Annotated in this window: 61 protein-coding genes, 3 tRNA genes and 1 other annotated feature (1 of these 65 running past the window's edge); of the genes, 5 read left to right on the top strand and 59 right to left on the bottom strand. The window is 39.6% G+C overall.

Annotated elements, in window-relative coordinates:
* The 22 genes from ACZYT3_RS00670 to gndA form a co-directional block, all read right to left on the bottom strand.
* On the bottom strand, window positions 1-110 hold the beginning of the coding sequence (locus tag ACZYT3_RS00670) for a helix-turn-helix domain-containing protein (protein ID WP_464087316.1). 496 nt of this gene lie to the left of the window's left edge; 110 of the gene's 606 nt are visible here — the first part of the coding sequence; its start codon is at window positions 108-110; its stop codon lies beyond the left edge, outside the window.
* A 99-nt stretch (window positions 111-209) separates the two neighbouring features.
* Window positions 210-1,259, bottom strand: coding sequence for a GNAT family N-acetyltransferase (locus ACZYT3_RS00665; RefSeq protein WP_464087315.1), 1,050 nt, complete (start codon window positions 1,257-1,259; stop codon window positions 210-212).
* A gap of 9 nt (window positions 1,260-1,268) precedes the next feature.
* Window positions 1,269-2,201, bottom strand: a complete 933-nt coding sequence (locus ACZYT3_RS00660; RefSeq protein ID WP_464087314.1) for a GNAT family N-acetyltransferase — start codon at window positions 2,199-2,201, stop codon at window positions 1,269-1,271.
* Window positions 2,188-2,946 carry an aminoglycoside adenylyltransferase domain-containing protein gene (locus ACZYT3_RS00655; RefSeq protein ID WP_464087313.1) on the bottom strand — a complete coding sequence of 253 codons (759 nt, stop codon included), beginning with the start codon at window positions 2,944-2,946 and terminating at the stop codon, window positions 2,188-2,190. The genes ACZYT3_RS00660 and ACZYT3_RS00655 overlap by 14 nt, the downstream gene beginning before the upstream one ends.
* A 2-nt stretch (window positions 2,947-2,948) precedes the next feature.
* A complete protein-coding gene (locus ACZYT3_RS00650) occupies window positions 2,949-3,533 on the bottom strand; it encodes a DnaJ domain-containing protein (protein ID WP_294562552.1) in 585 nt (194 codons plus the stop codon).
* The gene (locus tag ACZYT3_RS00645; protein ID WP_464087312.1) at window positions 3,517-4,362 is read right to left on the bottom strand and encodes a DUF5685 family protein; all 846 of its coding nucleotides are present in this window, start codon (window positions 4,360-4,362) and stop codon (window positions 3,517-3,519) included. Before ACZYT3_RS00645 ends, ACZYT3_RS00650 begins: the two co-directional genes overlap by 17 nt.
* Before the next feature lie 302 nt (window positions 4,363-4,664).
* A tRNA-Leu gene (locus tag ACZYT3_RS00640) sits at window positions 4,665-4,751 on the bottom strand.
* 23 nt (window positions 4,752-4,774) lie between these two features.
* A complete protein-coding gene (locus ACZYT3_RS00635) occupies window positions 4,775-6,541 on the bottom strand; it encodes an aminopeptidase P family protein (RefSeq protein ID WP_464087311.1) in 1,767 nt (588 codons plus the stop codon).
* Window positions 6,542-6,567: 26 nt separating this feature from the next.
* Window positions 6,568-7,860, bottom strand: coding sequence for a polysaccharide deacetylase family protein (locus tag ACZYT3_RS00630; RefSeq protein WP_464087310.1), 1,293 nt, complete (start codon window positions 7,858-7,860; stop codon window positions 6,568-6,570).
* A gap of 39 nt (window positions 7,861-7,899) precedes the next feature.
* Entirely contained in the window at window positions 7,900-8,304 is a 405-nt protein-coding gene (mscL, locus tag ACZYT3_RS00625) for a large conductance mechanosensitive channel protein MscL (RefSeq protein ID WP_464087309.1), read from the bottom strand.
* Window positions 8,301-9,860 carry an NAD(P)/FAD-dependent oxidoreductase gene (locus ACZYT3_RS00620; RefSeq protein WP_464087308.1) on the bottom strand — a complete coding sequence of 520 codons (1,560 nt, stop codon included), beginning with the start codon at window positions 9,858-9,860 and terminating at the stop codon, window positions 8,301-8,303. Before ACZYT3_RS00620 ends, mscL begins: the two co-directional genes overlap by 4 nt.
* A complete protein-coding gene (locus ACZYT3_RS00615; RefSeq protein WP_294562559.1) occupies window positions 9,860-10,816 on the bottom strand; it encodes a metal ABC transporter substrate-binding protein in 957 nt (318 codons plus the stop codon). Before ACZYT3_RS00615 ends, ACZYT3_RS00620 begins: the two co-directional genes overlap by 1 nt.
* A gap of 17 nt (window positions 10,817-10,833) precedes the next feature.
* Window positions 10,834-11,427 (bottom strand): site-2 protease family protein, encoded by a 594-nt coding sequence (locus ACZYT3_RS00610; RefSeq protein ID WP_294562560.1) that lies wholly within the window; start codon window positions 11,425-11,427, stop codon window positions 10,834-10,836.
* 35 nt (window positions 11,428-11,462) lie between these two features.
* The gene (locus tag ACZYT3_RS00605) at window positions 11,463-11,921 is read right to left on the bottom strand and encodes a hypothetical protein (RefSeq protein ID WP_464087307.1); all 459 of its coding nucleotides are present in this window, start codon (window positions 11,919-11,921) and stop codon (window positions 11,463-11,465) included.
* Window positions 11,922-11,929: 8 nt separating this feature from the next.
* Window positions 11,930-12,706: a septum site-determining protein MinD gene (gene minD / locus ACZYT3_RS00600; protein ID WP_294562562.1), complete on the bottom strand. Its 777-nt coding sequence runs from the start codon at window positions 12,704-12,706 to the stop codon at window positions 11,930-11,932.
* On the bottom strand, window positions 12,664-13,245 hold the full coding sequence (locus tag ACZYT3_RS00595; RefSeq protein WP_294562564.1) for a hypothetical protein: 582 nt from the start codon (window positions 13,243-13,245) through the stop codon (window positions 12,664-12,666). Before ACZYT3_RS00595 ends, minD begins: the two co-directional genes overlap by 43 nt.
* Window positions 13,218-13,775 carry a hypothetical protein gene (locus ACZYT3_RS00590; RefSeq protein ID WP_294562566.1) on the bottom strand — a complete coding sequence of 186 codons (558 nt, stop codon included), beginning with the start codon at window positions 13,773-13,775 and terminating at the stop codon, window positions 13,218-13,220. Before ACZYT3_RS00590 ends, ACZYT3_RS00595 begins: the two co-directional genes overlap by 28 nt.
* Window positions 13,772-14,599, bottom strand: coding sequence for a rod shape-determining protein MreC (gene mreC, locus ACZYT3_RS00585; protein WP_294562568.1), 828 nt, complete (start codon window positions 14,597-14,599; stop codon window positions 13,772-13,774). The genes ACZYT3_RS00590 and mreC overlap by 4 nt, the downstream gene beginning before the upstream one ends.
* A 34-nt stretch (window positions 14,600-14,633) precedes the next feature.
* Window positions 14,634-15,299 carry a RadC family protein gene (radC, locus tag ACZYT3_RS00580; RefSeq protein ID WP_294562578.1) on the bottom strand — a complete coding sequence of 222 codons (666 nt, stop codon included), beginning with the start codon at window positions 15,297-15,299 and terminating at the stop codon, window positions 14,634-14,636.
* A gap of 10 nt (window positions 15,300-15,309) precedes the next feature.
* Window positions 15,310-15,708 carry a hypothetical protein gene (locus tag ACZYT3_RS00575; RefSeq protein ID WP_294562569.1) on the bottom strand — a complete coding sequence of 133 codons (399 nt, stop codon included), beginning with the start codon at window positions 15,706-15,708 and terminating at the stop codon, window positions 15,310-15,312.
* Window positions 15,709-15,753: 45 nt separating this feature from the next.
* Window positions 15,754-15,927, bottom strand: coding sequence for a hypothetical protein (locus tag ACZYT3_RS00570; protein WP_464087306.1), 174 nt, complete (start codon window positions 15,925-15,927; stop codon window positions 15,754-15,756).
* 66 nt (window positions 15,928-15,993) lie between these two features.
* Window positions 15,994-17,349 carry an NADP-dependent phosphogluconate dehydrogenase gene (gene gndA, locus ACZYT3_RS00565; RefSeq protein ID WP_464087305.1) on the bottom strand — a complete coding sequence of 452 codons (1,356 nt, stop codon included), beginning with the start codon at window positions 17,347-17,349 and terminating at the stop codon, window positions 15,994-15,996.
* 116 nt (window positions 17,350-17,465) lie between these two features.
* Between gndA and ACZYT3_RS00560 the strand changes: the two genes are divergently transcribed.
* Window positions 17,466-17,553: transfer RNA gene (locus ACZYT3_RS00560), tRNA-Ser, on the top strand.
* Window positions 17,554-17,714: 161 nt separating this feature from the next.
* Window positions 17,715-18,167: a hypothetical protein gene (locus ACZYT3_RS00555; protein WP_464087304.1), complete on the top strand. Its 453-nt coding sequence runs from the start codon at window positions 17,715-17,717 to the stop codon at window positions 18,165-18,167.
* 32 nt (window positions 18,168-18,199) lie between these two features.
* On the opposite strand, the gene ACZYT3_RS00550 is transcribed toward ACZYT3_RS00555, so the two are convergent.
* The 10 genes from ACZYT3_RS00550 to priA all read right to left on the bottom strand — a co-directional run bounded on the left by ACZYT3_RS00550 (window position 18,200) and on the right by priA (window position 27,231).
* Window positions 18,200-18,700 (bottom strand): superoxide dismutase family protein, encoded by a 501-nt coding sequence (locus ACZYT3_RS00550; RefSeq protein ID WP_294562576.1) that lies wholly within the window; start codon window positions 18,698-18,700, stop codon window positions 18,200-18,202.
* Window positions 18,701-18,892: 192 nt separating this feature from the next.
* Window positions 18,893-18,968: transfer RNA gene (locus tag ACZYT3_RS00545), tRNA-Lys, on the bottom strand.
* Between the two features lie 305 nt (window positions 18,969-19,273).
* The gene (locus ACZYT3_RS00540) at window positions 19,274-19,864 is read right to left on the bottom strand and encodes a recombinase family protein (RefSeq protein WP_294562823.1); all 591 of its coding nucleotides are present in this window, start codon (window positions 19,862-19,864) and stop codon (window positions 19,274-19,276) included.
* Between the two features lie 61 nt (window positions 19,865-19,925).
* Window positions 19,926-21,227, bottom strand: coding sequence for a 30S ribosomal protein S12 methylthiotransferase RimO (gene rimO / locus ACZYT3_RS00535; protein ID WP_464087303.1), 1,302 nt, complete (start codon window positions 21,225-21,227; stop codon window positions 19,926-19,928).
* The gene (locus ACZYT3_RS00530) at window positions 21,224-21,736 is read right to left on the bottom strand and encodes an NUDIX hydrolase (RefSeq protein ID WP_464087302.1); all 513 of its coding nucleotides are present in this window, start codon (window positions 21,734-21,736) and stop codon (window positions 21,224-21,226) included. The genes rimO and ACZYT3_RS00530 overlap by 4 nt, the downstream gene beginning before the upstream one ends.
* A gap of 36 nt (window positions 21,737-21,772) precedes the next feature.
* Complete coding sequence (locus tag ACZYT3_RS00525) at window positions 21,773-22,012, bottom strand: TIGR04076 family protein (RefSeq protein WP_294562820.1); 240 nt, start codon at window positions 22,010-22,012, stop codon at window positions 21,773-21,775.
* Window positions 22,009-22,827: a pyridoxamine kinase gene (locus tag ACZYT3_RS00520; RefSeq protein ID WP_294562819.1), complete on the bottom strand. Its 819-nt coding sequence runs from the start codon at window positions 22,825-22,827 to the stop codon at window positions 22,009-22,011. Before ACZYT3_RS00520 ends, ACZYT3_RS00525 begins: the two co-directional genes overlap by 4 nt.
* Window positions 22,828-22,906: 79 nt before the next feature.
* Window positions 22,907-23,641 (bottom strand): TrmH family RNA methyltransferase, encoded by a 735-nt coding sequence (locus ACZYT3_RS00515; protein ID WP_464087301.1) that lies wholly within the window; start codon window positions 23,639-23,641, stop codon window positions 22,907-22,909.
* 187 nt (window positions 23,642-23,828) lie between these two features.
* Window positions 23,829-25,079, bottom strand: a complete 1,251-nt coding sequence (gene rsmB / locus ACZYT3_RS00510) for a 16S rRNA (cytosine(967)-C(5))-methyltransferase RsmB (RefSeq protein ID WP_464087300.1) — start codon at window positions 25,077-25,079, stop codon at window positions 23,829-23,831.
* A 7-nt stretch (window positions 25,080-25,086) separates the two neighbouring features.
* Window positions 25,087-27,231 carry a replication restart helicase PriA gene (gene priA, locus ACZYT3_RS00505; protein ID WP_464087299.1) on the bottom strand — a complete coding sequence of 715 codons (2,145 nt, stop codon included), beginning with the start codon at window positions 27,229-27,231 and terminating at the stop codon, window positions 25,087-25,089.
* A gap of 71 nt (window positions 27,232-27,302) precedes the next feature.
* Here priA and ACZYT3_RS00500 point away from each other — a divergent pair, with 71 nt between their 5' ends.
* Window positions 27,303-27,623 carry a DUF6440 family protein gene (locus ACZYT3_RS00500; RefSeq protein ID WP_464087298.1) on the top strand — a complete coding sequence of 107 codons (321 nt, stop codon included), beginning with the start codon at window positions 27,303-27,305 and terminating at the stop codon, window positions 27,621-27,623.
* The gene (locus ACZYT3_RS00495) at window positions 27,613-28,476 is read left to right on the top strand and encodes a Cof-type HAD-IIB family hydrolase (RefSeq protein WP_464087297.1); all 864 of its coding nucleotides are present in this window, start codon (window positions 27,613-27,615) and stop codon (window positions 28,474-28,476) included. The genes ACZYT3_RS00500 and ACZYT3_RS00495 overlap by 11 nt, the downstream gene beginning before the upstream one ends.
* Before the next feature lie 55 nt (window positions 28,477-28,531).
* Here ACZYT3_RS00495 and ACZYT3_RS00490 read toward each other — a convergent pair whose 3' ends face one another.
* From ACZYT3_RS00490 to gmk, 7 genes are all read right to left on the bottom strand, one after another.
* Window positions 28,532-29,551, bottom strand: coding sequence for an acyltransferase (locus ACZYT3_RS00490; protein ID WP_464087296.1), 1,020 nt, complete (start codon window positions 29,549-29,551; stop codon window positions 28,532-28,534).
* Between the two features lie 98 nt (window positions 29,552-29,649).
* Window positions 29,650-30,672, bottom strand: a complete 1,023-nt coding sequence (gene vanS / locus ACZYT3_RS00485) for a vancomycin resistance histidine kinase VanS (RefSeq protein ID WP_464087295.1) — start codon at window positions 30,670-30,672, stop codon at window positions 29,650-29,652.
* A gap of 253 nt (window positions 30,673-30,925) precedes the next feature.
* A complete protein-coding gene (locus ACZYT3_RS00480) occupies window positions 30,926-31,348 on the bottom strand; it encodes a VOC family protein (protein ID WP_464087294.1) in 423 nt (140 codons plus the stop codon).
* A 66-nt stretch (window positions 31,349-31,414) separates the two neighbouring features.
* Window positions 31,415-32,110 carry a VanR-ABDEGLN family response regulator transcription factor gene (vanR, locus tag ACZYT3_RS00475; protein ID WP_464087293.1) on the bottom strand — a complete coding sequence of 232 codons (696 nt, stop codon included), beginning with the start codon at window positions 32,108-32,110 and terminating at the stop codon, window positions 31,415-31,417.
* Window positions 32,111-32,114: 4 nt separating this feature from the next.
* Window positions 32,115-32,912: a hypothetical protein gene (locus ACZYT3_RS00470; RefSeq protein ID WP_464087292.1), complete on the bottom strand. Its 798-nt coding sequence runs from the start codon at window positions 32,910-32,912 to the stop codon at window positions 32,115-32,117.
* A gap of 18 nt (window positions 32,913-32,930) precedes the next feature.
* Complete coding sequence (locus ACZYT3_RS00465) at window positions 32,931-33,866, bottom strand: M28 family peptidase (protein ID WP_464087291.1); 936 nt, start codon at window positions 33,864-33,866, stop codon at window positions 32,931-32,933.
* A 35-nt stretch (window positions 33,867-33,901) separates the two neighbouring features.
* Window positions 33,902-34,465, bottom strand: a complete 564-nt coding sequence (gene gmk, locus ACZYT3_RS00460; RefSeq protein ID WP_464087290.1) for a guanylate kinase — start codon at window positions 34,463-34,465, stop codon at window positions 33,902-33,904.
* Between the two features lie 99 nt (window positions 34,466-34,564).
* Here gmk and ACZYT3_RS00455 point away from each other — a divergent pair, with 99 nt between their 5' ends.
* Window positions 34,565-36,202, top strand: a complete 1,638-nt coding sequence (locus tag ACZYT3_RS00455; RefSeq protein ID WP_294562807.1) for an Rqc2 family fibronectin-binding protein — start codon at window positions 34,565-34,567, stop codon at window positions 36,200-36,202.
* Between the two features lie 141 nt (window positions 36,203-36,343).
* On the opposite strand, the gene ACZYT3_RS00450 is transcribed toward ACZYT3_RS00455, so the two are convergent.
* The 20 genes from ACZYT3_RS00450 to ACZYT3_RS00355 all read right to left on the bottom strand — a co-directional run bounded on the left by ACZYT3_RS00450 (window position 36,344) and on the right by ACZYT3_RS00355 (window position 57,507).
* Window positions 36,344-36,964, bottom strand: coding sequence for a class I SAM-dependent methyltransferase (locus ACZYT3_RS00450; protein ID WP_464087289.1), 621 nt, complete (start codon window positions 36,962-36,964; stop codon window positions 36,344-36,346).
* A 19-nt stretch (window positions 36,965-36,983) separates the two neighbouring features.
* On the bottom strand, window positions 36,984-37,649 hold the full coding sequence (rpe, locus tag ACZYT3_RS00445; protein WP_464087288.1) for a ribulose-phosphate 3-epimerase: 666 nt from the start codon (window positions 37,647-37,649) through the stop codon (window positions 36,984-36,986).
* A complete protein-coding gene (gene rsgA / locus ACZYT3_RS00440) occupies window positions 37,649-38,512 on the bottom strand; it encodes a ribosome small subunit-dependent GTPase A (protein WP_464087287.1) in 864 nt (287 codons plus the stop codon). The genes rpe and rsgA overlap by 1 nt, the downstream gene beginning before the upstream one ends.
* A complete protein-coding gene (gene pknB, locus ACZYT3_RS00435; protein WP_294562803.1) occupies window positions 38,505-40,175 on the bottom strand; it encodes a Stk1 family PASTA domain-containing Ser/Thr kinase in 1,671 nt (556 codons plus the stop codon). Before pknB ends, rsgA begins: the two co-directional genes overlap by 8 nt.
* Window positions 40,168-40,908, bottom strand: coding sequence for a Stp1/IreP family PP2C-type Ser/Thr phosphatase (locus ACZYT3_RS00430; protein WP_464087286.1), 741 nt, complete (start codon window positions 40,906-40,908; stop codon window positions 40,168-40,170). The genes pknB and ACZYT3_RS00430 overlap by 8 nt, the downstream gene beginning before the upstream one ends.
* Before the next feature lie 4 nt (window positions 40,909-40,912).
* Window positions 40,913-41,956, bottom strand: coding sequence for a dual-specificity RNA methyltransferase RlmN (gene rlmN, locus ACZYT3_RS00425; RefSeq protein WP_464087285.1), 1,044 nt, complete (start codon window positions 41,954-41,956; stop codon window positions 40,913-40,915).
* Window positions 41,957-42,020: 64 nt separating this feature from the next.
* Entirely contained in the window at window positions 42,021-43,946 is a 1,926-nt protein-coding gene (locus ACZYT3_RS00420; protein ID WP_464087284.1) for an LTA synthase family protein, read from the bottom strand.
* A gap of 72 nt (window positions 43,947-44,018) precedes the next feature.
* On the bottom strand, window positions 44,019-45,863 hold the full coding sequence (locus ACZYT3_RS00415; protein ID WP_464087283.1) for a DUF5696 domain-containing protein: 1,845 nt from the start codon (window positions 45,861-45,863) through the stop codon (window positions 44,019-44,021).
* Window positions 45,864-45,885: 22 nt separating this feature from the next.
* The gene (gene ileS, locus ACZYT3_RS00410; RefSeq protein ID WP_294562799.1) at window positions 45,886-48,633 is read right to left on the bottom strand and encodes an isoleucine--tRNA ligase; all 2,748 of its coding nucleotides are present in this window, start codon (window positions 48,631-48,633) and stop codon (window positions 45,886-45,888) included.
* A gap of 35 nt (window positions 48,634-48,668) precedes the next feature.
* Window positions 48,669-48,867: a binding site (T-box leader), on the bottom strand.
* Window positions 48,864-49,322, bottom strand: coding sequence for a DivIVA domain-containing protein (locus tag ACZYT3_RS00405; RefSeq protein WP_294562798.1), 459 nt, complete (start codon window positions 49,320-49,322; stop codon window positions 48,864-48,866). Its footprint overlaps the feature before it by 4 nt.
* Window positions 49,323-49,333: 11 nt before the next feature.
* Entirely contained in the window at window positions 49,334-50,086 is a 753-nt protein-coding gene (locus ACZYT3_RS00400) for a YlmH/Sll1252 family protein (protein ID WP_464087282.1), read from the bottom strand.
* Window positions 50,070-50,465: a cell division protein SepF gene (locus tag ACZYT3_RS00395; RefSeq protein ID WP_294562796.1), complete on the bottom strand. Its 396-nt coding sequence runs from the start codon at window positions 50,463-50,465 to the stop codon at window positions 50,070-50,072. Before ACZYT3_RS00395 ends, ACZYT3_RS00400 begins: the two co-directional genes overlap by 17 nt.
* A gap of 97 nt (window positions 50,466-50,562) precedes the next feature.
* A complete protein-coding gene (locus ACZYT3_RS00390) occupies window positions 50,563-51,135 on the bottom strand; it encodes a hypothetical protein (RefSeq protein WP_464087281.1) in 573 nt (190 codons plus the stop codon).
* A 109-nt stretch (window positions 51,136-51,244) separates the two neighbouring features.
* Window positions 51,245-51,481 carry a YlmC/YmxH family sporulation protein gene (locus ACZYT3_RS00385; RefSeq protein ID WP_294562794.1) on the bottom strand — a complete coding sequence of 79 codons (237 nt, stop codon included), beginning with the start codon at window positions 51,479-51,481 and terminating at the stop codon, window positions 51,245-51,247.
* Between the two features lie 41 nt (window positions 51,482-51,522).
* The gene (locus ACZYT3_RS00380; protein WP_294562793.1) at window positions 51,523-52,299 is read right to left on the bottom strand and encodes a SigB/SigF/SigG family RNA polymerase sigma factor; all 777 of its coding nucleotides are present in this window, start codon (window positions 52,297-52,299) and stop codon (window positions 51,523-51,525) included.
* Between the two features lie 83 nt (window positions 52,300-52,382).
* Entirely contained in the window at window positions 52,383-53,087 is a 705-nt protein-coding gene (gene sigK, locus ACZYT3_RS00375; RefSeq protein WP_464087280.1) for an RNA polymerase sporulation sigma factor SigK, read from the bottom strand.
* A complete protein-coding gene (locus ACZYT3_RS00370) occupies window positions 53,084-53,788 on the bottom strand; it encodes a hypothetical protein (RefSeq protein ID WP_464087279.1) in 705 nt (234 codons plus the stop codon). The genes sigK and ACZYT3_RS00370 overlap by 4 nt, the downstream gene beginning before the upstream one ends.
* Window positions 53,789-53,913: 125 nt before the next feature.
* Window positions 53,914-54,243 carry a hypothetical protein gene (locus tag ACZYT3_RS00365; RefSeq protein ID WP_464087278.1) on the bottom strand — a complete coding sequence of 110 codons (330 nt, stop codon included), beginning with the start codon at window positions 54,241-54,243 and terminating at the stop codon, window positions 53,914-53,916.
* Window positions 54,244-54,248: 5 nt separating this feature from the next.
* Window positions 54,249-56,882: a Cna B-type domain-containing protein gene (locus ACZYT3_RS00360; protein ID WP_464087277.1), complete on the bottom strand. Its 2,634-nt coding sequence runs from the start codon at window positions 56,880-56,882 to the stop codon at window positions 54,249-54,251.
* Between the two features lie 187 nt (window positions 56,883-57,069).
* The gene (locus tag ACZYT3_RS00355) at window positions 57,070-57,507 is read right to left on the bottom strand and encodes a manganese catalase family protein (RefSeq protein ID WP_464087276.1); all 438 of its coding nucleotides are present in this window, start codon (window positions 57,505-57,507) and stop codon (window positions 57,070-57,072) included.
* Between the last annotated feature and the right edge of the window lie 164 nt (window positions 57,508-57,671).

The following is a 57,671-nucleotide window of genomic DNA, read 5'->3' as shown; positions in this document are numbered from 1 at the left end:
CTTTCCCACTTACTAATAGACTGTCTTGACACACCAATCACTATTGCCAATTCTTCCTGTGACAGACCTTTCTTCTTTCTTAATATGGCAATACGCTCTCCCATTTGCATAGCATCACTTCCTCCCAGAGAAATTGTAACACTATTAGAAGATTTCTTTCAATCAACTTTTATAACCAAAATGTCAACTGCTGGTTGCATCCATATTTTTTAGTCTTTTTTTGACATGATAAATACCTGCTCATCCATAAACCTGCCATCATAGCGATGATAGGCTTTTTCTAAGTGTTTATAATAGTGAAAGCCACACTTCTCAGCCACTCTTGCTGAGCGAAGATTATCATCAAAACAACAGATGAAAAGATGATCCTGGTGAAGTCTTTCAAAAGCAAACTGACTTACCTGTTTCACAGCTTCGCTCATAAGACCATGACCCCAGTAATCTTTACAAAGTACATATCCAAATTCCAGGCTTCGATCTTTTTTGATCTTAGAATGATGGAATCCAATCGAACCGATGACCTTGTGATTTTCTTTAAGCTCAATTGCCCATTCTTTTTGATTTATGAATAATTCTATGATTTTTGCGGATTCCTCCAGCGATTCATGAGGCTTCCAGCCGGCCATCGGGCCCACCTCCGGGACACTGGCATATTCATAAAGATCATAAACATCCTCTTTGCGCCATTTCCTTAACAGCAATCGCTCTGTTTCAATCGTTTCGCCAAACAAAAGCTGAGGAAAACGGCTGATATAAAACCGGGCTGCTGAAGATGTTTCTTCCAAATGATATTTTTTAAAGTCATCTTGGATAGAAGATAAGACCATCTGGCGTACTTTAGGACTGATCTCTTCATAACGATGCAAAATCAGTTTTCCATCATCGATCTTCTTTTGAAGCCAGCTTCCCATATCCTTGATTTCTATGATATCGATCACTTTTTCTTCATGTTTGCTGACCACCACATCTTTAATTTTTGTAGGATTGTCCCCCTGTATATCTTCACATACATATAGATATCCCTTCTGACCGCCATAAATGTCCATGAACCCATTTTCATAATATTCCTCATAGACCAACCTTCCCTTGGCATCAAAGCCATAAGGATACCAGTTAAGTGGCTTTGGTAATGCATGTACACAATATAATGCCGCTAACACAGGATTGGTGGAAAAATAAACATAGGCTTTTTCATGTTCACTGACAAAAGGCTTTAATACCTTTAAGCCTGCCTGATTGCTTCCATGGTAATACTTCATGCCTGCTCCTTATAAAGTGATCCAATATCTTTCGATATAATCATTTTCTTCTTTTTCAAAACTTTCATCTTCATAGACCCCACCATTTTTCAAAATCGTTTTTCTTGAAGCCTGATTACTTTTCAAACAAGTAACCAATATCTTCTCCATATTTTTCTCACGACAAACCCCTATCATCTTAGAAAGCATGAGCGTTGCATACCCTTTTCTTCTCTCACCCGGCCGGACACTATAACCAATATGACCACCGTAATTGAAAAGATAATCATTTAGTTCATGACGAAGCTGGATCATGCCCACGATCTTTCTATCTTTCTTCCTGACAAGAATATACTGTTCACAGCTCACCCGGTGGGATGGAACCTTATCAGCATCCTCATAATCTTTGCACCCGGAAATCCATTCCAAAGGATCCTCACATTCTCTTAAATTTCCTGTACCATCCATCGAATCCCGTGCATCTAAAAACTCCTGCCGATATGCCGCAATTTCACTCGCATAAGATGCATCCGGCTTTATAAATATGAGATCATCAAACAATTCATCATGATAACCCTCTGCCACCTTGACCATATGGCCGATATTTCCCTCACCGGCATAAATCTTCATATCAAAGAAATCTTCATTCTTATCAATCCAGCACAGCTCATTCTCATCTCCATATACCTCTTTGTGATGAGCAAGCATTCCTATGTAGACCTCTACGGTTAGATCATCTAAATGATACACCATATCCATCAAATGAGTTAAAATGATATCATCAGAAGAAATACCTGTTTCCTCATATAATTCACGATAAGCCGCATGTTCGCTCAGCTCATCCTTTTCAACTTTTCCCCCTACCAGATTCAATAACCCTTTATAGGGATTTTTCTTACGCTTACACATCAATATCTTTTCTTTATTTTCATCATAAACTAAGATCACATTACACTTTTTCATTCAAAATCCCTTCTTTTTCCATAAATTCAAATAATAAATCCCCTTCTTTTTCATCTATTTTATCAGCTTGATCATTAAGATAACACGACAACGCTTTTGATATGATATTATTTAACGGATAAGAAAAATGTCGGATCGCCCATTCTCCCGCTAAAAGCTTGCTTGACACGACCCCTTCTTTTTTATAATAATACACGCGGCACAGGTTCAATATGACATCGACAGGTTCCTTTTTGAATCGTTCCTTCGAATCTGCCACATCTTTTTCGATACTGTCTAAATATGCTTCTTTAGGCACCTCTGAAAAAAGCCGCTCTTTCTCCATTCCATAAACACAGATGCCAAAATGATACGTTATCATAAAATGAGCAGCAAGATCCTCATCTTTTCCCTGCATTTTCAAAAGGGTCCCATCCAGATCTTTTTGATAAGAAGAGAGATACATCGGTGAATAATGAAGCTCATAAGGTGTCGGATAGATAAAATTCAGACAATAACGCTTCAGCACCACACTCATCTCAAAGCCCTTGAAGGGTGCCTCAGACTCATGATCCATCAAAAACCGAATCATCCTTTTTTTCTGGTCAAAAGATGGTATCTGCTCGCAAATAACAAGAAAATCCAAGTCACTTCTACTTGGATTAAATCCTCCCATCGCATAAGAGCCATGAATATAAATACCTACTAAATTTGTCTGCAGGATCTTTACATACTCCCTGACATTTTTCTGAATCAACTCTTCCATAACTAACAGCAGCAGAAAAGCGGTACCCCAAAACCACCTAAACACATATTACAAAGCATCAACTGACAGCAAAGTGATCCGCCGTCACCAAAAGGCTGCTGCATCCTGCGATAACGATTCTGGCTTCCCTGTATCTGCGCATAGAGCTGACGATACTCATTATTCGTCGGATCCATCTGACAGGCTCTTTCAGCCGCTTCCATCGCTGCTACCTGCTGACCAAGTCCATAATTGGCAATCGCATAAAGATAATACCAGTTGGCATCACGATTGCTCATATTGGTCAAAAGCTGATAAGCATATAAATATTGCCCCATATTCAAAAAGCTGACCACTCTTTGATAATCATTATTGGCGTAGGTCTGCTGGGAACCGTACTGATTCCAGAATTCACGTGCATTACCGCCGTTTTTACGCATGTTCATGATCGTATCATAGGCATTCTGAATCTTCTTGAAACGCTCTTCTGCACCTGCTTCCTTATTTACGTCAGGATGATATTTTTTCGCCAATTGACGATATGCTTTTTTCACCTCTTCATCACTGGCATCAGGGCTGACACCTAAAATCTTATACGGATCTTCCATCTTTATCATCCTCTCTTTTCTTTCTCACCATTTCATATCTTGCCCACACCCCAGAATATATAATATTTCGTAAAATATTTGCATATTCAAGAATCGGCAGCTTTTCAAACGCATCACTTGAGCGTGCGATCATCAGTTCCAGTATATTTTTTATCCGTTCATCAAATCCACATTTTTGGTAACTTTTTATAAACGGATTAAAACAATTTTTAGAAATATCTTTCTCTACATCCTCATAAGCATCCATGATATAAATAAAACGTCCTAAATAATCACCCATTTCATATAGAAGTCCTTTCCATTCGTCCTCCCGATAAGCAAGGATCTCACCTAACATTACTCCGCTCAGTCCTGCCAAAGCATCAATATCTTCACATTTTTCTTCTTCCAATAAATGAGTTTTTTCAAGAACCTCCCGGATCTTTTTCACTTTATCCGGATATTTTGCTTGTACCTGTAAGAATTTCTTTTTCAGTGCTTTCTGATAAATATAGCTTGATTTCTTACGTTCATCTTCCCAGTTATCCTCACATTTTAAGTAAGTAAGAAGAATCGTCATATCCGAAGCATATTCGATCATCACATTGTGAAAGAGATTTCTTTTTTTCGTTGGATGAAAAGGACATCGATATTCTTTTGATGTGACCTCACATTCATAAAGCCCGCTCAGCAGTATTGCCAGAAAGGTCATATCAAAATTTAATGCCATCTGTCCGCTTCTTCCATACGTCTGATGAAGACAATCACATAAACCACAATAAAAGCCTAAATAAGTATCATTTTCCTCTTCACTCAGCTTTTGCTTATTCACCATCACATATCCAAACATATCTCTTCCTCATTTTATATAGTTTACAGATTTATGGCCCATAATTCAAGGATTCTTTTTCAAAAAACATGATTCAACATAATTTTGCCGTGATCCTTTTACAATCCTTTAAGCCGAAACCTGATAATATTCATGTCATGATCCTTTTCTCTTAAAAAAGTTATTATTACAAGGTATAATATTTTCTCATTGACAAATAGAAGGGATAATTTCAGAAAAAGCAATAATTTTGTCGTCATTTTATCATCATTTTTAAATTATGACATCAAAAAAGCCCTATTTCTAGGGCTTATCTTGAATAATGGTGCGGATAACAGGACTTGAACCTGCACGATATTGCTACCACTAGAACCTGAATCTAGCGCGTCTACCAGTTCCGCCATATCCGCATATTAAAAGCAGTTGCCTGCTTTTAAATTTCTCTTGTATATTCTTTCAGCTTTTCAAGCTCATAAGAATTCATGTACGGAGAAAGTTTCTCAAAAACTTCTCTGTGATAATTATTTAACCACATTCTTTCACTGTTTGTCAACATATTTTTTAAAATAGGATCTAAATCATATGGACATAATGTCAAGGATTCAAATTTCATAAACTGTCCGTATTCATTTTTCACATCTTTTACACATAACAGCTCATTTTCAATACGGATACCATGAGAACCTTCTACATAATAACCCGGCTCATCCGTTGTGATCATACCTTCTTCAAAGACACATATTCCTCTTGACGGATTCCAGTAAAAATTATTCGGTCCTTCATGCACATTCAGCACATGACCTACACCATGTCCTGTACCATGCTTAAAATCCATATTTCTTTCCCAGAATGGTTCACGACAGATGCCGTCTAATGACGGACCGCTGCAGCCATACAAAAATTTTGCCTTTGCAAGATCGATATGACTTCTTAATACCGTTGTATAATCTTCTTTAAATGCTTCACAGGTTTCTCCCAGCATAAAGGTACGTGTAATATCCGTTGTTCCCTGCTTATAGGTTCCTCCGCTGTCCACTAACAGAAAATCTTTGGCCTTGCACATCGCATAAGCATCCTTGGTTGCCGTATAATGCATGCTTGCACCATTAGGACCATAACCGGCAATCGTATCAAAGCTCGGCTCGATCAGATCGGCCCATTCTTTTCTAAAGCTTAATAATTTTTCACTGACTTCTAATTCACTGATATCTCTTTTCTTGATTTCATCTTTCAGCCAGATCATAAATTTTGTCACTGCCACACCATCCATGACATGTGCCCATTTTGTATTTTCGATTTCAACCTTATTCTTGATAGCTTTCATCATCGTACTTGGATTTGGTGCATTGACGATCTCACAAGGAATGCATTCCAATAAATATGAGTTGATGACAGCTTCATTGACCATGACACGATGATCCTTATCCAGCTTTTTCAAGTATTCATAAACATCATTATATGGATAAAGCTCGACATGACATTCCTCAAAATTCTTCTTCATGCCTTCATCACATTTCTTTTCATCCATAAACAAAGCCACTTTATCCATAAAGATAACAGCATAGCTCAATACAAGAGGACATGAATGAACATCATCCCCACGCATATTAAAGATCCATGCCAGATCATCCAAAGTAGAAACAACATGCACATCCGCACCCTGTTCCTTCATGACCTTACGGATGTCCGCTAATTTTTCACTTGTCTTTTTGCCACTGTATTTTTCTTCCATAAAGAAAGCTTTCTTATCAGATAAAGCCGGACGATCTTCCCAGATCATATCAACCAAGTCTTCATCACATTTAAAATTCAATTTAAAGCTTTCTTTAAAATGCCTGAACTGCGCTGCCGTAACAACACGTCCGTCAAAACCCAACGTATCATTCTCATACAGATGCGCTTTGATATATTCATCTAAGGTAGGCACATTCGGTTCATTCATCTTCATCAGCTTAAATTCACTGCCCTTGATGGCATTGGCAGCAATGATGAAATAACGAGCATCGGTCCATAAACAGGCTTCTTCTTGTGTAATGAGCAAAAAACCGGCACTGCCTTTAAATCCGCTCATATAAGCTCTTGTCTTGAAATAATCTGAAACATATTCAGAGTTATGAAAGTCGCTGGTTGGAATATAGTAAGCATCGATTCCTTTTTCTTTCATAAGCTTTCTTAATTTTTGTATTCTTTCATCGATCATAATACACCCTCTTTTCTGCAGTTATTTTATACCTTTTTAATCTGACTGACAAGCTCAAATGAATAACCTTGACGCCTGGCTTCCAGTATAAAATCTTCCATGGCCTCATAATTGCCTTTATTAGCCGGATGAAGCAGGTAAATGGCTCCATTATGAAGATGGGAGATCAGATTATTGTAAGCAGCTTCTTTGGAAACATCTGCGCTGTAATCATCATAGGCATGGCTCCAAAAATAAGTGCGGTATCCCAGATCACTGACCATGGCTAATGAACGTAAAGAAAAATCTCCTTTTGGGAAGCGAAAGATCAATGGCGGCATTTTTTTGGTGACCTCATAAATAGCCCGCTGAGTGTCCATCAGCTCATTGACAAACTGTTTGGATCCTTGAACATTCGCCAGCTGTGTCATATCCGGATGGGTGCGGGTATGATTGCCGATCTCATGACCGTTTGCGACAAGATCTCGCATAAAATCCGCTTCTTTCAATATATAATTACGTGTCAGAAAATAAGTGGCATCAACATCATGATTATTTAAGATATCTGTGATTTCTTTGATATAAGTTTGATCCTTTCCGCCTTCATCAAAAGTAAGATAGAGTGTCTTTTCATCATCTCCGATATAATAAGTATTATATTTTTCCATCAATGTTTGATCATAAGTAGGTGGCTTACGCTCGTGATCATTCGCTTTTTTGATCCACCAGCCCTGCCTCTGATTATCCAATTCATCATAATGATAATGTAAATCCATCATCAAGGGATTTTCTACGACTTCTACGATACGCTCTATTTCACTGCTATTTCCTGCCCTGTCGCTCACCTGATAATGAACCTTATATTCGCCGATGACCGAAGGGTCGATCCGGTGATGGATCTGCAGACGATCATTGAGATCTTCTTTTGAATTATCAAAAATCTCAACACCGGGTTCTTCATATTCCTCATTTTGAAAAACGATCATATGCGCATCCTGAATCAGCGTCATGACCGGCGGCCGGGTATCCTTTACGTTGACATAACGTACGATCCTTTGATTTTCAAAAGTATAACTGATTTCATACTGACCGGTTTTTTCCAAATTGACATTGCTTTGGATATGGATATTTTTCGTGATCGTCTGAAAATTCTTATGGATCAAAACGCCCTTATCTTCATAAGCCTCATTAATTTCAACCTCTGCATGTTTGTTTCCAACAAGACGCATATAGGTTCCTAAGGCTCCTTGATAGCGTAAAAAAGCAAATAGCCCCAGAAATATGAAACAGGCAGAAAATGATAATAGAAATACCATCTTATTTTTAAATGATCTCGACATAAAAAACCTCCCCTACATCTTATGCGGGGAGGTTCCACCTTATTTTTGTTTTCGAAGCTCTTCTAAGATTTCCATCAAAAGCTTATCCGTAGATGAAATCTCCGGTTCAGCCGGCTTTTCTTCCTCTTTCTTTTTGACAGGTGCAAGCGTTCTTATCTTATTGAGTCCTTTGACCATCAAAAAGATGATCAGGGCAATCATGATAAAATCAATGACATTATTGAGAAAAAGTCCGTAATTGATATTGACGCCATTAATGGTCAGTACCATATCACTTAATGCAGATGTTCCGCCTGTAACCAGACTGATCAGCGGTGTGATCAGATCACTGACGATCGAGCTCACCACCTTTGATACGGCAGAGCCCATGATGACACCGATGGCCATATCAAACATATTTCCTTTTAACGCAAATTCTTTAAATTCATTGATAAATTTTTTCATAGCTTACCTCTTTTCTTCATCCATTCTTCGGCACATCTGATACCATCGATCGCCGCCGACACGATACCTCCGGCATAACCGGCACCTTCCCCCATCGGGTAAAGATTTTTTACATTCACACTTACACATGCATCATTACGCACGATCCGAATCGGTGATGTGCTGCGTGATTCAACACCGCACATGACTGCATCTTCCTGGGCAAAGCCCTTCATCTTCCTATCCATCGCTAAGATTCCTTCTTCCAGTGATTCATTGATAAAGGCAGGAAACAGCGCATGGAGATCACAAGGAGTCACGCCTGTGCGACAGGAAGGCCGGATGCTGCCAAAGGCAGATGTAGGCTGATGCTTCAAAAAATCACCAACCCGTTGTGCCGGCGCATGATAATTGCAGCCGCCAAGCTCAAAGGCCTTTCGTTCCAGCATTTCCTGAAAATTCATACCATCAAAAAGCCCGTTTCCTATATCATCCGTGGTAACCTGTACCAAAAGAGCACTATTGGCATTAACAGCATCCCGTTTATGATAACTCATGCCATTGGTCACGACATGATTACGTGATGAGGTTGCCATGACAACCTCGCCTCCCGGACACATACAGAAAGTATAAACCCCTCTTCCCTTTTGGGTCGTATGGGTCAGCCGGTAACTGGCAGGCCCTAATACCGCTGCATAAGGACCATATTGGCTCTCATCCACAAATTTCTGTAAATGCTCGATCCTGACACCTACGGCAAAATTCTTCGCAATACAGTGTACCTGCTTCTCATTCAGCATTCGGAATGTATCTCTGGCACTGTGACCGATTCCTAATAATAAATCATCACAAGGCAGCCATTGGCCATTGATCTGCACCTGATGGATCATGCCGTCTTCAATTTGAATATCTTCTAATGTATGATCAAAGTGAATTTCCCCGCCAAGCCGCAGGATCTCTTCTCTCATCTTCTTTATGATCTTTACCAGCTCATCCGTACCGATATGAGGATGGCTCTGATAAACGATGGCCGGATCGGCACCAAATCGAACAAACTGTTCCAATACATAACGTCCTCTGGGATCCTTGCTTCGCGACGTCAGCTTTCCATCTGAAAATGTTCCTGCGCCGCCTTCGCCAAACTGAACATTGCTGTTTTCATCTAAAGGACCCCCTTGAAAAAAGGTTTCCACATCCTTCATTCTCTTTTCTACACAGCTCCCCCTCTCATAAATGATCGGATTTGCATGATGCATCGCCAAATAGAGCGCACAGAAAAGGCCGCTAGGTCCCATCCCAATGATCAGTGGTCTTGTATCAAACGATCGATATTGGATCTTTTCAGCCTTTTTGGTTTTCGATAAGGCAACATCCTGAAGATGAAGATACCTTTCTTCATGAGCAATTTTCACATCAACGCTGTATGTCAGATAAATTTCTTCCTTACGTGCATCAATGCTTTCACGAACGATTTCATATTCAAAAGAATCTCTTGTTTTCAGTTTTTCCGCAATCACCTTCCGCAACTGTGAAAGCTCACTGCCCGGCAATAACCGGCATCCATTGACCCGAAGCATTACTCAAGTGCCTCTATCTGAGAAAGATTCTCATACATCAATGTCATATAATCCATATTATTGGCCAGTGCATCCTCTGAAATCGAAGAAATATTGTTTAACTTGATTTCTGTAAGATTACATCTTTCCTTGACCTCATTGAACAATTCTTCCATCTCCTCCGTCAGATTTTCTTCATGAGCGATATATTTGACGCCATCCTGTGTAATTCTTTCACAGATAAGATCAAGCTGTTCATCACTAGGCAAGGCTCCATATTTAGAAAGGATCAGCGGATAAACATTAAAGCCATAAGACTTCTGCCAGTTTCCAAAGCTTGGCGTTACACTGACAAATGAAACATTCTTATTTGATAAACGAATATTTTGAAACTGGGTATCCAAAACAGCCAGATCCACTTCCAGCTCATCATAACGTGCCGAAAAATCCTTCGCATATTCAGGATATACCTCAGAAAGCGTTTCAGCAATCGTTTTGGCCATGCTCATCATCGAGATCGGATCCATCCATAAGATCACATCACTGTCATACGTATCGATATTATCAAATATTTCCCCATCATAATAATCGCTTTCCACAACGACCTGCTGGTTGTTGACGGTCGTCGTCGTATAACGATCGAATTTATAAATCGCACTGGTCCGAGCCAGATCGATCGTCTTACCCGAAGCTCTGGCAAACTCATCACTATAAATAGCTGTATATGGTTCCAATTGCGATATGGTAAAAACAACATCAGCCTCATCCAGATCATCCTCAAAGGTATTGCTGACAGAGGCTACCTGAATCAAATCATTGCTGGAAAGATTGCAGGCATCCACATATGTGCCCCCAATACGGTTAATCAGATAATATACAGGATAATTCGTTGCACATACCTTGGCAGCACGTATCCGGCAGCCGCTCATCGCAGCGACAGCTGCTATCAGGCAAAAGATCTTACATAGTTTCTTCACAAACATCACCGCTACCATTATACATGATTTTTACCAAGTTTGAAACGATTTCTTTGGCAGTAACTATATTCCACAAGATCTTCTTCATTTCTTCTTAATTCATTCACCAGAAGAAACATCAAAAAAAGCAAAAGGATCCTCATATTCCACCTTCCATACCAAAAAAGCAGGACAGAGAGCAGAAAGGAACATATCAAAACCGCTTTTCTGGAAGTATCATACGAAAAGATCAGCCGCAAAAGACATAATAAGATCCTTCCGCCATCCATCGGATAAAGCGGCAAAAGATTAAATAATAATATCGCAGCATTGATCTGCATCAGATAGCTCCGGAATCCAAAAGAAATCATATTTAAACGGCAAAAAGCTTCAATCATCAAAAAAAAGAACAGATGCATGCTTAATCCCGCCAAAAGAATCAACAGGATATCAAAAATCCTGCCATGATCCAAATGATCGATCTGAGCACTAAATCCAAATGGATAGACATGGATCACACCTACCCGATAACCCAGCTTCAAAGCCACAAAGACATGTGCCATTTCATGAATAAAAAGCATCAGAAAGATGAGCAGATAAATTTTAAGAGCATAGGAAAACACAGCCAGCATCAAAAAAAGAAGCCATAGAAATGAAAAGTGAAACCTCACAGTTTCACCACTTCTTCATAGCTGAGCTTCTGATCATCTTTTTTAAATTCCAGCTTTAATGAATCCTTAAAAGCACCAAGTCCCTGTCCCATCAAAACCCGTTCATCCGTTTTTACCACAACATCCTCTAACTGTGCATAGATTCCTAAAACTCCATTATCATGCAGTATCGTAACTGATGTTTCATCTGTTTTCAGCACGATACCGTCAAACAGCGAGGCGCAAAGATTGGTCCCATTCGTATATATATCATCTACAAGATGATGATACTGGATGGAAGCACTGACCTCATGATCATAAAATTTAAACCAATTTTCATAGGGCAGCCACGTACCGATCGATGGCAGCTCGATCCACTTCTGCTTCTCATTGATCTTAAAGCCAAGAAATAAGGCAATGCAGAAAAGAAGGAAGATGAAGGAATTTACGAAGCCGGCTTTCTGTTTCTTTTTCATACTTTATCTTATGATGAGAACAAGCGTTTTAGAATTGATTTATGAAGCTTTGGAATAACGACCTCTTCACCGAGAAAGGCATTGCAGATATGATCAAAACATTCACATGCCTTAGAATTTTCACGATATACCGCAGGCTGTCCATGATTATAGCCACGAATGATCTGTTCATCCTCATAAACGACACCGATACATTCCACACAGAGCCATTCCAAGGCATTTGAAAGCTGGATGCTGATGCCCTTGTCGATATATCGAAGATTGAGCCTGTTCAGGATACATCTGATCTGACAAACATTCTCTTTCATTAAAAGCCCAATGATGCGGTCTGCATCCTGCAAAGCAGTCATATCCAATGTTGAAACCACGATGAAACTTTCCGCAAAAGCACAGGTATATAGAAATCCTGTTTCAATTCCTGCCGGTGTATCAAGGAGTATATAATCAAACATATCCTTCAATTCAAGGATTACCTCATGCATCATTTCCTGCTTCAGCTTATGTACATGAACGCTTTTACACGCCGGCAAAAGCTTCAAATTATTCTGATTCTTGGCAGAAACAATTGCCTGTGCAAGAGTACATCTTCCTTGTGCAATATCCAAGATATCATAAAAAACCCGGTTTTCAAGTCCCATCATGACATCCAGGTTTTTCAATCCCAGATCCATATCCACCAGACATACCTTATAACCCCTGCGTGCAAGTGCAATTCCCAATCCAATACAGACGCTGCTTTTTCCTACACCGCCTTTTCCAGAGGTGATCCCAATGCAACTTCCCATGTCTTTTCCTCCCTCATGATCTGACCATTTTCATAATATAGAACACTGCTGGAAAAACTTGTCAGTTTATGAAACTGACTGTCAAAGATGCGAATGCGCGCCTGCTGAAGGCTTGAAGCTACACAGTAACAATCCCGATGATAAAAATCGATACAGCCCTTGATCTTCCCCAATACGATGAGATTGCCGTAACATTCCAGATAACAATCAAAAGGAATATCCTGAAAGATCATGACATCCTCTTCAAAGATCAAACGCTCTCCGGGATAGATCTTCCTGTTGAGCACCTTAATTTCTTTTTCACCCTTTTCGCTTACAAAACCAAGAAACAAGGTATGCGCTTGTTCACAAATCTTTAAAAGTGTGATCAATTGTCTTTCATCACAATCCAGACAATCAAAAAAAGCTTCAAACCTTCCCCCATGACGCTGGGAGCAGGCTAAAAGCTTTTCACCACATATTTCTGTCATTATCCCAAATTCACTGCGACTTACATATACAAAAGAATGATTTACCGCTTTGATGATATCTTCCACCATGAGATCGTTTCCTCTTTTCTGATCTTTTTCTCGCGCATCAGCATGACGTCTTCAATCATTCTGGAAGCCCACACGATGATCACCACCAACACTCCATTAAAGAGCAAAGTCAGAAAAGCGCGGGAAACTAACCACATATCAAAAGGCATCAGCGTTTCAGAGAGCAATGTCATGATGAAGTATACCAGAAACTCCTTGACAAATATTGTCGTAAAGACTAACATACAGCTTTCAAGCATCGATTCCGTAATATGCTTCTGCCATTGTGACACCGCTAAGTTAATGATCACAAAAACGATCGTACAGACCAAAAACGTATGCGCCGCAAAATAATCATACAAAAGTCCGAAAATCACTGTGATCAGCAGCGAATCGATCCGATCCATCTTCCGCTGCATCAATACCAGTGCACTAAGCCCCAGACACGGCGTGATCACAATATCACCCGGCATGAAGGAATGCGGAAGCAAGCCGCCAATGACTTCATCTGCCAGAAAGGAAGCCGCAATAAAAAGTACCTGTAAGATCATGGCTGTACCTCACAATAAACACTGACATATTCAAAGCTGGAGAAATCTGCGGCCGGCGTCACATAGACGATACGTCCGTTCTCATTACGCATTTCTTCGATCTCCATGACCGTACCGACAAGGATACCACTTGGAAATACACCGCCGGCACCGCTTGTCGTCACATTCTGATCGATCCTGATCTGATCGGTATTCGTATAAAGACGTACGATAAAAGCACCCTTTTCCAGATCATATTGTTCAAGATATCCGTTTACGACCTCCGTATCGCTCACATGGATCTGTACCGAAACCATGCTCAGCTGATCCTGTGATGTCAGTAGACGAACCCGTGAGGTATGTTCATTGACCTCGGTAATCTTCCCTATCAATCCATACGCAGAAACGACGGCATTATCCAGGGCAACATGATCCGCAGCACCGACATTGATCGTGATCTGATTGTTGTAGACCTCCGGATTACGGCTGATGATACGGGCATTGACCTTTTCATAATGAGCGGCCACATCATTTCCGAGAAGCTCTTTTAATTCAGCGTTTTCACGCTGCAGATTCTCAATCATGGCACTGAGCTGATCGCTTTGTGCCAGCTGCTGACGAAGCGCATCATTTTCCTGCTTTACCTGCCACAAATCATTAAAATCATTGAAAAAATTCTGCAGGGTTTCAATTGGATAATCCAAAATACTGTATTTCAACATGACCAAAGGATCATATACGATACTTTTTATAGCACTGCCCTTGCCATTTGTAGAAAGTGCAAAAACAAGCAAAACAGCAATCAGCGCAAGGAGCAGTTTCTGAAGCCTTGTAAATCTTGACATAATATCACCTTATCTAATTATAAGAAAAACAGACCTAACTTGCAATCATTTGTTTTTCTTTAAAGCTGAAATAACGATTCTGACCGACGATGAGATGATCCAGACACTCAATGCCGCACAATTTACCGGCTTCAATAAATTGCCGGGTGATCACGATATCTTCTTTTGACGGTTCAACATGACCGCTGGGATGATTATGTACAAGCATGATCTTAGAAGCGTTGATTCGTAAAGCATAAGTATAGACTTCCCTTACTGATACGTTGCAGCTGTTCTGTAAGCCGACAAACATATCCTTATAGGTCAGCAATTCGTTTTTATGATTCAAAAAAAGAATCATGAAATGCTCCTGTTCCTGATAACCGATCTCACGATTCAGCCATCGCACAAGATTTTCAGGTGAATGAATGGAAATCCTTTTTTCCACACATGCAACTGCCATTCTTCTGCTCAGCTCAAAACACGCTAAGATTTCCAAAGCCTTGGCTTTTTTTATCCCCTTTAAGGAAGTCAGCTCTTCTAATGTCAGATGACTTAGCATGCTTAAGTTGGGACGCAGTTTTAAAATATCATCTGCCAGCTCAAGCGCACTTTTTCCCTTATAACCGCTTCTTAGCAGCATAGCGATCAATTCTCTGTGCTGAAGATAAGAAATGCCATAGGTCATTGCCTTTTCCCGAGGACGTTCTTCTTTTTCTATTTCTTTTACTTTAATCTGACATCAGCTCCATCACCATTTCCATATCTCCTTTCAAGACAGCTTCACTAAACTGTTTTCCTGTCGACGTCACTTTTTTCAATATATAAGAAATCTGATTTTCACGAAGCTTTTTCTGGGCTTCGATCGTTTCTTCTTCATTTAAGCTAAGTGAGGTGACAACAATGATTAAATCATCCTTCGTATAGCTGTATGCCTCATATCCCAATCCTTTCAGCTTTTCAATACAGGCTGTACTATTTGTTGTTTCCTTAAACATTCCTATCTGATTCATATGTAACGTTACTTCCGCTTCCTCACCCTTCCACTGGCTTAAAAGAATAAGAAAAAGAAAGGCAAAGATCAGATCCAGTATGATTGCCAAAAAGACACTGGCCGATGTTTTATTCATGTGTCACCTCTGTTATCATCTTATGATTCTAACGATTCAAAAGAACTAATTTCCCCAAGTAATATTGATTCCCGGGATCGAAACACGCCCTTTAGAGGAAGTCAGAATCTTAATGATGGCGGCTGCTCCTGCCGCAATCGCCAAATAACCTAAAAGGGCACTTGTCGTCACCACTTTACCGTACATGCGGGAAAGCTGTTGATGACTTAGCTGGATCATGCTATCACCTCCTACTCTTTTATATGCACGCCATCGTCATTTTTCCCAAAAAAAAAGAAACTTTTTTTAGTTTCTTTGCCATTCTGTATGAAAAAAGCCATCCATATCTGTACGCTCATACGTATGCGCCCCAAAATAATCCCGCTGTGCCTGAATCAGATTCATGCCTATAGAACTGCTCAAACCGTCATAATACGTCAAGGCAGACAGATAGACAGGTGCATATACACCTTTCATGATCAATATTTGCAAAGCGTGACGCCACATTTTTTGATTCTGATCGATCATCTCAACGATGGCTTCATCTTCCAGCAAGGTTTTATCCTTTTGATAAACAGCAACGATCTTTTTCAAAAATGACGACTGGATGATACATCCCTTTTGCCATATATGAGCAATCTGTGAAAAATCAAGATGCCAGTTATTTGCATCAGAAGCCTTTTTCATCAATTCAAAGCCCTGATGATAGATCATGACCTTTGAAAGATAAAAACTGATCTTAAGCTCATCTATGAAATTATCCGCAATCTTTTCATCATTTTCATATGCATGATTTACCTTCTTTTTAGTGCTTATAAATCGTGCCTGGAGGGCAGCGATCAGACTGGGAACCGCCTCATTATATTCAATTGCACTTAAAGCGCTCCATGCCCCGGTTCCCTTATGATGGGCCACATCCCTGATCCTGTCAAGCACCACTCCTTCATCATCACTAAATCTTAAGATATCGATCGTAATGCTTATCAGATAACTGAAAAGCTCACCCTGATTCCATTTTTCAAATATTTCAGCTATTTGCATATTGTTAAAATGATTTTTCTTCAAAGCCATATATGTTTCCGAGATCAGCTGCATATCTGCATACTCGATCCCATTATGCACCATTTTCACAAAATGACCGCTGCCACCCTCACCGATATAACTGACACAAGGTTCACCATCATCTGTTTTAGCAGCAATCTTTTGCAACAGCTCTTCTACCTGTTCATAAGCTGCATAATTGCAGGATGGCATCAGACTTGGTCCTTTTAAGGCTCCTTCTTCACCACCGGATATGCCCATACCTATGAAATAAATTCCCTTTTGTGCACATTTTGCCATTCTTCTTTCACTATCACGATAAAAAGAATTACCGCCATCTATAACGATATCATCTTTTTCAACAAGCTCCATCAATTGATCTAAAACGCTGTCGACCGCATCAGCACTCACCATTAATAAAATTTTCCGTGGCTTTTCCAATGAATTGACAAATTCACCTAAATTTTCGAAGCCTTGAAAATTAGGATGCTCTTTAACAAAATGAACTGTTTTTTCAAACGTTTTATTGTAAAGGGATACCCGATACCCATGATTGCCGATATTTTGAGCAATGGCCTTCCCCATGACACCTAATCCGACAATTCCAATATTATTTAACATATAGTTACCTCTCTACTTATGATATTACTCTCTTATGAAAAAGATGCAAACAATATGCCTGAAATCTACATAAACTTCTTGACAAAAGTCAGAAATTCCTTAAAATTGTAGATACTGGAGAATTGGCCGAGCGGTTTAAGGCACCATCTTGGAAAGGTGGCGAAGTGAAAGCTTCCGTGGGTTCGAATCCCATGTTCTCCGCCAGTGTTTAAATAAAGCCTTATTTTTAAGGCTTTTTATTATGCATCTTCAGCTTTTGAGAAAAAGATCTAAATATATACAATCTATCTTTATCATTGATTTTTATATCCTTTTTTATATAATTTTAATAAAAGATATGAATATCAAAAAAAGGAGCTGAACGAATGAAAAAATTTATTCAATCTATTTTATTGCTAACTGTCTTTTTCTTAGTCGGGGCATGTTCATATACTGAATCACCCAGCCAAAAAAATCTGATATATGAAGAAACGATTTCTCCTAATGAAAAATATGTTTCCTCACAAGAAGATATCGTTTATTACACAATACAGATTTTTCAAGACAGCGATTATACAATTACGGTAAATAGCGAATCGAATTTTGCTCTTTTTAAACCGGCACAATATTCTATTGAATATGATCAACCTATTTCTAAGGAAAATATTGAAATTCAATGGACAACTTTGATGGGAAGCACAGAAGCCTCAGAAGATGATGAACTAACAACTGCCCATATATCCTTATCATCAAATGATGAAATTTTTAGTGAAAGATCCATTAATTTTATAAATGGAGCTTTAGAAACTATAATCGATGCCATAGACAGTAAAAAATAACTATGAAAGTTTGAACTTTCATAGTTATTTAGTTATCTTTCCGGATATGGCTGCGGACGATTTTCAGTAAATGGACGGATCACACCGCAAGCAATCATTTCTCCACTGTTTCCAGAAGGCTGCGTTTTAAAGTCATCCGGATCCTGATGAAGAACCATGACCCTTCCCATCACTTCTTCCAGCGTAAAGCGATCATTCAGCATACACATAAAAGCACTGCCGTTACGATTGATAAAAAGATTTCCTAAATCGCCTGCATGATATGGGTGCGAGCAATTATTCGGATTGTAATGTCCCTTAGCATCAGCCAAAGGATTTCTCGGATTTCCGGTACAGCTTTTTCCTTCATGGATATGAAAAGCTATGATCGGCTGATTACAGCGGATACGATTTGGCATAGGAAATCCTCGTACATTCATTCTGATCAAAACACCTTCATTTGTCTGATAAAGCATACATGCAGCTCTTAAACGGCGATACTCTCTTGTACCTTGAAGCATGCAGACAGCGTCTGCTTTTTTATTTATTTTCATCATGTCCTCCGCTTTAGGCTATGTTATCAAAAGAATGTCGTCTGGGCATTTGAAGATATATCCATCAAAATTGATATCAAGCTCCCACTAATCCTCCTGTTTTCCTAAAATTTTGTATAAAAGATCAGTGGGACTATACAATTAAGAGCAATACACAAAAAAAGCCTGATTTCTCAGACTATTTTATTAAAATGGTGACCTGTCAGGGAATCGAACCCTGGACCCACTGATTAAGAGTCAGTTGCTCTGCCAGCTGAGCTAACAAGTCATAGCGCTCAATTATAATACAATATGTTTGCAAACTTGTCAATACCATTTTTTAAGATTAATTATTAAAAAAGTGATAATTCATTATAAAAAGCTGATATGAGCGCTAAATAAAATAAGCCTGAGATTTTTTTATACCCGTCTAACAATATAATATAAGTCTCCACTAACCTTTCTGTTTTCAATATATATTATTTTAGCTTTTTTTTCAATTATTTAGCTCGCTTAATCAAAAGTGTCCTTTATGTTTATGATCGCATATTTTTTACTTGAAAGAGGCATTTCTTGATGAAATGCCTGCAAACACTAATTGTACGTCTTATTCCATCTTAAAAAAGTATCCTGGGATACACTTAACATTCTGGCACTTTCCCTAGATGTGATCATCTGACGCCGATAGAGCTCGCTGACTACATGAAAATCACTTGGCAGAGGAATCCTTGGTCGTCCAAACTTCACACCTCTGGCCTTTGCTGCCGCAATTCCTTCAGCCTGTCTTTGACGAATGGCTTCACGTTCTGTCTGTGCAACATAGCTTAAAATCTGAAGTACCAGATCGGCAACAAATTTTCCTGTAAGATCCTTGCCTACTCTTGTATCCAATAAAGGCATATCGATCACAACGATATCTGCATCGATCTGTTTCGTAATTACACGCCATTGCTCTATAATTTCATCATAATTTCTCCCTAAGCGGTCAATGCTCTTAATGATCAGCACATCCCCCTTTTTTAATTTGCGAATCAGCTGCTGATAGGCCGGCCTTTCAAAATCCTTACCGCTTTGTTTGTCCATAAAAACATTTTTTGATGGAATCTCATAAGCCTTTAAAGCATCTACCTGTCTGTCTTCATTTTGTTCTTTTGTCGAAACACGAATATAACCATAATATTTCATAAAAATTTCCTCCTAGCTATATTCTAACCAAAATTCGAAATCTAAACAAAAAAGGCGTATTTTACGCCTTTTCCAGTTCCCCATATAAATCATATTCATCCGCATCATCAATCTTTACATCAACAAATGTTCCCAGCTCCAAAGGCTTTGTGCTAGTAAAGACAACGATACCATCGACATCATCCGGTGCATGCATGCTTCCACGTCCGACATACTTATCCGACAGCCCATCCTTTCCTTCAACCAGCACCTCGATCGTCTTACCGATCATCAGCTGATTATTTTCATAAGATATATCACGCTGTAAATTCATCAAAATATCAAGACGCTTTTGTTTTTCCTCTTCACTTACTGTCTGTTCCATATCATAAGCCGCAGTATCTTCTTCGATCGAATAAGTAAAAGCTCCCATTTTATTCCAACGGATTTCTTTTACAAAATCACACATCTTATCAAAATCCTGCTGACTTTCTGTCGGAAAACCTACGATATAAGTAGTACGAAGCGTAGGTTCATCAAACGTATCACGAATCTTTTCAATCAATTTACGAACAGTATGTTCATCTCCCCGACGATTCATCAGCTTCAGCATCCTGGAATCACTGTGCTGCATCGGTATATCAAAATACGGTAATACCTTATCCAGTTTTTTCATTCCTTCAATCAATTCATCGCTGATTTCATCCGGATACATATATAAAATACGAATCCAATGAAAACCATCGATCGCATTCAGCTTTTCCAGCAGTTCCAGCAAAGCATAACGATGATAAAGATCGATTCCATATTTTGTCGTATCCTGGGCAATGACGACAAGCTCCTTCACGCCCCTGCCGGCAAGTTCTTTCGCCTCTTCAACAAGCTTATCCATCGCTACAGATACATTTTCACCACGAATCAGCGGAATTGCACAATAAGTGCAATGATTGGAACAGCCTTCAGCTATTTTCAGATACGCTGTCCATGGCTTTCCGGATGAAAGACGTTCACTCTTGCCATATACCTGTAAAGGAGCCTGCAGCTCTTCTTTCAGGATCTCATGCAGCCGAGGATATTCACGTATCGCTATAAAGCGGTCCACCTCCGGCATTTCCTTTTCCAGCTCCTCTTTGTAACGCTGAGCCAGACATCCGCATACGATCAGCTTCTGACAATTTTTCTTTTTATATTCAGCCATTTCCAGGATCGTATTGATCGCCTCTTCCTTGGCGCTTTGAATAAATCCACAGGTATTGACAATAATAACCTGCGCATCTGATGGCTTGGCCACAAACTCATGTCCGCCTTCCTTCAACATGCCCATGATTTTCTCACTGTCTACCAGATTTTTTGCACATCCTAATGATACAAATCCTATTTTCATCTGTCTTCCTCCTGAAAAAACTTATCTAATTCTTTCTGATATGTATGATAATGGCGGACGATGGGCTTGGCTACCTCATCATTTTCAATCATTGCCAGCCATTGCCAGCGATTTACAAACTTGATATCAATGGTTTCTCCTTCTTGACATTTCAAAACAGCCGGATTGATCTCTTTCACAAGAATAAAACTTTTATAGATACAACAGCCCTCGATCTTTGTCACAAAAAGCTCCAGTTCATCCTTCACACATCGTATGCCTGTTTCCTCTCTCAACTCACGGATCGCGCCTTCAACAGCCGTTTCATTCGCTAAGACGCTTCCACCGGTCACTTCCCATTTTTCTCCATAAGGTTTCTTTGGATCACGCTGTGTCACCAACAGTTTTCCCTTTGAAAATGTCCATACATGAATCACCAAATGATAACATCCCTCAGGCAGCTCTTTTCCTCTTTCATGTTTCTTTCCCAACAGATTTTCATTTTCATCATACAGATCCCATAATTCCATATACTACCTCCTCAAGAAAAATATCCTGAACGGATATCATTCATCAAGCTTTTCAATTTTGAACACATTGATCGTATCTACATCCGGGCAGCAAAAAACATCACTTTTTAATTTACCGCCATACCGCAAGATATCGATCATCGGAAAAAGAACGTGCATTGCCAGCGGACATAGCTTCCCCCGATCCTGATCATAATCAAAGACATCACCTACTTGATGAGCGCGATGACACGGACAGTTTCCTTTTTGATCTACGACAGTAATACGAATTTTCATAGACGTCCGTCCCTGATAAATTCCTCAATGCTGATACCTAAGAACTTTTCTTTTTTATCCAAATTCTCTTTGATCATCTCACTGACGACATTCATCGCTTTAAAAGTAGCATCATGAAGGCTGACATCATGTAATACATCACTGATCAACACAGCAGAAAAGATATCCCCTGTTCCCGGAAAACGGGCATCGATCAGCTGAAAATCAATCGTAAAGAAATCATCCCTTAAATGATCATACCCGATGACACAGTCATGACCATTAAGTCTGGCACTTGTGATCACGACAGATTTGGCACCTAACTGCCGGCATTCATCAATTAATTTATTGGCTGTCTTTATCGTCATATCTTTCTCAAAAAAATGATCGCACAAAAAACAAGCCTCTGTGAAATTCGGAATCAGAATATCCGCACAGGCACTCAGCTCTCTCATGATCTTGACATTTTCATTGTTCATACCATTATAAAGCTTTCCTTCATCAGCCATGATCGGATCAACGATCACCAGAAGATCTTCTTTCTTTTGATTCTGGATCAGCCTTTTAACAAGTCTTACCTGCTGCGGATTCACCATAAACCCTGTCGATATGCAGTCAAAAGTAAATCCAAGCTCCTTCCATACATCAATTGTCTTATCCATATAATCGCTTGTATCTAAAATCTCAAATTTTCCGAAATCAAGCGTATTTGATACTAAAGCCGTAGGCAGACAGGTAACGGAGATTCCTTTTGCGGAAAGAATCGGTATCATAGCCGCCAAAGCAATCTTCCCTGCTCCCGGCATATCATTCACACAACAGATTTTTTTATTCATGACGCATCCCCTCCAGCTACTATTATAATTTCAAATTCAAAAAAAGCAAACCATGAATCCATTATTCTCTAAAATCGACTCAGCTGCGGAACCAGTAACAGCAAATCGTTGCCGCCATTGCCACATTCAGGCTTTCAAAGCGATTCATTTCAATATAGATACACGCATCTGCCATCGCTAACAGCTCTTCTCGTACACCTCGTCCTTCATTACCGAAGATCAAAACCATTTTCTCTTCATTTTTAAATTCACTTAAACCTTTCGCATTCTTCAGTGCGGTCGCATAGATCTTATATCCGTCACTTCTTAAAGAAGCAACCACATCCATTATATCACCACGACATACATTCATATGAAAGAGTGCTCCCTGTGTGGAACGCACCGTCTTATCATTATAAAGATCGGCACTTGCCTGTGACACGATAAAAGAATCAAAGCCGAAAGCATAGGCGCTGCGAATCATCGTCCCCAGATTTCCCGGATCCTGAACATCATCACATAAGATGATCTTATTGCCTAACGGACGATCTGTTTTCGAAATCCTGCAAACACCCATCCATTTAGGAAGGGACTGGCTCATCTTTAGCTTTTTCATCACCTCTTCGCTCACATAAAAAAGAGGTCCTTCAAAATTTAAATGATCAGATTCATTTTCCAATAAGATCAAAGCTTCTAAAAGTCCGCTGTCTTTCGCTTCCATGATCAGATGTTCATTTTCGATCAGAAAGCAATGTTCCTTATCACGATATTTTTTATCATGAAGCTTGCACCAGCTTTTAACACGTGCATTTTGCAGTGAACGAATGACTTCCATGATATTCCCTCCTAAATATGATTGGTATCTAAATATATATGCTCACACATCCATACCAAAAAACAGCTTTACACAATACATTACCAATATGGAAACATCGCAAAAAATAATCTCATCATGATAAAAAGCTTCATTGAAAAGCCTTTTTCATGGTTATTATTATAACGCTTTTATGGATAAAAGAAACTTATTTTTTCACAAGAGCCGCCATGAAAAAACCATCACTTTCATATTCATATGGAAAGATCGTCTGCATTTTTTCACAGCTGAAATCGTCATGCTTCTTTAAGAAGCTTTCAATTTGTTTCTCATTTTCCTTTTTATTCAATGTACAGGTACTATATACCAGTCTTCCGCCTTTTTTCAAAAGAGGACTGACACTTTCTAAAAGTGTTTGCTGGAGCGGTATGATTTCATCCATATCACTGCTTTGCATATGTACCTTGATATCATTTTTCCGTTTTAAGACCCCATATCCGCTGCAAGGCGCATCCAATAATATGCGATCAAAAGATTCATGGTCAAAAACCTCCTGGGCTTTCGTACCGTCACTGACCATCGGATGCACACAGCTGATATGCAGTCTTTTTAAAGAATTTTCAATCAGTTCAACACGGTGCTTATGGATGTCACAGGCAATGATTTCTCCCTCATCATGCATCAGCTGTGCTATATGTGTGCTTTTTGTTCCGGGGGCCGCACATACATCCAGGATTCTTTCATGGGGCTCAGGATTTAAATAATAGGCAACGCACTGACTGGCTTCATCTTGAATCGTGATCTTTCCTTCTTCATATTCCTTTGTCTGGGCAAGTGCTTCCCCGTCATAGATCAGCCCATCCGGACTTAATCTGCCTGATGTGAAATGCCCATTGTCCTTCATCAATGTTTTTCTATCCGTGATTAGCGTATTGACACGGCAGGCCTGTAAAGGCACCTTCTGATCATTCTCACAAATTTTCCGGGCAATCTCAAGTCCATACTGATGCTCCCACATCTTAACCAGCCATAACGGATGTGAGGTCATGATCGAAAGCTTTTCTAAAGAGGATCCGTCGACGCTTCTGCGCTCTTCTCTTAAAAAGCGTCTTAAAAGGGCATTGATGAGCCTTTTGTATCTTCCGTTATATTTTTTAGAAGCGATATCTACCGCTTCACTGACAACGGCATAATCCGGAAGCTTATCTAAAAAGACAAGCTGATAGATGCTCATATCCATTAAAACAGCCATATCATCAGGAAGCTTCTTTGAAACAAAATGCTCCCATAAATAACGTACATAAAGATAATTCTGCATCGTTCCATAAACAATTGATACGATCAAAGAACGATCCAAACCTGAATAATCATTCATTCCATGTCGTAAGGCCAGATTCGAATACTTTTTTTTCAAAATGATCTCACATAACAGATCAAAAGCTTTTTCTCTTGCGTTCATAGTCCTCCTAATCATCCAAAGTTAAAGGATTCATGTCAATATGCAGCTTGACCCTGCTTTTTGAAGTGCGATGATGCTGATAAACATCATAGATTTCCTTCTGAAGAAGCTCTAATGATTTACTTTTGACACAGATACGATAACGTTTTTCATCCTGGATCTTTAAAAGCTCACTGACACCTAAGACCTTAAAATCTTTTTCTTTTAAAAGCATCATGACATGATTGGCCTCATCCAAGGCCATTTCTTCATTTTTACTGATAAAAGTCAAGGCACATAAATATGTATAAGGCGGATATCCCGCTAAATGACGATACTGCATCTCATGTCTGAAAAAAGAATCATAATCCTGTTTTAAGGCACACTGGATCGCATAATGCTTCTTATCATACACCTGAATCAATACTTTGCCATCGGTATGCCCTCTGCCACTTCGGCCGCCGGCCTGTGTCAATAAATCAAATGTCAGCTCAGCACTGCGGTAATCACTGCGTGCCAGCATCGCATCTCCTTGAAGGATTCCCACTAAGGTTACATTTTCAAAATCGAGGCCTTTGGATATCATCTGTGTACCTAAAAGAATATCCGCCTCATGATCTTCAAAAGCCTTTAATAATTTTTCATGGGCGTCTTTACGTGTCGTCGTATCCGCATCCATCCGTATCAAACGGGCATTTGGAAAAAGCCGGGCAACCTTTTCCTCCAGCATCTGTGTTCCAAAGCCGCTGCCGCTAAGCTTGCCTTGACACTGCGGACATGCATAGATACGCTTCAATACCGTCCCGCACAGATGACAGTTCAAGGTGTTTTTTTCTTTGTGAAGCACTAACGGCTTATCACAATGAGGACACATCAACACCTTGCCACATTGACTGCAGCGCAATATTGGCTGATAGCCCCGGCGGTTCAAAAGCAGGATGATCTGATGATGACGATCCAATGCTTTTCTCATTTCCTGTATCATTTCATCACTGAGGATGTAAGATTGTTTTTGGCGGATCACTTCATTCATGTCGATAAGCTTTATCTCCGGTAAGCTTTGATTGACGCGATGCTTGATTTCCACAAGCTCATAAACTCCCTTCAAAGCCCGTGCCATCGTATCTAAAGAAGGTGTCGCACTGGCCAATACCACTCTTGCATGATGCGTCTGTGCACGATGCAAAGCTACATCACGGGCATGATAGCGACAGTTTTGATCCTGCTTATAGCTAAGATCATGCTCCTCATCCAAAATGATCAGTCCGAGATTGGAAAAAGGCATGAAAACAGCACTGCGGGTACCGACAACGATGCGCTTATCTTGGCTTCGCACGCTCTGATACTGCTCATATTTCTGTTGAGCGCTTAAACCGCTATGGTAGATGGCCACATCATTACCGAAACGTTCTTGGACCCTTTTCACCATCATCGGTGTCAAAGAGATCTCCGGAACGAGGATCAAGACCTCTCTTCCCTGCTTCAGCACTTCTTCAGCGGCATGGAGATAGACCTCCGTCTTGCCGCTCCCTGTCACTCCCTTTAAAGCAATCACATCTTTTGGAGAATGCAGGATACGCTCTACGGCATGTTTTTGTTCCTCATTTAAGACAAAGCTGCATGGTTTCTTTTCAATTATCTTTTCACTTGTCCGGCTTTCTTTTTCAAATATCTCAACACAGCCTAGTTCCTCCAGCTTTCTGGAAAGTGACTGCTTCAGCCATTCACTGCGTTTCATCTCTTTTTTTTCTGCCAACAATTCATAAAGCATCCTTTGTTTTGCAGTTTTAGTATGATTTGCCAGCGGACGGACCCATTTTTCCATCTTGATCCTGCTGTCATTGCTTTTAGGCTTCAATGCCGGCGGAACCATGGCCTGCAAAGCACTGATTACCGTAGAAATGCTTGTCCGACTGATCCATTTTGCCAGATCGATCATTTCCTTATTTAAGATCGGCTTTTCATCAAGTACATTTAAAACAGGCTTTATTTCATAAGGAAAAGCTCTTGAAACATTCCATTCGATACCATCGACAAAGGCCACACATTCACGATGATTAAAATTAACAAGTACTCTTTTTCCTATTTCTACCGGTTCATTTTTAAACTGATATATATAGGTCTGGTCCAAAGCACTTGTATTATTCTCAATATAACAATAAACAAGATTCATGAAATTCACCATATACATCATACCATAAATTCAGTATAATATAAGCGTAAAATCAAAAAAAGAGGTACGTCATGAAAAAGAAACAGCGCTTTATTATTACCGAAATCTACCAGAATGATATGCATGCCGTCGATAAGGTACTTGTCGATACCCTTACCCATGTTCAGTATCTGCTTCATCAGGAAGGAAGCGGCTGCAGCTGTACACCTTTAATTGATGAAAACGGTAAGCCGCTGTTGTCACACCAGAGTACACCTCATCCGGATTCGATCCGTAAAAAACCGATCGTCATCGAAGAAAAAGACCGCATCTGTGAGCGCAAAGAAGATGAGGAAATTGAAACGATGCAACCCGTAAAGATTAAAAAAGGCAGGAGAAAAAATGTCAAATAGAATTAAAATGATCGTATGTGATTTAGATGGCACCTTATTAAATGATCATAAAATCATTTCTCAAAACACCCTTGAAAAAATGATCGCCTATCAGCAGCAGGGCTATCTGCTCACTTTAGCAAGCGGCCGTTATTATCGCGAGGTCGAACGCTTTGCGAAAGAGCTGAAGCTGGATGAATATCATGGCTATGCCGTATGCGGCAATGGCTTTGAAATCGTCGATGTTGCCAATCAAACAGCCTTTCACTTCAGCACGATCCCTTGTGAGATCGCACGTGAATGTGTCATCTTGGCTAAAAAGTGCCACCTGATACAGTATATCAAGATCAATGGTACCTACCATCTTTCTATGGGCAAACATTTTATGAAAATCATCCAGCAAGGCTGTCACCAGTTAAACAAAAAAGGTGTCCGGCAGCTAACCTATGCCGCTCATTTACTTGATGAAACCATCTTTGAAAAAGATTTATCCAAGCTGATTCAGGAAGGAATCGTTAAGATATGTGTGATCGGAACACCTTCAAGACAGAAAAGATGGATCGGAATGCTGGAAGAAAGATATCCCGATACCTTTAGCTATTACCCCGTCAACAGCGTTTCATTGGAAATTACCCATAAAAGCGTTTCTAAGAAACATGCCGTAGAAGTGATCGCAAATAAAAACGGTTTTAGTTTAAATGAAGTAATCGCCTTCGGTGATTCAGGAAATGATGAACCTCTCCTTTTAAATGCAGGTATCGGCATCACAATGAAAAACGGTACAAAACGTGCTTTGAAAAAAGCCAAGATCATTTCTGAATATACCAATCATGAAGATGGTGTGATCCGTGAATGTGAAAAATATCTTGAGTAATAAATTGTCATAATTTCGGCACTTGAAAAGTGCCTTTTTAATATTTCCTTAAACTTTATTTAAAAGACTGATGTAATCTGGCAAATTTTTTAAACCATGAAAATGAATAGACAAATAAGCAGGACAAGAGAAACGAGAACAAGATGACTGATAAAGAAAAGATCAATGAATTTCCAACCAGCAGATCAACCTGATGGATCATTTTCGCAAATCCCCGAAGCAGCAGGATGACTGCCGGATGGATCAGATAAATAAGCGTAGCTATTGTACGTATTTTTTTCATGGATGGAATAGAAAGTCCTTTTAAGTAATCAAATAGATAAACCATCAGCGGCAATAAAAAGAGATACATGCTGTCATGACGCTGCAAATGAAAATGACGCAGGATGAAGGCTTCTATCGACATGACAAAAAGCCACAGAATCACAGGATAGAGCCTTTTCTTTGATTCTTTTCTTTGAGAAAGACATATGCCCATAAAAAGAAAAACAGGTGCCATGAACATTCGGGTATAAGAAAAGAATTGAAAATATCTCTCATAAAAATCAGCCACAATTGGTATATGGACACTTACGCCATAATAACTATCACCAAAAAGTCCCAATAAATACAATAAGATACAAATGATGAACAACCCTTTCCGGTTGATCTTTTTAAAAAGAAAAGCTATGACCACACAACCGACTATACAGGCAGGAAAATACCAGAGATGATAGAAGACACCTTCAAAAAACAACATTCGTATAAGCTCCCATATGCTTCCATCCCAAAGCCCGGCAACCAGTGCGATTGGCAGATAACATAAAGAAATGAAGCCATATATCAGCATATTTTTCTTTAAGAAGCTGATCAGTCCTTTTTTATTCTCCTTTAAAAGTGCAGATGCACATACAAAATGACCGCTCACCATGAAAAAGAATGGTACTGCTGTTCTTGCCAGCACCCTTGTTAAAAAGAAATCTGCCGCAGTATCGTAGGTACTGAGCGGTGACGTATGGATCATGATGACCATCATTGCCGCAGCAAGACGGAAAATATCTAAGCCTCCATATCTTTTTATCTGTTTGCCTTCCATAGACACCTCCAAATAAAAATACTGTTTCGATATTTAAATAATATCAAAACAGCATCTTTCATTTATGGATAACTTCTATAGAAATTCTTTCAAAATACTTACAACGGAAGTATGACGGTAAAACAGATTTTCTCATCCTTGCTCTCCGCCTGTATGCGACCATGATGCAGCTCAACGATCTCTTTGGCGATTGCCAGTCCTAATCCGGCATTGCCATTTGAGGTTGAACGGGCAGCATCCAAACGAAAAAACTGTTCAAAGATACGCTCCAGCTTATCCTGAGGAATCGTCTTGGCAGCATTTTCAAAGCGTATTTCCACATTTTCTTCCTTTTTTATCAATTGGATGGCAATGACACTTTTTTCATAACTATAATAAATGGCATTACGGATCAGATTATCAAATACTCGCTCCATTTTATCAGGATCACAGAGAATCTCAACATTTTCTTCGATATCCTTCTGCCAGCTTAGTCCTTTCTCTAAAAGCAAGGGATCAAATTCACTGGTAATCTGTTCAAGCATATAACTTATGTTGATACGACGTGTTTCCAATACAAGGGATGATAAACTGAATCGGGTGATATCAAAAAACTCATTGATCAATTCCTCTAATCGCAGCGCCTTATCTAAAGCGATTTGCGTAAATCTCGCTCTCGTTGCGACAGAAAGATCAGGCTCATCATGCAGAAGCGTCAAATAACCGATCACACTTGTTAAGGGTGTTTTCAGATCATGTGCAAGATATACGATCAAATCATTTTTCCGTTTTTCTGCTTCCTTGGCCAAAAGATCATTTTTCAAGGCAGTTTCTCTGACCAGATTCAACTCATCCTGAATATTTTTCAGCTCTGCCGGTAAAACGATTTCCTCAGCATCCGGCCGGGCAAGTTTTTCACTTGCTTTCACGATCTCATCTAAATAAGAAAGAGGCTTGGAAATAAAGCGATATGTGATCCAAAGCCATCCGGCTAAAATGAGGCCTCCGCCAAAAAGAAGAATATAATCTTTTATAAAAGAAAGCAATTGATACAACGGATCGCTTTCATACCATGTAAAGCGAGAACAATATCGCCACGCTGCGACCAAGAAGACGATGACCCCTATTGAAAATGCCAGCATGGTAACGACATATTGTGAAAGCAATTACCTTGAAAGGCGTGAGCGATGCTTGGCCTTATGATTTTGAATATTCTTATTCCATAAATTCATACTTTTACACTAATCTTTCTAAATTAATATTTATTCCTTATTCTCTCTATTACTCTATTTTCACACTATTTCTGTTTTTTTCTACGAAATAAGGTCATTTTAAGGTCATGGAATCATATCGAGTTCAATATTTTTATATCTAGTTAAGCAATAAAATTATTATCTAATAATTGCCTGTTATTTCCAAAATATTACCATCAGGATCAATAACATTAAAGTAGTAATAAGGCATATGTACGTTCACATACATTATTTCTGAAACTTTTCCAATTCCTAATGACTTTATTCTTTGATACTCACTTTTCAAATCTTCTACTTCAAAATTGAAGATTACAATATTATTCTTTTTATACTTACCTTCTTTAAAGAAATCATCAATATAAGCTTGATTAAAATGAATATCATTCGACTCCTTTATAAGTTTCTCATCATATTTCTTATTGTAAAGTGCTAACTGATTTCCACAATCAAATGCTACCCATCTGTCATCATTACAATATAAAGGTTCTTTTTGTAAAAGTAGTTTATAAAAATTTAAAGATTTTTCCATATCTTCAACACATATATAAGTAGTTCCTAATCTCATCAATATCCCTCCAATTTAAGTTTATTAAATCATATACATTAAAGTATTTTATTGTTTCTCATTTTCCTAATCAGCCTCAATGGTATAACCCACCCCCCAGACTGTCTTTACATACTTTGGCTTACGGGGAATTTCATGCATCTTTTCTCGTAATCTGGCAATATGTGTCATGATCGTATTGCCGCTTTCAAAATACTTTTCACCCCATACCTTTTCAAATAGTTCCTCTGAAGGCACTACTTTTCCCTGATGCTCGCAAAGATACCATAAAATATCAAATTCAAGCGGTGTCAGCAGCAGCTCTTCACCATTGAGCACACACTTATGGCTCTTCTTAGAAATCAATAATCCGCGGATGCTGATTTCCTCGTTTTTTTCTAAAGAAGAACCGTTATATCTTGTATAACGTCTTAATTGAGTCTTCACCCTGGCAACTAACTCCAACGGATTGAAAGGCTTGGTAACATAATCATCAGCCCCCATCGTCAAACCGTAGATCTTATCACGGTCTTCAACTTTAGCCGTCAGCATGATAATCGGAAAAAGATGCTTTTCACGGATCTTCTTACATAGCTCAAAACCTTCCATATCCGGCAGCATGACATCCAAGATCGCCAATGTGATCTTATCATCTTCGATACACTTTAAGGCATCATGAGCATTTTCTGCACGCTCGACCTCATAGCCGTCATTTTTCAGATAAACCTCAACCAGTTCTCCAATTGCCGACTCATCATCTACAATCAGGATCTTATCTGCCATTTCTTTACTCCGTAAGTGCTCCCATGATCATATCATAGGTTACGACCATTTGGTCCTGTCCGCCCTCATACTGGAAAGAAAGCGTATATTGTGCATTTTCTCTTACGTTTAACGTAAAATAGAAGGAATTGCTGCCCTCTCTCAATTGAATAGGACCGATATTCAAAGATGCGCCATCACTTAAATAGATTTCACCTGTCGTTTTAGAATCACAAGTGATATCTAAACGAATCTGTCCGTCTTCATTTGAAGCCCGGATCGCCGTTATCGTCACATTTTCACCCTCCATCGATTCATCGATCACATTTACAGGTGTATCCGACGTATCCTGCACTTGATCATCCTTTTGCGGGACATCATCCTCATCCGGCAGTGGTGCAGACGGCTCATCATTTTCCTGTGGCTGCTCATTTTCAGGCAGCTTTTCATTCACTACCGTATCATTATTATTCTTGAAAAAATATGTCTTAACGATAAAATAGCTGCCGCCAAGAAATACCACAACAAGCAAAGCAATCAGCACGAGCAAAATCTTATTCAACATGTTGTTCTCTTTTTCTTCCTTTAGCTTTTTCTGTTTCTCAACCCTTGAAACAACCGTCTTTTCTTCTTTTCCAACATTTATGACCTGTGTCCTTTCGACATCATCCTGCTTTTCTTTAGAAACATTTGTTTCTTCATCAAAAAGCTCATCCATCACATTTTTTAAGTCTTCGTGATAATCATGATATTTCGTTCCGCAATAAGGACAATAATTCATATCATCATCAAAAACCTTCTTACAGTTTTCACACGTTCTCATCATCTACCTCCGTTTCTTTCATTGTACCATATCTGAGAGCTTTGTCATCAGTTTCATCGTCCCATTCTTTAAGATCTCAATATTTTTTTCATCCATCACAAGATCTTTAGGCGTATGAATACGAGAGATATAATAACCAATATATTTATTTTTATGAAAGGCCGCCACTCCTGCAGAACACTTAAAATTAAGCTGATCCGAAGGATACAAGGTATTAGAGGCCTTCGTCACGATGATTTCTTTATTTTCACACTTAAAGGCTTCTTGAAAGAAAGAGGCGTACGCTTGTGCTTTCTTATTTAAGATGAACATGAGATGATCACCATCCGAAACACAGTCAAAATTAATCAATAATTTATCTTCAAGTGTTTTTTTATGCTTTTTCACAAATGCCATCGACCCAAACAACCCGATTTCTTCATGATCAAAAAAGACAAAAGCAACCTGTTCCCGCATCTTTTCATCTAACTCACCCATGATTTCCAAAAGGGTAATCACCCCGGAAGTATTATCATTGACAGTATGCTTATTGGGTTTACCGGCAAACATCATATAGATCAAAGCAATACATAAGATCAGGCTTCCCAAAGAAACGATCAAAGCATCATGAGTCAGTGAATATAAGATGAACGACAAAACAAACTCTAAAAGAAATATAACGGCCAGCAAAATAAGATTAAACAATAAATATACCGGTATATTTTTAGGTGTCAAAAAATTAGGAAACGGCAACTGGGCACAGGTATCATAATGAGCCCCCAGGATCACCTTTGCCTTATCGACATCTCCTGCCACAAGATTACGGCTTTTAAAATAACCGCCCTCTTCAACGATCATCTCAAAACCAAGCTCTTTGACCCTTTGACTTAAATAATCAATAAACGCATCTTTCTGTCTTCTTGTTTTTCGTATCTGATATTCTTGTAAGATCTCTCTTGAACATTCTCTCATCATAAGCTCCTCCATATAAAAAAGCAGGACTTCCCCTGCTAATTCTGATTTCTTTTGATTATAAGGCCGATCACTTCTGCTGCCAGCTCCGGATCATCATTGCAGACGACATATTTGTAATTTCCTACCAGCTTTAATTCCTGACTCGCCTTTGCCAGTCGCTGCTGGATAATTTCCTCAGGCTCGCTTCTGCGTCCACGGATACGCTTTTCAAGTTCTTCCATAGATGGCGGAATTATAAAAATACTGATCGCATCCGGACATTTCTCCTTAACGATTGTAGCTCCCTGAACCTCTATTTCAAGAACCACGTTCTTGCCTTCCTCACGCAGCTTTTCTACCTGTTTGATGCTGGTTCCATAGTAATTGCCGACAAACTCAGCCCACTCCAGAAATTCCCCTTCTTTGATCTTTTGTTCAAACTCTTCACGTGAAATAAAAATATAATCGATACCATCCCTTTCACCTTCACGAGGAGCACGGGTGGTCATAGAAATAGAATAGGTCAGATTCAATGAAGGATCTTTCATATAGTATTCTCTTACCGTACCTTTTCCAACACCGCTCGGTCCGCTGACAATAATAAGTAATCCTTTTTTCATAATACCCCCACTAATATGGTTCAATTATAGTAACAATCAAGCGGAAAGTCAATTATGTTTTGCCCTTTTGTGATATAATATCATGGAAATGGAGGTATTATGGCACTCGATGGATTATTGCTGCATAAGCTGCAGAAAAGCTTGTCAGAGATGACACCTATGAAGATCAATAAATGTTCACAAGTCAGTGAACATGAAATGCTCTTTTATATCAGAAGCCATGCGAAAAACTATAAACTGATGATCTCAACACATTCACAGTACAATCGCATCAATCTGACCAATGAAAATTATCAAAGTCCGGCAGTTGCCGGCAATTTCGGCATGATCTTAAGAAAATATATTGACGGAGGCATGATCGTATCGATCAAACAGCTTGGATTAGACCGTATCCTGGATTTTGAAATCGTTGCTTATGACGATCTCAGCGATCAGCATACCTATCACCTGTATGTTGAATTAATGGGCAAATATGCCAATCTTGTATTGGTCGAAAACAATAGGATCATTGACGCCCTTAAGCGGATTCCCCCTTTTGAAAACAACATTCGGCCGATCTTTCCGGGCATGGAATTCACACTGCCTGCACAGTTTAATAAAAAAGATCCTTTTGTAGAAGAAGATTTTGACAGTGAAGAATCGCTCTCGAAACAGTTTCACGGTTTTTCACCGCTGCTTTCCAGAGAATTTATGTACCGGATCCACAATCATGAATCCTTTCGGGAAATCATGAATGAATTGGAACAAAGTCAGTCACTCTATGTCTATGAAAAAGAAAATCAATTTCATTGTATTGAATTAAAACATCTTCATTCTTCGTACAGCGTTTATCCTTTGATGCGTGGATTCGATGTCGTCTATTACCACGCACAGGAAAAAGAAAGGATCCGTGAACAAAGCGGTGATCTTTATAAGGTAGTAAAAAAAGAATTGCATAAGAATGAATCAAAGTTGAAAAAGCTCCAAGATACTCTGGCTTCTGCTAACGACTGTGAACATTATCGCATATACGGTGATCTTCTTTATGCCTATGCTTACCAGTATCCGCAGAAAATGGAAGCCGTTGATCTGGAAGATTTTGAAACCGGACAAATGATCCATATTCCATTAGATGTGAAATATGATATCAAATACAACGCCAAAAAATATTATCAAAAATACAAAAAAAGCAAGACCGCACAAGTAGAAGTAGCCAAGCAGATCGATCTTTGCGAAAAAGAAATCGAATATTTTACCCTGCTTCAATCGCAGCTTGAATACGCATCGTTTGATGATGCCAAAGAAATACGCAGTGAATTAGAAAAAAACGGTTATCTTCGTGTTCAGAAAAATGTCCGCAAGACCAAAAAGAATGCTCTTCCTCACTTTATTACATTAAATTTTAAAGGAAGCAACATCTATATTGGAAAAAACAACCTGCAAAATGATTATCTGACCTTTCACTTTGCGAAAAAAGAAGACTGGTGGTTCCATACGCTTGATTACCATGGCGCTCATGTCATCGTACAATGTGACGATCTGTCAGAAGAGATCATCCGCACCTGTGCCCTGCTTGCCAGCTATTACTCACAGGGCAAGGATTCCAGCAGCGTTCCTGTCGCTTATACAAAGATCAAAAACTTGAAAAAAGCGAAAGGAAAAGCCATCGGGCAGGCGCTGATGAACAGCTATAAGACGATTTATATCGACCCCGATGAAAAAAAGGTCATTGAATTATTGGATACGTATAAGAAATAAATTCGATACCGATCGTTAAAACAGAATTATCCAAACAGGTTTAAATTAAAAGAAGTATTTAGCTGTGAATACTTCTTTTCTTTTATATTCATGATTTTTTTATCTTATATATCCACATAAGATGATTCTGTAAGAGCGATATCACTGGTTTTTCAGGTAAAAAACTCCTGCACAATAAGAAAGCTGTTCAAATTCTATCTGGGGGAAAGTAATTTTCACTTCATCAAAAATAAAGTATATCTCATCATCATCCCACTTATTCCCCATCTGTATCTTACAATCTTCCATATCCTTACGCGTTGTAAAAGCAACATCTCCAATATAGATACATCCATCATCTTTCAATAAACTCAATAACAGATGAAGAAGATCAATTTTTTGTACATCCGTAAGGTGATGCAATGAGTAGGTTGCAATTATTGAATCATATTTATTTTGTGTCAGTTCATCTGCCAATCCCACTGAAAAATCTCCTTGAAATAAATGAGCCTTAGGCATTTTTTCATAAGCGAGTTCTATCATTCTATCTGAAAAATCTTGTCCATAGATCTCACATCCATTCTCATAAAGTTTGGATGTAAGTGTTCCGGTCCCAAAACCAATATCCAACACAACTTTTCCAAAGTGAGATAATACACCGGCATATATCTTATTTAATACATCTCTGTATCCTGCAAACGGATAGACACCCTCTTCATCAGATAATCCGACACTCTTATCATAATCATCTGCCCATAAATCAAATCCTACATTATTCAACATATCCTTCTCCAGAAAAGACTTACCGTGTTTTATAAAGATGGTTTATTTGCTGTTGGATATCTCCTTTAAATACATAGCTGCCGGCAACTAAGACATCAGCTCCGGCTTCTATTGCGAAAGAAGCTGTGATATCATTGATGCCGCCATCAATTTCGATCAGACAGGATAAAGAGGACTCATCGATTCTTTTACGCAAGGCCTTGACCTTATCCAATGAGCTTTCCATAAATTTTTGACCGCCAAAGCCCGGTTCGACGGACATGACAAGAATAAGATCGCATTGATCAAGAAAATCAAAGAGGACGCTCACATCAGTTTTAGGTTTGATGACAAGTCCTGCTTTGATGCCATATGAATGGATCTTTGCCAATATTTTCTTAATTTCCTCATGACTTGCACAAGCTTCGTAATGAAAAGTAATCAGATCAGCCCCGGCATTCACAAAAGCTTCAATGAACATATCAGGATCATCGACCATTAAATGAACATCCAAGATCATATTTGGACAGGCTTTTCGGAAACCTTTTAAAATATCCGGGCCAAAAGTAAGATTCGGTACAAAATGTCCGTCCATGACATCAAAATGAAGATAATGGGCTGAGCTTTGATTTAAATCTGCACATTGTTTTTCAAAGATCGAATAGTCCAGTGAAAGTACACTCGGAGCAATTTCTATTTTTCTCATCAGTAACTCCTTTTTCCTTGCTTGATCAGCATAGCTACATCTTTATAGTTTTGATAACGGATAGAAGAAATTCTTCCCTCCTGAACAGCTTTTTTTACGGCACAATCCGGTTCATCGAGATGTACGCAGTTTCTAAAACGACACTCTTCGTCAATTTGAAAATCTAAGATCTTATCTTTCAGTTCTAAAAGATCCACTCGTGAAAAATCAAGCGAAGAGAATCCCGGCGTATCAGCGACCCAGCCGCTGCCTATCGCATATAATTCACAATGACGGGTCGTATGCTTGCCACGTCCCAATGCCTTGCTGGTTTTTTGTGTCTGAAGCTGAAATTCAGGATTGATACGATTCAGCAGCGAGCTTTTACCGGCCCCGCTTTGTCCTGTTAATACGGTAATCTTGTTTTCAAAACATTCGATGATCTCTGTTTCATCAAAATCTTTGCCTGTCGTATAAACACGATAACCGCTTTTACGATAATCTTCGATATACGAATAAATTTTATCCTCATCCTTGACAAGATCCATCTTCGTAACACATAACACCGGTTCGATATCGGCAAGTGAGATCAGAAAGATCAGCCGGTCGACAAGCGTTGTCGAAAAATCAGGCTCAAAGCTGGACATAACGATCAATGCCTGATCGACGTTGGCAATTGCCGGGCGTGCCAGATAGTTTTTTCTATCAAGTATCTTTTGGATACCGTATTGCGATTCAAAGGCTTCTACCATGACATGATCGCCTACTAACGGCTTCTTATCAAGACGTACCTTTCCCATGGCGACACAGGGATGGATCTCGCCATTGTCAAAAAGCACCTCATATTGATTTGATATATTTTTTATGATCGTTCCTTTATTCATAATATGACAGTATAATTACTTTTCCTTCACTTTGTATATAATAAGTTCCCTGTTCCTGACTCTGCGTAATCACCACGCCCCTTTCGATTTCAAGCAATTCTTCTTCGCTCATGCCTTCCGTGGAAATTACTTCCAGCTCAACGACAGCACCAAGATCTGTCAAGGTTTTCTGAGCTTCTTCGATCGGCTGTCCAATCAGATTCATCATGACAAATTCTTTTTCACCTGCCACAGTAAAGCGAATACGATATTTCTTATCATCAGGATCAATGGCTGTTCCAGCTTCCAGATCCTGTGACAAAATCGTATTGGTCGGCTGATCTGAATTTACCTTGCTGACGATTACTTCGATATTCATTCCTTCAAGATACGGCTGAATATCATTGATATTTTTTCCGACATAATTTTCAATGATGAATGCCGGTCCTTTCGACACAGTAAGCTTGATCTCTGTACCGATTTCCTGCTCACTGCTGATAGCAGGACTAGTACGGATGATCATATCTTCGGCATAGTCCGATGAATTTTCATAAGTGATATCCTCATTGACGACAAAGCCCAACTCTGTCAGCATCTGTGTGGCTTCTTCCACTGTTTTATTTGAAACATCCGGAATGATTTCCGTTTTCGGCTTTGTCAAGTAATCAAAGACACCGCTAAAATACATGATCATCACACTTACGGCAATGACGATGAACACGATCAGCGAACCGATCAGCCATTTATGATCTTTCTTTGGTTCTTCTTCATCCTTGATGACATTTTTATCAAAGCGGTCGATGACGACCGTTGTCGTAGCCTTATCCTTTGGCGGCTGAAAGACGATTTTTTCATCATGAAGATGATCCTCATCCAGACAGGTTTCGACATCATGCAGCATTTCCTCTACGTTTTGATAGCGATATGCTTTATTTTTAGCGGTTGCTTTGATAATGATATTTTCAATTGATTGAGGCAATGACGGATTAAATTCGCGAATGCTCGGTATTTCCTCGCTTAAATGCTTCATGGCGATCTGTACGGGATTATCTCCGGTAAACGGCACGCTGCCTGAAAGGAGTTCATAGAAAACGATCCCCAGCGAATAGATATCACACTGGTTGGTCGCAGCTTCACCACGCGTCGTTTCAGGTGCCAGATAATGGGCACTTCCCAAAACTGAATCACTTTGGGTCAGCTGAACGGCATTATGTGCCAGAGCAATCCCAAAATCCGTGATCTTGACCGTTCCATCATCCTTCACAAGAACATTCTGAGGCTTGATATCCCGATGAATGATATTATGGCGATGAGCTTCTGCCACAGCACTCAAAAGCTGCTTCATGATGCTGATCGCTTCTTCCTTGTGCAAAGCACCTCTTAACTGGATCAGCTGTTTCAACGTTTTGCCGCGAATATATTCCATGACGATAAAATGACGGTCTTCACTTGTTCCCACATCATAAACCTGAACAACATTCGGATGGTTCAGCTTGCTTGCCGCATTGGCTTCACGCTGGAAACGCAGCAAAGTTACCGGATCATTTCCTAACTCACCGCGAAGAATCTTGATGGCCACCTCACGGTTGATGATCGTATCAATGGCCAGATAAACATCTGCCATTCCGCCTTCTCCCAAAGACTTCACAATTTTATAACGACCCGCAAGCAGGTTTTCAGTCATTGCTTCCCACCTCCTTGTCGATCACGATCACGCTCGTATTATCATAACCTCCGGCAATCAAGGCCGCCTGTACGAGCAAAGAAGCTTTCTCCTCTGCGCTTTTTTGCTGAATCAACACGTTTTTTATGATGTGCTCATCAACATAACCATGAAGCCCATCACTGCATAAAAGCAAACAGTCATAATCATTGTTGGCAAGTCCGATATCGACCTTCGCCTTATCATAAACACCCAAGGCATTTGTAAGCACGTGTTTCGACGGCTGACGTTTGATTTCTTCACTTGTCAGCTGTCCGGCATGAAGCAGTTCCTGAAACAGATTGTGATCCTGTGTCAGACATACCATGCGGTCGAACAGACCATAGACACGTGAATCTCCGACATTCATGATCAGGGTCATCTTATCATTCATCAGCACACCTGCCAGCGTCGTTCCCATGCCATATAAATTTTTATTGGAGCTTGCCATCTGATAGATCACATCATTGCAGTGATCGATCTCATTCTTGATCCAGTCGCTTGCTTCTTTAGGTGTCTGCAAAGAAGGCGCATGATCAAAATCATTTAAAAATGTTTCGACGGCACACTTACTGGCAACATCTCCGGCATTGCTGCCGCCGATACCGTCACAAACGATCGCCAAAAGCATACCATTCTCCTTCATTTTATATCCGATACAATCTTCATTATTTGAACGTACAAGACCTTTATCACTCAATCCTGCTACCTTCATACCATCACCCCATTCTCTTTTTCTCTTCTTTGGCCCTCAGCTGTCCGCAAGCCGCATCGATATCACCGCCATGCTCCTTACGGATCGTTGAACGAATTCCTCTTTTCATCAAACGGTCATAAAAGACCATGGCACTTTTCCGATCCACACTTCGATAACCATGCTCATCGACCTCATTATAAGGAATCAGGTTCACATAAGCATTGATGCCGCGAATCAGATCCGCCAACTGATCGGCATGGACCGGCTGATCATTGATTCCCTTCAAAAGAATATATTCAAACGTCAAACGCCGATTATTCAAATCAGTATATACCTTCAAGGCCTTCATCAGTTTCTCCAAGGGATAGGCCTTATTGATCGGCATCAGCCTGCTGCGTAAGGCATTATTGGGAGCATGCAAGGAAATCGCCAGATTATACTGCATTTTTGCCTGGGCGAAGGCCAATATCTTAGGCACGATCCCACAGGTTGAAATCGTGATATGCCTTCCTCCTATGCCCAATCCCAGATCATGATTGATCGTTTTTGCGAAATTCATCACATGCTCATAATTATCAAACGGTTCCCCCGTTCCCATCACGACGACATGTGAAACACGATCCTCGGCTGCATCCAGATCCTTCTGAACGCTCAATACCTGAGCCACCATCTCTCCGCTTGTCAGATCTCTTCTTTTTTTCAAAAGACCGCTCGCACAAAAATCACAGCCCATGTTACAGCCCACCTGTGAAGAAACACAGACGCTTTTCCCATAATCATAGACCATCAATACACTTTCTACCAATGCTCCGTCTGTCAATTCAAATAAATATTTGATCGTACCATCACTGGATACTTGCTTATTCACAACCTTACAGGGATTGACGATAAATCTTTCTTTCAGAAAATCGCGGCAATCCTTACTTAGATCACTCATCTCATCAATGCTTTGCACCCTTTTGCGATACAGCCATTGAAAGATCTGATGACCCCGAAACTTCTTCCAACCCTGATCCAAGGCATACTGCTGGATCTGTTCATAATTAAAATCATATAAGCTTTGCATTTCATCACCTTTATTTATAATAGCATAATTTAACCTTCCCCGATAGAAAAAAGACCGGAAACATTTATTTCAAATGTAAGCTGCGATAATAATCCTTATCCAGAATCAAAGCCGACATCTCAAGCTTTTTCGCTGCTTTTTCATATAATGACTTTAACCTTGCTTCACTGATTCGCTTATCCAAAAACACGGCACTTCCCTTTTGCGCATCATATTTTACTTCACCATTCATGAAACTGCCATCAGCCAATACAACCAACGGCATTTGATTACTGAAAACATCCGTTCCCATCAAAAGCCTGGAATCATATTCAAGACCCAGAAGATTGGATACAGTCGGCAGGATATCAATACTGCTGCAGATCGTATCCACCCCGATCGTCTTTTCCATCGAAGGCGCATAAATGATCAAGGCACTCTTATACAGATCAAAATCATCTTCGATCTTTCTGCCTGAAAGCTCTTCAATATTTTCTTTTTCCAATCCATACGGATAATGATCCGCTGCAATCACGATCAGGGTATCATCAAGATGATCATATCTTTCTAAATCTTTCAAAAGCTGTTCCATCGCCTTGTCAAGCTCGATCTGAGCAGCCAGATAACCCTTTGAAAGCTCGCTCATATTTAAATCAGCCACTGCATCATAATTCTTGGAAGACATCGTATTACCGATCCACGTATAATTCATATGCCCGCTCACGCTCATAAAATAAGTATGAAAACGATCCAGCTGCATATACTCATCACTTGTCTTCTGAATCATCTCCAAATCACTTTCCGGCCATGTATCCTTCACATCCAGACCATTTCCAAGCCCTTTGTAATTCTTCCATATATACGTATGTGTCTGGTCACGGTCATAGTAATCATAATAATGATTGTGATAAGCAAAGGTTTCTATACCCATTTTTTGATATTGTCTCGCCAAGACAAATGGCAGCTCATGTCCATAAGACCTTGAAAAGCTCCAAACACCCGGTTTTGGATAAAGTCCCATCACATTGACATATTCGCCATCGCTGGTAGAAACTTCAAATAATGGATTATAAAAATTTTTAAAATCAAAGCCCTCTGTTTTCATTTTATACAGGGTCGGTGTCAGCTTTTCATCAATGGCATAATCACTAAATGCCTCTGCCGTGATCATGATCAGATTATAATCTTTAAACATACCTGTATATTCATTTTTCGCCGTCGCCGGCTGATTGGCAAAATACTGATGCATGTCTTTGATGGCCGGATCAGCTTCATTGGCAATCAATGATGAAAAATCAATCGCCATCTGATTCAATTCATCCTCATCATAAGTATGGCTGTTATACGCCTTCACCGTTTTTTTATCTATTCCGCCATCAAAGCGAATGATCATGTCCCTTATCTGCAGACGAAAGGAGGTCATCACCCCAAAACGCTTCATCACCATGACGCTGGGACGATTATCGAGATAAATATCCAAGGTCGTTTCCATACCGGCATGTGGAATCAAAAGGCATAAAAATCCTGCCAGATAGAAACCTAAAGCACTTAATGCACGGATACAGCCTTCCTTAAAATGAATTCTTTTCAGCTCACATTTCACAAGCACGATACTATAAACGAATAAAGGAAGCAGGCAAAGAACAATCAGCGACAGATTCTTTAAAATAGAATCCGTGATTTCACTGCCAAATCCCAAGACCTGTCCAGTACCATGAAATACAGAAAAAATGCTTGTAAATACTTTAAATTTATCATAATAGATCATTTGTATCAAAAAGATCAAAATCATCAGCAAAAGAAAAAAAGCTGAAAGTATCTTACCACATTTTCCACCTAACAGATGGATGATCAGCAACAAAAACATGATCCATGAACATCCGAAAAGAAAAGGATAGATCAGATCAAATGAAAGCTCATGAAAAATATGTATCTGAAATAAGATCTCCAAATATAAAAGACAGATGAGAAGCCTTATATCGACCGCAAAATTTTTAATTACCTTTTTCATGCTATTATTATGTCACAAGAGCCACGATTTTTCTATCTTTTTTAATAAAAACATGGACCTTATGATCCATGTTTACCGTATATGATACGTATTATCATTCAAATTGATTTCTACCCGTGTCCCATCTGAAAAGACAGAATATTGCTTTTTATAATCCTGATCGATAAAGCCAAATTCTACCATTTCACATTTTGCCACTTTTTCCTGTAAAGAAGCAACGATGCGATACCGCCGGATTTCTTCATCCAATTCTTTTTTATGGTAATCAAAGGCTCCATCCACATTTGGATAAGCCCCATCCTTATCAACATAGGCAGCCCCGCCGTTCAATAAAGCATACAGCATATAATCTTCCTTACCGGTATGATCCATCGGCCAAGGCAAGATCACACAGTCATGATAGACAAGATTCCATAAAGGAACCGGAATACCTAAACGCGCAGCATCCGGCATTCTCAGCATAAAATCATAAGGACCGTAATGGGCAAATACCTGTGAACGTACGGCCCAGTCATTCACCTCTTCACTGCTCGGCAAGATATTTTTTGACCAGAGATATTGAAAACAGGCTTCACGATATTCCAAACATTCCTTTCGTGACATCCTATGACGCTCATTGTAACATTCATCCGGTTCATTACAAGTAAAGACATCCAGATAACTGGCTTCTAAATGAATACCATGGCCTAATACCTCTTCAAAATTACGCTTCACATAATAAGGAGCCAAGGAAGCACACAGATACGACTGGGCACCCCCTGCCCAGCGGCATTGTTCAAAGATATGACCATCCTTCTGCATGAGGGCAGAATCTTCATCAAAGCTGGCAGCACGCTTATAATAATCACGGTATTGGTCATGCAGACCAAACATATAATCATACTTCATCAATGTATCCGAAAGCTTCTTCATGCCTTCCCAGCCGCCTGCTTCTTGACAGGCAGGAAGATAATCCGGATGAGCATTATCATAACCCGGTTCTCCCCATCCGTCTAAATGAAGATACAGCTTTTTAATGCCTTGCTCATGAAAACATTCAATTTCTTCAGCCCTTGCATCAAATGAAACCACATGGTCATTTTTTTCAGGATGCTCATGATCATAAAATTCACAGTCCTTTGAAAGATGCGTTTTGATTCCCTTATGCAGGATCGCACTGCCAATCAGCTTATCTACATTACGGCAGCGTGCAGCTTTCTCATGTAATGTTACCAGATTTCCTTTTTCTAAGGCATATTGACGATAAAGCTTACAGATCGAAGTCACCGTGGCATCCTCCTGAAGCACCATCCGCATGACCCTGCGATAAGCCAGCTTTCCAAGAGAAGACAGATGACGCATAGAAACATGGGTATAAGGTCCATTTGCAGGATGATCGACCTGATATCCCATATCCCATGGCGTACATGAGATCATGATATAACCATGCCCATCCTTGATCTGTGCCATCCACGGCATATAAGCACCATTGCTGCAGAACTGACCGTCAAAATTCAATCGCGTACATTCATTTTCATAATCATTAGGAATCATAAGTCCCTGCATATGCGGCAATAATGTGATCCATTCCCTTGAACAGCGCTCAAATTCAAAATGACCCGGCCAGTAAAGTGCCTCAAAATCATCTTCAAAGTGAACCGGAATCACTTCAAAATAAACATTTCCCGTAGCATATTCGATCCAAGCCAGCGTTTCAAAACGAATCTCTTGCCACTCATACAAGTGACGGATCCCTTCTCCTACACCGCTTTTATAGGAAACTTCTTGTACCTTCATCTCATCAAAATAAACAATTTGATGTTCACCAAAAACAATCTTTCCTCTTTCTCTGCTGATCCATTGAACATGCTCATTTTCAATGCTCAAGCTCCCATCAGCAAAACATTCCAATACTGTATCTTTAACCTTTACCTTCATATACACTCCCATAAGAAAGTTCCTATAAAATAGGAACTTGTGGATATTCTTTCTTTAATACCTCAACGCAGCGGTTGCAGCATTCATGAGCATCACTGTCATCATGCATATTCCAGCATCTCGGACATACCTTGCCCTGACATTTTTCTACGCTCACCTCACAGCTTTCATATTTCTTTAAAGGTGTATCCGTCAGGATCGCTTCACTTACGATCAGCCACTGTGCCAGCTTACATCCCAAAACTTCATCAATGATCTTCTGATCGGCATCGCTGACATGCATATAGACCGTTGCTTCCAATGATTTACCGATCTTCTTTTCAGCACGTGCTTCTTCCAATGCCTTAAATACATCACTGCGCAATTCCATCAAACGTGCCATCTTCTCACGGATCGCCTGTGCATCATTGATTTCATAGTTTTCATTAAATTCTTTTAAATGTACCGATTCACCTTTATCAAAGTGGTCATTGATCTCTTCACAGGTATGAACCAAAATCGGTGCCCATAAGCGCATCAGCGTATCCACACAATAATAAATCACGCTTTGTACCTGACGGCGGCGAACATCATCATGTGCTTCAATATAGAGGATATCCTTCGCAAAATCAAGATAATAACTGCTCAGTTCATTGCTCATGAAAGTTGACAATGTCGAAGTTACGCTCATGAAATCATAGTCGGCATAAGCTTTCTTTACTTTATCAGAAACCTCATTTAATTTTAATAAGATATCTTTATCAACAACACTGCATTCATTCGGATCTAATAAATCCTCTTTTGTGAAATCGTTCGGATTGATATTTGCCAACATGAAACGGAAGGTATTACGTACCTTACGATATGCTTCAGAGCATTGTTTCAAGAGCTCATCGCTCATGACACAATCTGCCTGATAATCAACACTGCTGGCCCATAAACGAAGCACATCTGCCCCATACTGCTTCATGATATTTGCAGGAGAAACGGCATTAAACTGTGATTTGCTCATCTTTACGCCCTTGCCATCCATGACAAAGCCATGTGACAAGACCTGCTTATAAGGTGCATAGCCATAGAAAGCCGTAGAAACGATCAATGAAGAATTGAACCATCCGCGATACTGGTCACTGCCTTCAAAATAAAGATCTACCGGCAATGAATAGCCTCTTTCAACCATACAGCCTGTATGTGAGCTTCCCGAATCAAACCAGACATCCATCGTATCCGTTTCTTTTTTAAAGATATTGTTCGGTGAACCCGGATGCGTATAGCCCTCAGGCAAAAGATCCTTTGCTTCTCTTTCAAACCAGACATTGCTGCCATATTTCTTCACTAAAGAAGCAACATGCTTAAACACCTTTTCATCCATGATCGGCGTACCATCCTCTGCATAGAAGATCGGAATCGGAACGCCCCAGGCACGCTGTCTGGAAATACACCAGTCGGAACGATCCTTGATCATGTTGTACATACGCTGTTCGCCCCATGCCGGCTTCCAGTCAATTTTCTCGATTTCGCTCAAAAGCTTCTCACGAATCTTATCTACCGAAGCAAACCACTGTGTCGTTGCCCTGAAGATGATCGGCTTTTTCGTACGCCAGTCATGCGGATAAGAGTGCGTGATAAATTCCAGCTTTAATAAGGCACCTACTTCATCCAGCTTCAATGTTACCGTCTTATTGGCATCATCTACATACTGTCCCTTCAGCCAATCGCCGCAATCTTCCGTCATGCAGCCGTGTTCATCTACTGGACAATAAGCTTCTAAGCCATATTTCAAGCCGACCATAAAGTCTTCGACACCATGGCCCGGAGCCGTATGGACGCAGCCTGTACCGGCATCTGCAGTAACATGATCACCTAAAATAATGATACTTTCACGGTCATACAAAGGATGACGGGTCGTAATGCCTTCCAGCTCTTTTCCTTTAAACGTTTTTAAGATTTCTTTTTCTTTTAAACCAAACTTTTCCCAAAGTGAATCTACTAATTCTTTCAAAACCAGAAGATTTCCTTTTTCACTCTTTACTAATGCATACTCCAATCGCTCATTCAGGCAGATGGCCAAATTTGCCGGAATCGTCCAAGGCGTTGTTGTCCAAATCACAAAATAATCATTTTCATCTAAAATACCTTTGCCATCCTTAACCTGAAACTTCACATAGATCGTCGGTGATTTCACATCCTTGTATTCGATCTCAGCTTCTGCCAATGCACTTTCACTGGACGGTGACCAGTAAACCGGCTTCAAGCCTTTATAAATCAAACCATCCATCGCCATCTTCGCAAAGATCTCGATCTGATGTCCTTCATACTCCTTCTGCAAGGTAATATATGGATGATCATAATCAGCAACCGTACCCAGCTTCTTCATCGTTGCCATCTGATTTGCGACCTGCTTCAAGGCATAGTCATAACAGAGCTTTCTAAACTCATTGATCGGCATTTTCTTACGGTCATAACCCAATTTGGTAATTGCCGTTTCAATTGGCAGACCATGGGTATCCCATCCCGGAATAAACGGTGTCTGATAACCGGCTTTATACTTTGAACGGACGATCACATCCTTCAAAATCTTATTTAATCCATGTCCGATATGGATATCTCCGTTCGCATACGGAGGACCGTCATGCAAAATAAAAGTTGGGTATCCGTCATGCTTTGAAAGCATTTCATGATAAAGATCCTCTTTTTCCCATCTTTCCTGAAACAAAGGTTCCTTTTTAGGAAGATTTCCCCTCATTTCAAAATCTGTCTGCGGCATTCTAAGCGTACTTTTATAGTCCATTTTATCCCTCCTGTTTAATAAAAAAAAGCGCCTCATCTAAGGACGCTTCACGTGGTACCACCTTAGTTCACAAATTACCTGTGCACTCATCCTTTTAACGCAAGGTTACGTGTTAAGCTACCTATCGCCTAACCTACTCCTAAGTGATTCCTTATAGCTTTCACACTGCTTTCCACCAGCCAGCAGCTCTCTATTGATCCCATCTATAAGACATGTCTTATTCATCGTATTTATTCTTCAAGCAAGTTCAGATCGATCTTACGCGGAACCTCAAATTCGCTCAACGCCTGATCCAGCTTATCCAGTTCCTTGATCATCCGCTGTTTGATCTCACCTGTTTCTTCGCCAAGCTTATTGACCTCTATCAGGATCGCCCGAGCACTCGCCAACGCTTCCTTGACGATCACATCCGCATTGTCATTGGCCGTCTGTACGATCACATTGGCTTCCTTTAAAGCAATGCGGGCAATATCCTCCGCCGCTTTTTCCTTGATGCGGATCTCACCGGCAAGCGTCAGATACTTTTCTTTATAGCTGGCACTCTGCTTTTCAACCTCATCCAGACGACTGACATACAGATCCAGCTTTTTTTGTAAGGTTTCTACTTCACTGGTTAACTGAGCGACCTTATCATCCACCTGATAGCGATTATAGCCATTGCGCATCGTATCAAATTTCACATCACCCATAACTTCACCCCTTACTTATATTTTCCCAGACTGACGACATACTTCTGATTTTTGGTTTCCTTGACAACGCCCTCAAACAAAAATCTTCCATATCCTCGAATGGATAGAATACTACCATTATTGCACAAGTATGCACAATCTTCAAGACAAATATGATTTACTTTTACACTTTTTGCACGCACCAAATGCTGCGCTTTGGCACGTGAAAGATTCGTACAGGCACTTACTAACGAATCTAAGCGAAGCGTTGTCACGATCTTATGAAACCTCTCAATATTCACAGATTTTTCAATCTTGCGGTCATCTTCATGAAAAACGATCCGGCTTCTTTTTATCTGGGTACAATGATCCATCACATATTCCGCAATGCTTTGACACACAAAGACGATGACCTCATTCTCATTCACCAGAATATCGCCAAAATGGTCGCTCTTGCATCCACAGTTGTACAAAGCACCCATGCAGTCCGAATGCGTAATACGGTCAAACGACGACCATTTTGCACTAAGCTGGACGATCTCAAAATCATTTTCTCCGCCGATCAGCGCTCTTTTTCGCTCTGCATTTTCATACCCGCCAAAAAAAGAAAGCGTGATCCGGTTTCCGGCCACCTTTCTTAAGACTTCCTGCTGAGTTTCATCCAAAAAAGGCGTTAAAATACGACGTCCGGTTCTTAAATGACTTTCAATCTGATCATCAAAGCGAAGTGCCAGTGTTTCATTTCCTTTAAAATGAACGAGCCAGTTCTTATTCGTCGTCCCCATCTATATTGATCGATCCGCCAACACCAATCGTCTTAGGCGCACATAAGATAATATTAGGGCCAATCTTCTGAATCGTTCCATCCAACGCAAAGATCACTCCTGTCAGGAAATCAATCGTACGCTGTGCATAATCATGAGGCAAACGATGCAAATTGACAACACATGCCTTATTTTCTTTCAAACGAATCGCAATTTCCTGGGCTTCTTCATAAGAGCGAGGTTCAAATAAAACCATTTTCGCATCAATATGTGCATTTGCCATCGCTTTTGAACGAGGCTGTTCGTATTTACTGCTGATTGTTTCTACTTCTTCTTCATCCAGATATAATTCTTCATCATCCGGACTAATAAAATCCTTTAACTTCTCCTTAATACTCATAATTACCTCCACACTTCATTATTATAACACAAAACCATTTGATTGGTAGTTGAAAATAAACAAATTAAAAAGAGAAGATATTTCCGCCTTTTCCCTATCAAAACAGCTCATTTATCAGCCTAACGATCAAATGATGATAATATTCATTTAATCCATCATGACTTTGATACGCCGGATCATCCATGCCGTATAAAGTTATGGAATAATATTTATCTTTATATTCAAAGCTCATCCGGTAATCATAAACAACAGAATCATAAAGCATTTTGACCATCTCCAGATAAACATCCATGCCATTGATAGTTAAGTCATAAGTATAAACAACATCATAGTTTTTATTGTCACCTATATGATTGACATTATAACCGTTCTTACTATCACAAGCCGCTAACTCGACCGAATAGATTTCATTTTCATTCACGCTCCAGAAATATCTTTGCACATAAGTCGGATCATGTCTGAATAAGAATACATATGGATTATCATAAATAACATTGACAAAATACTCTTCAAAACCTGACTCTTCAGAGATGGGCTGAAGATGAAAATGCTCATAGAATTCTTTCTGGCTTAGATTTGAATCTCTCTGAAAATAGATTCGATCCGAAAAAAGCTTCATTCCTGCAAGCAAGACAACGACAATCACAGCAGCGGTTCTTTTTTTATTCATCTATATTCCCCTTTCTTTAGAAAAATTTTAATCTGTGTCTTTTACAATTCTATCTTAACATAATCCCTGCATCATTTAAACAATATAAAAGAAGGCCTCTGGCCTTCAGCTATCGTTTGACTAAGATGACATCACAACCAATATTCACGATACAATCAACTGCAATCTTTTCACATTCCGGTTCAAACAAGAATGGACAAAAACGAGCCAGACCTCTTCGTTTCATGCACACGATGATACAAACGATCTTCAGATCATGTGTTAAGATCGCATCACTGACAAAACCAATATTTTTACCATCCACAACACATATGACCTGTTTGCTCATCAGCTCGCTCAGTTTCATGCAATCACCCTGCTTCAGTCTATGCTCACATTGCTTACATGTTACTCAAAATTCTTTTTCAAACATTTTAAAGCGCCTTTTTCCAAACGTGATACCTGAGCCTGGGAGATTCCCAGCTCCTTTGCGATCTCACTTTGTGTATAATCCAGATAATATCGTTTATTTAAGATATCCAGCTCTTTTTCATTGAGCTGCTTCAAGCTCATCCGTAATGTAAGAACATTACTTAAAAGGGCAATTTCATCTTTTGAATCACCTATGGTATCAACCAGACACATCTCATCCCCATCACTGTTATAGATCGGCTCAAATAATGAAAGGACGCTTTGAAACGAGTCTAACGCTTCAATCACATCCTTACTTTTCGCCTGAGTCATCTCGCATAAATATTCAATGCTTGGCTCCATGCTGTATTCATGATAATAATCTTCTTTCAGACGAAAGCACTGATGAGCCAGATCCTTACAATTTCTTGAAACCCGAATCATCTGATTATCTCTCAGATAGCGCTTGATCTCTCCCAAGATCATCGGCACCGCATAAGTCGAAAAACGCACCTCATGAGATAAATCAAAATTCTCGATGCTCTTTACAAGGCCGATACACCCCACCTGAAAAAGATCATCCATATTTTCACAGCGATTTGAAAAACGCTGCACCATGCTTAAAACCAGCTTCAAATTTCCTAAAAGAAGCACTTCCTTATAGCTCTCATCTCCTTGCTGGTAACGAATAAAGGCCTCTTTCATTTCACTGACGCTCAACACCTGCAAATCAGCAGTATTTACATTACATATATCAACCTTGAATTTACTCATGATCCACTTCCTCTTACTTACATTTTTCCCTTAGAAGTGAGTGAGTATTCAATTCAATTTCTTCCTAAAATTTCCAGCCGTCCTTATTTGCCCTTAGCACTTGTCAGCGTAGCCTTCAGCTGCATCAAAATACGTTTCTCCAAACGTGAGATATAGCTTTGGCTGATTCCCAGCTTATCAGCAATATCCTTTTGGGTTGCTTCATTTTCACCGATGCCATAGCGCATCTGAAGAATCATCTTCTCCCGTTCATTCAATGTTGAAATGGCTTTTAATAATATACGTTTATTTTCATTGCGTTCAAAGGCCTTCTCGACAAGATCTCCCTGAGTACCGATAATGTCTCCTAATAAAAGCTCATTGCCGTCATAATCAACATTTAACGGCTCATCTAAAGAAATCTCCTTACGGCTTTTGCTTTTCTTACGCAAAAACATCAAGATCTCATTTTCAATACATCGTGAAGCATAGGTCACCAGTTTGATATTTTTATCCGTCCGGTATGTGTTGACCGCCTTGATCAGGCCAATCGTACCGATGCTGATCAGATCCTCCATCTCACTGCTGCTGACCTCATAACGCTTAGCAATGTAAACGACAAGACGAAGATTATGCACGATCAGCTTTTTGCGAGCCTCTTCATCTTTTTTCATCAACAGATTCAGGGCTTCTTTTTCTTCTTCACCTTCTAAAGGCTTGGGAAGCCCTTCCTTACTTTTTATATAATGGACATATCTGACTTCTTTAGGCTTAAACAGCCAGGCAAACAGCTTACGTAATCGTTTCATAGGATTCCTTTCATATTTAATAATGCATCATAAGGATAATCGCCTTCCAGCGGACAACAGATGACTTGAATTTTTTTTCGATTCATGATGATCTCACTTTTGATTCCCTCGACTTCTTCAATTCCCACCACCTGTTCAACCAAAATGAGGGTAGCGGGAGCTTTTATAGTTTCATAAATGCTTCTTTTCACAAATATGATAGGAAGAGAGCGGTAGGTTGCCAGATTGCCGCTGTCAACATAGCCCCTATACTTTTTATGATTCATTTCAAAGCAATAAAGAAAATCTCTTTCGGAAAGATGATATCGTCCTTTTGACAATAAAATCAGATAAGACAAACCAACGACCATATCAGCAAGAAAGACCATGAAGATATCTGAAACAAAAAACTGCAAATGATAAATAACTCCTTCAAACAACATATAATAAATCAAATGAAATAATAAACGAAATGTCACAAACAATAAATACGTATGATTTCTCTCTTTAAAAAGAAATAAAAACATGATGATCTCATTGAGCCATATCCACGTCATGCTGTTTTCACAAAACAGAAAGCTTGGCAATATCGTCACCATCAAAAGAATCTTCCAGAAATGAGAACGATTCATCGGTTTTCTGGAAAGGACCAGTGAAGATGTAAGTGAAAAAGCACTGATTAAAAGATTATGCATAAATGTAATTTCAACATAGCTTTCCATAATCACCCCTCTTCACTCTATCAAAACCAGCCATCATAATTTGTCATACTTTTTAGATGACATGCAGTCATAAAAACAAAGCGGCGTTAAACCACCGCTTTGTTCATTTATCTTTTTATGGAATTTTATTGATGAACTTCTGAACACGCATGCTCATTACACCATTTAAGAAAAGTGCTTTGAGCAACACCCAGCATTCTGGCAGCTGCTCGGCTTGATACGCGATGCTTTTCATACATCTCATAGATGATATCAAACTGTTCGGGAATCTTTTTTTTGGGTCTTCCAAATACGACTCCTTTATCTTGAGCTGCTTTGATGCCGTTTATAATTTTTTCTTTTCGTTTCGCTTCTTCTTCTTTTTTATTTTTAATTACTAATTTTACGACAAGTGCCGTTTTTGTGTCATCCTGTACGATGTCATATATTTCCTGATGAAGCTTATCAATATTCATATCGCTTAATTAGAAAACTCTTTTTTAAATTTCATAAGACTGATCGCACATAAGATCAACAAAGATACGGCTGTTGTCATCAGGTAAATATGAAGCGAATCACCAGTATTCGGGGTTTCAGGCCATTCATCCTTTTCCGAAGTTTCTGTCGTGGTATTCAAAGTATTTGTGATCGTATAACCTAAAGCAGCATTACCTGTGATCTTTGTCGTATAACCCTCAACACTTACTTCTGAAATGCTATATACGATCTTTTGACCATTTTTATTAACGGCTAGACCATCAAAGCTATCCGTCCATTGATTTTCTTCACTCAGCGTTATCGTCTTACCTGTATCAGTACCATCTGCAAATAACTTGACAACGATGCTTTCAGGACGCTTATTTCCTTCATTATCATGGTCATCCCACTTTTTGCTCACCGTAATGTTCATGGTTTTTGGCTGATGATGATTTGTAATATCATAGCCATTGATCATAGATTGATAACCATCTACATCATCTTCGCTGATCGTATATTTAATTTCTTTACCGTCCTGATAACGGGCTAAGTTTTCAAATACCCATGTCCAGTTATCCTCAGCCGTTACCTTTTGGATAGCCACCTCTTTGCCGTCAGCCCACAAACGAACAATTATTGATTCCGGTCTGATGCCATCTTGATCATTCGCATCATCCCAAGTTTTCGTACCGCTAATGGTGACAGGCAGGGCATTATTAGTTATTGTTATTTTATATGTTGAACCATCTAAGGTTACATTACTGTACGTCGCTTCCATGTCCTCTTGCAGATGAACCTCTCTCACTGCATAATTTCCTTCAGGAAGACCTGTAAAGCTTGCGCTCCAATTGTTATCAGCATTTAAGATGACCGTATCTAATTCATAGCCGCCTGCCATTAATGCAACCTCAACGGCTGTTTTTTTATTTTCAGGAATATCTTTATTCCATTCCTTATTGACCATTAATGTATATTCGACATTTTCCTCATTAGGTGCATCTCCAATAACAACACTGCCATTCGCACCTATTCCGGCACCGCGATCCGCTGTGTTACCGGTAATTACTAAAGCTGCTGACTCTTTTGACAAAGATTTCGCATTATCACTGATATTTGATATCAAAGCATAGCTTTCTGTTGAAATATCAGCAACCGTGACCGCTTCACCCGGATCATTTGCATCAAAACGCGCACTGCCATCGGATACGCCTAAATAATACATACCGCTGCCATCCGTCCCTTCACCCGGATCATTCACTGCGTAAACACCGCCATCTTCATAGTAGCTTACCTTACCGCCGCCGATGATTCTTTCAGCTAAGATAAAATCATTGGATTCACCTTCATGCTGTACAAAGGCCAAATCTGCACCGGCAGATCCGCTTTCATCGCCTTCTGCATGATTATCAAAAACAGCACCGCCATTCGTAATATAAGTTCTTAAATCACCAGTGGAACAGGTCCAGATGCCACCACCGATCTTAGTTGCGGTATTCTCATAAATGACCACATGATGTAAATGAACTGTCTGTCCTCTAACGATATAAATACCGCCGCCTTGACGTGTTGCGGAATTATTCACGATTGATCCGCCATTCAGTTCTACATGATACTCATAATTCGTATTAGATACGCCTGTAACTAATATGCCTCCGCCATACATAGAATGATTCTCTGAAATTATGCCGTCATTCATGATAAAAAATGATTTTGTATGATCGTCTGACAGCGAATTGGCAACTAAATAAACAGCGCCACCATAAAATTGGCTTTCATTTCCGGAAATTGTTCCGCCATTGAGCGTTACACCGCCATTTGTAGCATAGATGGCACGTCCATACCATGTATTACCGGAGGCCTCATCCATCTTATTATCGGCAATCGTACCACCATTCATGGTAAACAAAGCCACTCCATTTGGACGAGAGTCAAGAGAGCCTACAAAAACAGCTGTACTTCCATTTTCATTGATCATACCGCCATTCATGACAAAGACATTTTTCCCGTTGATGTTATCTACTTTAACGATACCTGAAGCACCTTGCGTATCATAAACAAGATTCTCTGAAATCATCCCTGCCTGTAAATCAAAAGATGCACCGTTCGTTAAATAAATGATTCCCTGATAGTTTCCGCTTAGTAATTTATTATTTGATACAGATCCGCCATCCATATGAAAGGTACCGCCATCGACATAAATGATTCCACGGTCATTTCCTGAAACATGATTAACGAAACGGGTAATCGTGCCGCTTTCCAATATCAGCGTACCCTTTACAATAATTGCTGAAGCAGTTTCTTTTCCATATTTCAGCTCTCTGTTTCCTCCATCTAACGTGACTCCGTCCCAAATTAACGTTGCATCTTTTTCAACAGTTATCGGAGATGTTGTATCATTTTCCCATTTTGTTGATAAAACAAGCGATCCATTGCCTGTCAGCGTGACATCTTGACTGATTGTCAATGGTTTTGTTAATTCAATATTTGAATCAATTGAAACCGAGCCGCCTTGATTGATGGCATCTTGTAAATCTGCTTCATCTGTGATACTCATTGCCTTGATATTTACCGGTAATAAAGACAATGCTAAAACAAATGCCGATAAGTAGACAAGCCATTTTCTTACCATTTTCTTCATTTTTATCCTTTCTCCTTTCCATTGAACGATAAATCAGACAATTTCTTTCATTGGTTTTATAATAAAAATGAAAAGATAAAGCAGATATTTAAAGTTTTTTTGACATCTTTTATACCCTTCTTAAAATGTCTACCTTTTGATTTATTTTTTATCGTTATATAAAAAAGAAGCACCGAAGTGCTTCAATTTATTTTGATTCAAGTCCTCTGTCTTCCATTGATGCTTTTTTATCAAAGCCCGGATTAAAGGCATAGTAGTTCTTGCAGTCAAGTTCACGGCGAATGATCTCCAATGCTTCACCAAATCTTTGGTAATGCACGATTTCACGCTGACGTAAAAATTCTAATGGACGAATCACATCATCATCTTCAGCCATACGGATCAGGTTTTCATACATCGTACGGGCTTTTTGTTCAGCAGCCATATTTTCATGCATGTCTGTGATCGGATCTCCCTTTGATTGGAAATAATGTGACATAAACGGATCACCGCTGGCACTTACTGGATACATACCTAAAGTATGATCGGTATAGAAAGCGTCAAAACCGGATTCTTGTATCTGTTTCGAGGATAAATTTCTGGTCAGCTGGCGTACGATAGCACTCACAATCTCCATATGATTCATTTCAATATTGCCAGCATGTTATATAAAACCACCCACTACCAAAATGATGAGAGTGGATTAGCCTAATATTTTTTCTTATGGTGTTTTAAGTGTTATCGCCTCACTATTTTTATACACATATCATATTTTCCTTAAGCTGCTTATTTTCGCTTCTCTTTCAAAAC

This window comes from Traorella sp. mt218, from assembly GCF_055420025.1.
Note: the sequence above shows the minus strand (reverse complement) of the source record. Positions and strands in the feature narration are given on the sequence as shown.

Coding starts and splice junctions, on each gene's coding strand:
- ACZYT3_RS00665 (WP_464087315.1), bottom strand. CDS start 1,259: ATGAAGTATTACCATGGAAGCAATCAGGCAGGCTTAAAGGTATTAAAG.
- ACZYT3_RS00660 (WP_464087314.1), bottom strand. CDS start 2,201: ATGAAAAAGTGTAATGTGATCTTAGTTTATGATGAAAATAAAGAAAAG.
- ACZYT3_RS00655 (WP_464087313.1), bottom strand. CDS start 2,946: ATGGAAGAGTTGATTCAGAAAAATGTCAGGGAGTATGTAAAGATCCTG.
- ACZYT3_RS00650 (WP_294562552.1), bottom strand. CDS start 3,533: ATGGAAGATCCGTATAAGATTTTAGGTGTCAGCCCTGATGCCAGTGAT.
- ACZYT3_RS00645 (WP_464087312.1), bottom strand. CDS start 4,362: ATGTTTGGATATGTGATGGTGAATAAGCAAAAGCTGAGTGAAGAGGAA.
- ACZYT3_RS00635 (WP_464087311.1), bottom strand. CDS start 6,541: ATGATCGATGAAAGAATACAAAAATTAAGAAAGCTTATGAAAGAAAAA.
- ACZYT3_RS00630 (WP_464087310.1), bottom strand. CDS start 7,860: ATGTCGAGATCATTTAAAAATAAGATGGTATTTCTATTATCATTTTCT.
- mscL (WP_464087309.1), bottom strand. CDS start 8,304: ATGAAAAAATTTATCAATGAATTTAAAGAATTTGCGTTAAAAGGAAAT.
- ACZYT3_RS00620 (WP_464087308.1), bottom strand. CDS start 9,860: ATGCTTCGGGTCAATGGATGCCGGTTATTGCCGGGCAGTGAGCTTTCA.
- ACZYT3_RS00610 (WP_294562560.1), bottom strand. CDS start 11,427: ATGCTGGCTGTGTTTTCCTATGCTCTTAAAATTTATCTGCTCATCTTT.
- ACZYT3_RS00605 (WP_464087307.1), bottom strand. CDS start 11,921: ATGAAAAAGAAACAGAAAGCCGGCTTCGTAAATTCCTTCATCTTCCTT.
- minD (WP_294562562.1), bottom strand. CDS start 12,706: ATGGGAAGTTGCATTGGGATCACCTCTGGAAAAGGCGGTGTAGGAAAA.
- ACZYT3_RS00595 (WP_294562564.1), bottom strand. CDS start 13,245: ATGGTGGAAGATATCATCAAAGCGGTAAATCATTCTTTTGTATATGTA.
- ACZYT3_RS00590 (WP_294562566.1), bottom strand. CDS start 13,775: ATGATCTTACAGGTACTTTTTATTGCGGCTTCCTTTCTGGCAGATGAA.
- mreC (WP_294562568.1), bottom strand. CDS start 14,599: ATGTCAAGATTTACAAGGCTTCAGAAACTGCTCCTTGCGCTGATTGCT.
- ACZYT3_RS00575 (WP_294562569.1), bottom strand. CDS start 15,708: ATGAATAAAACATCGGCCAGTGTCTTTTTGGCAATCATACTGGATCTG.
- ACZYT3_RS00570 (WP_464087306.1), bottom strand. CDS start 15,927: ATGATCCAGCTAAGTCATCAACAGCTTTCCCGCATGTACGGTAAAGTG.
- gndA (WP_464087305.1), bottom strand. CDS start 17,349: ATGTTAAATAATATTGGAATTGTCGGATTAGGTGTCATGGGGAAGGCC.
- ACZYT3_RS00555 (WP_464087304.1), top strand. CDS start 17,715: ATGAAAAAATTTATTCAATCTATTTTATTGCTAACTGTCTTTTTCTTA.
- ACZYT3_RS00550 (WP_294562576.1), bottom strand. CDS start 18,700: ATGAAAATAAATAAAAAAGCAGACGCTGTCTGCATGCTTCAAGGTACA.
- ACZYT3_RS00540 (WP_294562823.1), bottom strand. CDS start 19,864: ATGAAATATTATGGTTATATTCGTGTTTCGACAAAAGAACAAAATGAA.
- rimO (WP_464087303.1), bottom strand. CDS start 21,227: ATGAAAATAGGATTTGTATCATTAGGATGTGCAAAAAATCTGGTAGAC.
- ACZYT3_RS00530 (WP_464087302.1), bottom strand. CDS start 21,736: ATGGAATTATGGGATCTGTATGATGAAAATGAAAATCTGTTGGGAAAG.
- ACZYT3_RS00525 (WP_294562820.1), bottom strand. CDS start 22,012: ATGAAAATTCGTATTACTGTCGTAGATCAAAAAGGAAACTGTCCGTGT.
- ACZYT3_RS00520 (WP_294562819.1), bottom strand. CDS start 22,827: ATGAATAAAAAAATCTGTTGTGTGAATGATATGCCGGGAGCAGGGAAG.
- ACZYT3_RS00515 (WP_464087301.1), bottom strand. CDS start 23,641: ATGGAAGTCATTCGTTCACTGCAAAATGCACGTGTTAAAAGCTGGTGC.
- rsmB (WP_464087300.1), bottom strand. CDS start 25,079: ATGAACGCAAGAGAAAAAGCTTTTGATCTGTTATGTGAGATCATTTTG.
- priA (WP_464087299.1), bottom strand. CDS start 27,231: ATGAATCTTGTTTATTGTTATATTGAGAATAATACAAGTGCTTTGGAC.
- ACZYT3_RS00500 (WP_464087298.1), top strand. CDS start 27,303: ATGAAAAAGAAACAGCGCTTTATTATTACCGAAATCTACCAGAATGAT.
- ACZYT3_RS00495 (WP_464087297.1), top strand. CDS start 27,613: ATGTCAAATAGAATTAAAATGATCGTATGTGATTTAGATGGCACCTTA.
- ACZYT3_RS00490 (WP_464087296.1), bottom strand. CDS start 29,551: ATGGAAGGCAAACAGATAAAAAGATATGGAGGCTTAGATATTTTCCGT.
- vanS (WP_464087295.1), bottom strand. CDS start 30,672: ATGCTGGCATTTTCAATAGGGGTCATCGTCTTCTTGGTCGCAGCGTGG.
- ACZYT3_RS00480 (WP_464087294.1), bottom strand. CDS start 31,348: ATGAGATTAGGAACTACTTATATATGTGTTGAAGATATGGAAAAATCT.
- vanR (WP_464087293.1), bottom strand. CDS start 32,110: ATGGCAGATAAGATCCTGATTGTAGATGATGAGTCGGCAATTGGAGAA.
- ACZYT3_RS00470 (WP_464087292.1), bottom strand. CDS start 32,912: ATGAGAACGTGTGAAAACTGTAAGAAGGTTTTTGATGATGATATGAAT.
- ACZYT3_RS00465 (WP_464087291.1), bottom strand. CDS start 33,866: ATGATGAGAGAATGTTCAAGAGAGATCTTACAAGAATATCAGATACGA.
- gmk (WP_464087290.1), bottom strand. CDS start 34,465: ATGAAAAAAGGATTACTTATTATTGTCAGCGGACCGAGCGGTGTTGGA.
- ACZYT3_RS00455 (WP_294562807.1), top strand. CDS start 34,565: ATGGCACTCGATGGATTATTGCTGCATAAGCTGCAGAAAAGCTTGTCA.
- ACZYT3_RS00450 (WP_464087289.1), bottom strand. CDS start 36,964: ATGTTGAATAATGTAGGATTTGATTTATGGGCAGATGATTATGATAAG.
- rpe (WP_464087288.1), bottom strand. CDS start 37,649: ATGAGAAAAATAGAAATTGCTCCGAGTGTACTTTCACTGGACTATTCG.
- rsgA (WP_464087287.1), bottom strand. CDS start 38,512: ATGAATAAAGGAACGATCATAAAAAATATATCAAATCAATATGAGGTG.
- pknB (WP_294562803.1), bottom strand. CDS start 40,175: ATGACTGAAAACCTGCTTGCGGGTCGTTATAAAATTGTGAAGTCTTTG.
- ACZYT3_RS00430 (WP_464087286.1), bottom strand. CDS start 40,908: ATGAAGGTAGCAGGATTGAGTGATAAAGGTCTTGTACGTTCAAATAAT.
- rlmN (WP_464087285.1), bottom strand. CDS start 41,956: ATGCAAAGCTTATATGATTTTAATTATGAACAGATCCAGCAGTATGCC.
- ACZYT3_RS00420 (WP_464087284.1), bottom strand. CDS start 43,946: ATGAAAAAGGTAATTAAAAATTTTGCGGTCGATATAAGGCTTCTCATC.
- ACZYT3_RS00415 (WP_464087283.1), bottom strand. CDS start 45,863: ATGAAGGTAAAGGTTAAAGATACAGTATTGGAATGTTTTGCTGATGGG.
- ileS (WP_294562799.1), bottom strand. CDS start 48,633: ATGGACTATAAAAGTACGCTTAGAATGCCGCAGACAGATTTTGAAATG.
- ACZYT3_RS00405 (WP_294562798.1), bottom strand. CDS start 49,322: ATGGGTGATGTGAAATTTGATACGATGCGCAATGGCTATAATCGCTAT.
- ACZYT3_RS00400 (WP_464087282.1), bottom strand. CDS start 50,086: ATGGGGACGACGAATAAGAACTGGCTCGTTCATTTTAAAGGAAATGAA.
- ACZYT3_RS00395 (WP_294562796.1), bottom strand. CDS start 50,465: ATGAGTATTAAGGAGAAGTTAAAGGATTTTATTAGTCCGGATGATGAA.
- ACZYT3_RS00390 (WP_464087281.1), bottom strand. CDS start 51,135: ATGAATAAAAAAAGAACCGCTGCTGTGATTGTCGTTGTCTTGCTTGCA.
- ACZYT3_RS00385 (WP_294562794.1), bottom strand. CDS start 51,481: ATGAAACTGAGCGAGCTGATGAGCAAACAGGTCATATGTGTTGTGGAT.
- ACZYT3_RS00380 (WP_294562793.1), bottom strand. CDS start 52,299: ATGAGTAAATTCAAGGTTGATATATGTAATGTAAATACTGCTGATTTG.
- sigK (WP_464087280.1), bottom strand. CDS start 53,087: ATGAAACGATTACGTAAGCTGTTTGCCTGGCTGTTTAAGCCTAAAGAA.
- ACZYT3_RS00370 (WP_464087279.1), bottom strand. CDS start 53,788: ATGGAAAGCTATGTTGAAATTACATTTATGCATAATCTTTTAATCAGT.
- ACZYT3_RS00365 (WP_464087278.1), bottom strand. CDS start 54,243: ATGAATATTGATAAGCTTCATCAGGAAATATATGACATCGTACAGGAT.
- ACZYT3_RS00360 (WP_464087277.1), bottom strand. CDS start 56,882: ATGAAGAAAATGGTAAGAAAATGGCTTGTCTACTTATCGGCATTTGTT.
- ACZYT3_RS00355 (WP_464087276.1), bottom strand. CDS start 57,507: ATGAATCATATGGAGATTGTGAGTGCTATCGTACGCCAGCTGACCAGA.